Raw genomic sequence first — 57,671 nt, 5'->3', positions numbered from 1 at the left:
GTCACCACCCTGTTGGCCGCCCTGGTGGCCGTGCCCCTGGTCGACTGGACCTTCTACCCCGCGACAGCCGTCTCTCCGCTTTTTAGCACAGCCACCTTTATTACCCTGGTAGCGGTGCTTGGCTTGATGCCATCTGATATTACGCTCGCGGTGATGAACTCACTGTGGTCAGAGGCGCGTAATAAAAATCAGGGCGTGCGCAGTGGCACTGCCGCCGAAAAAATCGACTTCAATATCGGCTATATCGGCGCGGCCGTTCTGGCGGCCTGTTTTGTCGTAATGGGCGCTGGCGTGATGCACAGCCAAGCAATAACGCCCGCCGATGGCGCCGTCGCTTTTGCAAGCCAAGTGATTGGCCTTTATACCAACACCTTGGGCGAGTGGAGCGGCGTGGTCGTGGGTATTTCCGCGTTTACCGTCATGCTCACCACACTGCTGACCGTGCTGGATGGCTTTCCACGCATGATCACGGCCTCTTACTATACGTTTACACGCCCGGAAGGCGCCACGGAAGAGAGCCGTACGATTGAGGGCAGCCGCGCATTTTTTGTATGCATGGTGGGCTTATCACTACTGGCCGTGGTGATTCTGTATACCTTGATGGGCAGCTTCCGGCTGTTTATGGACTTTGTCATGGTCGTGGCGTTTTTGATAAGCCCGGTGCTGGCTACCCTCAACCACCTGACGGCAAACGGCTCAACCGTGCCGGTGTCCCAGCGCCCTTCACGCCTGATTAATGCCTGGAGCTGGCTAGCAATCGCTACCCTGGCGCTTCTGTCACTGGGCTATATTTATGTTCGCTTTATTCACTAACTCGTAAGTACTCGCTAGTCAGCGCCTCGCGAAGCCGCTTTAGTGCATGGCTGAGCGCTAACTGGCTTAAGTGCAGTTTTTCGGCCGCGCAGGTATTGATAGGCTCGACCCCGCATTTGCACCGTGCACCGGCACACCGGTATGTGGCGGTATGTCGACCGACTTACTGCTAAAAGTTGATATAAAGAACTATCGCCCTTCATGGTCCTCAAGAAGGGCGAATTTTATGGTCTATTTCCAATCCAAGGCTCTTAAAAATTTGTTTCAAAAACATGACGCAAAAGAGATTTTGGTGCACGTTTCAGCGTTTTCCTTCCCGAAAAAAATCCTATCTAAAATCCGCTATTAACAGGCTTTTTAGAAAGCATCTCGCTTGCCAATCTAACTTTCCTTTTTTTACTAAATTAACCTTGTTAAGATGCTTAGAAAACTAATCAAATCGATTAAAATTCGTTAGGGAACGCTGGTTTTGAAAAATTCAACTTCACTTCCATGCCAAGCTTCTTTTGATCTTGCTTTATTGAAACCACTTTTTTAACGCTGGCTTATCTGAACCAGTCAATGAGTGGTTCCTCAAAGTAAGGTATAGGCATGACATCTCTGTTGCTGCATAGCGGTAAGACAGACCAATATCGCGCCCTTGGCGAGACGGGGCAGCCGGTTTTTCACTCTGCGCTTCAATTACGTAAAACTATTGCACGCCGCCTAAAAGGAAAAGAGCGCCACCTTGCTATACCACAACGCGACCAGCAGGGAGAAGGCGTCGATTGGTACAGTGGCATCCCCGGTGACGTAGTGCCTTGGAAGAATGCTACTGAAGGTGAACGAGAGGACGCGCGTATTCAGTTGGAATCTTTTAAAAAAGAGATTCAAGCTGTCGAAATGCCCGGTGACGGCCAGGGCGGTGACCACGAAGTATTCGCACGCTTAGTCAAATGGTCTTGTCACTTCCCAGATGAAAACCATGTTTATTTGGTGGACGGCACTCCGGTACTCACCTTTTGGGGCTTTATACATCCTGAAGCCGACCGGCACGCTAATCCTTTGCAGTGCCTCTATCCCGAGACTGAGCCAGCACAGGCTCCTGCGCCCATATCCCCGCCTCTAGCTCCACTAGCGGCTGCCGTGCCTAGCAATGAGCCCACTGCTGTGAAACCGCGCCCTTGGTGGCGCCGTTTATGGTGGCTATTGCCCTTGGCTTTACTTTTAGGCTTGCTGTTGCTGCTGGGATTGAAACGCTGTTCTACACCGCCGCTAGAACCCAAGGTTGAGCTAAGTCTACCGACGGTCCAAACGCCTTCTTTTGCTGTTCCTCAACTGCCCTCGCAGGGCTTGAATACTTGGCCTTTTAGTATCGGCCCTAAAAATCTTGCGCTGCCAAATGGCGTTTTTGGGTTAAACGCTGGAGCCAGCATGCCAGCCCAGGGAAGCTCAACTGGAACGCCTGCTATAGCGTTATCTGATAACAGCTTGGCAAACACGATGCCATCTCAATCAAATATGGATTTAGCGCTTTCTGAGCCATTGCCACCTGTCAGTGAGCTGCCCGTCAACGCGTTATCACCCAGTGCCACAGAGCCGCCAGCAGGCAGAGCCAATACAGCCCAGAGCCCAACAGCCCTCCCTGAGCCACTAAACCTTCCTGCCAACACGCCAGATGGAACAGCTGCTTTTCTCGACGGTAATTGGCAAGGCGCAGGCGTAATGGATAGCCAGAGTGGTCAGCCTCTTCAAGTACGCTACGCATTCAACCAAGGCGAAGGACAGATGTTTATTCGCCGCGGTGGGCAGGCTGGTGTGATGTGTTCAGGTCCTGTGACTGCCGTGATGCAAAGTGGTGAACTCCAGGTTGAAGCCCAAGAGCGTGCTCGCTGTGAAGACGGCAGTAATTACGAAATGCCGCGCGTAGAGTGCCATCAAAACGAGGGCGAAATGGCCGACTGCGCAGCCAGCTATGACGATGAACCTTTTCCCATGCGGCTTCAGAAAGCCAGCGAATAGGACGGTAAACGGATTATGTTACCTGAGATTATTAATTTCGAAGAGGTGGCAACTCTGGTTAGCCACTCCGGCGTTCAGTTCCTGGACTTTGGTTTAACACTGGAGCCTCGCAAGGAGCCAGCTGGGGAGTTCATGTATCTGGCCACTACGGACAAGATGCTGACTCGCCTGCTGGTTAATGAAGAAGATGGCTCTTTATTTCATGAAGTAGAGCCTGGCGAGTTTGAAATCGTTAAACGCCCTCAATTCGACATGGCGATGTCGACAAGTCTTGAGCAGTTGGATAAAGCCTGGCTCCCGCTCCCCTTTTTCCGTTTTCGGCCGCCAAGCAAGTTTGATGAAGGCCCTGCCAACTGGGCCCGCATGCGCTTGACGGCCTTGGATGAGCCCGATATCGACGGCCATACTCATCGCCTGACGTTAGCCTTTGATACACAAACGCTGCCGCGTCGTGATAACACCGCATACCTTTGCCCAACGACGGATGACGTCAACTCAGGCACCAACTTCCGCCTGGCCACCAGCACGTCGAACATGCGCTGGTTTCTTGACCAATCCTGGGTAAGAGAATGGCTTGAAGAGCTTTTCCGCGAAGCCAATCCCAAGCTTGATAGCCAGGAAATGCGTGACGCTCTTGAAGAGTGCCAGCATTTTGCACATTACCTGAACGTACTTAGCCTGCTGCGCCAGCCTATCGAAGAAGAGCACAGCAAGCAGGGCAAACGCGTTCATATTCCTGACATCAAGGTTATCGCCCAGAAAGAAGGGGTAATTCCCGTCGACCTAGTGCTCGATGTCGGCAACTCGCGTACGTGCGGGATTCTGATAGAAGATCACGGCCAGTCGGGCATGGGGCTGAGACACAACTATGTGCTTGAGCTGCGTGACCTTGTCGATCCTGAGCGGGTTTATAGAGACCCGTTTGATAGTCGTATTGAATTCTCACAGACCTTTTTTGGCAAAGACCACTTATCCGTCAAGAGTGGCCGTCATGACGCTTTCTTATGGCCTACCATCGCCCGGGTTGGCGTGGAAGCAGGACGTTTGGCCGGACGGCGGCGGGGCACCGAAGGCTCCACAGGTCTATCCAGCCCCAAACGTTACCTGTGGGACGATGAGACATATCACCACGGTTGGCGCTTTAACAGTGCGTATGTGCGTACCGACACGGAGCCACATGCCACCGCCGCCCCCTTCTCTCATCTGATTAACGAGCTGGGGGATGCGCTCTACACGCTGGATGAAGAAGATCAGCTACCTGTCTTCAAGCCGCACTACTCGCGCAGCTCGCTGATGACCTTCATGCTGTCAGAAGTGCTGGCACAAGCATTGATGCAGATGAACAGCCCCGCTCAGCGTGCCCGGCAAGGGCATACCAACCGCCCTCGCCAGCTACGCTCTATCACCCTGACAGTGCCTCCAGCGCTGCCACAGGCAGAACGCAGCCTGCTGGTATCACGGCTTGAGCAAGCGGTTGCCCTGATCTGGAAAAGCCTGGGCTGGGATCACGGTGAAGAAGAGAGTAATCCGTTTGAAGCAGAAGCTGACGGCACCTTACGCGTCCCGATGCCGAGCTTGCGTGTAGAGTGGGACGAAGCCTCCTGCGGCCAGTTGGTTTACCTCTATACGGAAATCAAGGAGAACTTTGCCGGGCATCCAGAAGAGTTCTTCGCAACGCTTGCACGCCCTGATAAACCCCATCGTGAGCAGGTCAGCCTTGCCACTATTGATATTGGTGGCGGCACCACGGACCTGGTCATTACCGACTACCATCTTGACCGCAGTGGATCAACGAGCGGAGGCAGTAATGTCTCCGTCGTACCACAGCAGCGCTTTCGTGACGGTTTCCGCGTCGCCGGAGATGACATCCTGCTTGATGTCATTCAGCTGTTCGTACTTCCCAGTTTTGAGGCCGCGCTCAAGCAGGCAGGAGTAGCATCGCCTGACTCGATGATGTCGCAACTATGCGGGCAGGACAACGCTAATGCCCAGAATCAGGTTCTACGCCAACAGCTTAACCTGCAGGTTTTCACCCCGCTCGGCCTAGCGCTACTTGAGGCCTATGAAAGCTTTAACCCCGAGCAGCCTTGTGGCTCAGAGACACTCACCTACGGTGAACGCTTAGGCGAGCACAAGGTAAGCACATCGGTGCACCGTTATGTCGAAACGGCACTAAGGCACGAGCTGGGCATGGACCTTACGTTTGATTTGATGAGCATTCCGCTTACGTTCAACTTGCTGGACGTTCATCGTGCCTTTTTGCAAGATCGCTTCAACATCTGCAAAACCCTGGCATCGCTGTGTGAAGTGGTTTTCCAATATCAGTGCGACATGCTCTTGATTACCGGCCGCCCATCACGTTTACCGGGTGTCCAAGCCTATTTGCGCAAAATGCTGCCACTACCACCGGGGCGCATCCTGCCACTGCAGGGTTACCGCACAGGCAGTTGGTACCCCTTCCATCGCAACGGCCGTATAGACGATCCTAAAACCACGGCTTCCGTAGGCGCGATGTTGTGCTCACTGTGCACCCGCCATGATCTGTCCAACTTCTTTTTCGATGCTGCGAAGCTGAAACCCTATTCAACGATTCGTCATATTGGTTTGATTGATAACAATAATACGATCCCTGATGCCGATATCACCTATCGCGATATAACAACCTCCGAAGACGGCACCATGATTCATCTGCAAGAAGATGAAACAGGGGAAACGCCCGCAATCGAAATGCGCGGTGCACTTCGAATCGGCTTTCGCCAGCTAGCCGCTCAGCGTTGGTCAGCGTCTCCGCTCTATACGCTGACGTTTACCCCGACCGGGACGGAGAAGTTCGAAAAAGCCAAAGCCAATACGGGCCACGCTTTCATATTGAAGGTACGTTTAGCGGTGGATGAACGGGCCAGCAAAGGCAGCCTGATCAGTGATCGCCTGAAGATCGCCAGCGTTGAAACGAGCGGTGAAGGCAGCTTTAGCTCACGTGACCTGAAGCTGCAGCTCAATACACTTAATGATGCCGGACTGGGCGATACCAACTACTGGCTGGACAGCGGGAGCGTAAAACGCACATGAACCAGTTGACACCCGAACAGTTGTCACCAGGACAGCTGACGCCAGAACAGAAACAGCTCAGCGAAGGCTGGAAGTCCTTTTATCAGGGCGCAGGTGAAGCCCTGGAGTGGATTGACTCAGTGCGCCAAAGCGCCCCTAGCCTCGACAGTGAAGCAGACACGCTGGGGCTTGCCCTTTATCGATCCCGTAACCTTGCGAAAAGCTTATCGCATGCCGCCACGACACCAATGACCGTCGGCTTTTTTGGGCTCTCTCAAGCGGGTAAGTCGTATCTTATATCCGCACTGGCGGCTGGCGAAAACGGCAAATTGGAAACGCGTTATGGCTCGGCTCGTTTAGACTTTATCGAACACATCAACCCTGTCGGTGGTGGTAAGGAAGCGACCGGCCTGGTCACACGATTTAGCCGCACGGCAAGCTCCGGCCCCAGCGAATTCCCGGTTGAACTCAAGCTGTTCAGCGAAGTGGAAGTAGCGAAAGTATTGGCGAATGCCTGGTTCAACGACTTCGACCACGAACGCGAAGACGTTTACGAAATTGATGAAAGCAAAGTCGCGCGCCTGCTGTCGCTTTACGCTGCTGAATCTGATGAAAAGCGCCAATCAGGGATAACGCCGAAAGGTGTAACGCCCGAAAATGTGGTAGAGCTTTGGGACTACCTACAGGCGAGCTTTCCTAAATCCGTCAGCAAACTCAACGCCCGCTACTGGCCGCAGGTAGTCAAGCTTGCCCCGCAACTTACCAGCCACCAACGGGCTGAGCTGTTCTCCATTTTATGGGGCGAACAACCCGAACTTACCCACCTTTATCGCCAACTCGCCCAGACCCTGGATGCCTTGGGCCACGCCGCTCGCGTTTATGCCCCGCTTCGCTGCCTGGTAGTGAGCGATGGAGACGGCTTTAGTCAGCGCGACAGCATCATGAACGTCGACATACTGGAGCGCCTGGGTACCGCAAAGGATTATACGCTTGAGGTTTGCCCCTCAATTGGCGATACCCTGGCCGCGCCGGTTAGTTTATCGGTTGCCCAACTCGCAGCACTCACGGCGGAACTGACCTTTCCTCTGATCGAGCCTACCCGTGACCCGCGGGTAGAGCAGGTGGACCTGCTGGACTTCCCCGGTTATCGCGGCCGTTTAAGCCTACGTAATATTGGTGAATCAGGAAGCCAGGAAGGCCTTTCTCAACTCTTGCTGCGTGGCAAGGTGGCCTACCTGTTCGAGCGCTACACGGACAGCCAGGAAATGAACGGCTTGGTGGTCTGTACAAGTTCAGACAAGCAGAGCGATGTGACAAGCGTTGGCCCGGTCTTAACCCGCTGGATCGAAAAAACCCAAGGCGAAACAGCCGCCGAACGCGGCCAGCGCGATCCTGGGCTGATCTGGGCGCTCACCATGTTCGATAAGCGTATTTCCGGCGCGTTGCAACAAACCGAAAGCCAGTTGCGTGAAGGCTGGGAAGGTCTGATCAAAATGACCATGCTGGAGCGTTTCGGAAGCTTTGAGTGGATGCAGGAGTGGTCACCCGGCCAAGCGTTTAATAATACTTTCTTGGTGCGCAAACCGCGTTTGCCTGTGCCGTTCCTGGTAAGTGAAGAAGGCCGGGAAGTTGCCATAAACGAAGCAACACAAGCAGCCTTGGCAAGCATGCAAAATACCTTCATTGAAAGCCCGACGGTACAGCAGCACGTTCAGCAACCCGCCGATGCCTGGCAAGCAATGCTGACGCTAGATGATGGTGGCATGGCCCACGTTGGCGACTACCTGGGCCGCATTGCAGGCTTGGAGTACAAATTAGGCCGGATCGAAAGCCAGCTCAAGGAAACATATCGTACGCTGGTCACGGATCGTCTTGCTACTTGGCACTTCAATGACGCCGATGGTGAAGTAGAGCAGAAGCGCGCCATTGCAGGCCGTTTCTGGAAAGAGCTTCAGGTGCGCTGGCAATCAATGGGAGAGCTGCAATATCACCTGGAACTGCCCGACGAAACCGTTCGCGACCTCTACCTCAGTGACAGCGAAGACAGCCTGTCATCATCCACAGAAGATGACGACGACGCTAGCGTCGACAATGGTGGGCTATATGGCAGCAGTAGTGCTGGCCTGGAAGCTGACTTTGGAGCGCTTCCTTTTGGCGACAGTCCTGGCGAACCAACCGATATACCCGCCCAGGCACCAAGAGCGCCCGTGCTGCAAAGTGCTGATCACCGCTTTGCCAAGGCCGTCTATCACGCCTGGGTAGGTCACTTGCGTGAGTTTCCCCAGCGCCAAGGGCTGTTACGCATGCTGGGGCTGGATCGTGATTTGATGAAGCTATTGGCCGATGAACTGATTACAGGTGCCAGCCGGTCAAAGGTACAAGAGAAACTGCAAGAAGCCCTGCTGCAACGCATTCAAAGCGGCGCCCGCCGGGATCGGCTCGTGTCACGGCAAGTATTGACGGCCCAGCTCGTGCTGCGTGATTTCATTGCCTGGCTCGGTTTTCACTACCTTCCTGTGGATCAGCGGCCTGCAAGCCTTGTGGGTAGAAAAGGTCCCCTATTTGGCTATCAGCGTGACCACCTACCCAACGGCGAATTACCGCAACTACCTGACCAGCCCGTCAATCAAGCGCAGGTGTATTTTGGCAACTGGCTATCCGGACTTTATCTCATGACTCAAGAAAATGCCGGGCATAGCGGCGGTCGCGAAATCACCATTGAGCAGAATGAGCGCCTCGGTGAGGTACTTGCGTTATTCACTACCAAGGAGAAGGCGTATGCGTAAAGTTGAGCTTCGCCCCCTGTCTGATCTTAAACCCGGTTATGCCCAGCTAGTAATGATCGGTGGCACTCCTCCGAGCGAAGGTCTGTCGGTAGACATTCAGCGCAACCAGGATGAACACTTTTTACAAGCCGATGGAAAGTGGGGAAGCCACTCTTTTAAATTCACGCTGCCAACGCTGCAAACCAATGCGGACGGCCACTCGACGGCTGTGGTCGATGAGCAGATCGTTGACCCACTAATCGAAAATCCGCATGCCACCAATATGGTTCGGTTTTACGCTGCTGATGGCACGGAGTTGGGGCGCGCACGTTTAAAGCTAGCCCGTGACCTGATGCCATCCGGCGCCAGTGGCAGTACGCCCTCATTAGCCGCAGGAGCGGCCCTACATTCACCGGCGGCGCCAGAACCCGAACCAGAGCCTGACCCCATACCGGTTGAGCCATCACCCGCCGAGGTTACAACGCCAGCGCCAGAAGCGCCCCAGACAGCAAAAAAGGGCAATAAGCGATGGCTTTGGATAGTACTGGCTATTGTGCTTTTGGCACTTCTTGCAGCCGCCGCCTGGTTCGGCCTAGCGATGCGCAATGCGCCTTCAGACGCTGCCAGCGAAGCAGAGCAGGAGGAAAGTCAGCCTGAACAGCCGTTGGAAGAAGAGCCTGCTGCCCCAGAACCTGAACCTGAACCTGAATCTGAACCTGAAGCTGAAATAGCTCCGGTCGGTGAAGAGGGCCCGGCAGAAGGGATTGCCGCTCCCTGCTCTCTTCAGCGTATGACCGAACAGGGCGAACTTGAGTTTATTCAGAGCTGCACCTCTGCTGGGATTGATTCTGACGTCATGCTGAGCGTGATTGACGACGCGCTAGCGAATGAGCGTTGCGGCATAGCACGTCGTCTTTACGCCCATGAGGCGCTTAATGGCGATATTGACGCCGCGCTTGGCTATGCCCGCCAATTTGATCCTGAACAGCATGCATCCAGTACCTGCTTCCCAGAAGCGGATGCTGAAACCGCTATCTTCTGGTACGAGACCGCCCAAGGCATTGACGCCACAAATCCAGAAGCTAATCAGCGACTTGAGGAACTTCAGCCATGACACTGCACAGGATACTGCTGAGCCTGACGGTAGGCATGTTGGCAGCTACTCAAGCGCTCGCTGACGACCGACCTTTATTACAAGAAGGAAAGGAAACACTTTACCAACGCGTTTTGACAACGCCAGGCTGTCACCTCGTGCAAGATGCAGGCGGTGCAGGGGGCGAGCTCCAACCTGCCTTTAGCCGTTTTTATGTGTATCAGTTGAGCGAGAAGAGTGGCGAAAACTGGCTAAAGGTGGGCCCCGATAGTTATGGCAGCGCCATTGGCTGGCTGCCTGAATCCTGTACGGTCGATTGGAAAATGCAGCTCACACTGTCATTTACCAATCCTGCTAATCGTGAACGTCTGATGTTCTTTAAAGAACGTGACGGACTGATGCAAATTTTTGACGACTTTGAGCCTTCCGGAAAAGTAGCTCCCTTACGTGCTCAGCTACGCCGTGATGGTGAGGCTTCGGGGATCGTCGCCCAAGAGCCTGAGTACTTTGTCGATCTTCAAGAACAGTTTTATTTACTGCCTATTCTTGAAGGCGAAGAGATCATGACTGAGGCTGGCTTTATGACACGCTTGCTGCGTGTTGCTTCTGTCAGTGAGGCGGCTGAAGAAGGCCAGCAGGATGATACCCAGAAGGATCCTTCAGCGCAGTTACGTGAGTTTAATGCCGGTGTTGTATTTGTCATTGACTCCACCTCTTCCATGGGACCCTACATTGAGCGTACCCGTGAAGCCGTTGAGCGTATATACCAGAGGATTGAGGACCAACAGCTCACAGACCAGGTAAAATTTGGCCTGGTTTCCTATCGCGACAGCGTAGACGCAGCACCCGGCATTGAGTATGTCACCCGTATGTTCGCTAATCCTGCTGATATTGAAAGCGGCAACGATTTTATGGCCCGGGTGGCAAGCCTCAGCGAAGCCCAGGTTTCTACCGTTGGCTGGGAGGAAGATGCTTATGCGGGCATCATGCAGGCAGTCGAAGAGATTGAGTGGAGTAATTTTGGCGCGCGCTACATTGTTTTAATCACTGACGCCAGTGCAATTGACAGTGATAGCGAGCGCTCGTCGACAGGGTTTAGTGCAGACCAGGTTCGTCTGGAAGCCGCCCGTCAAGGTATTGCAGTCTATACCTTGCATTTAAAAACCCCTGGCGGCGAGAGCAACGGGGACCATGCTAAAGCTGAAGCACAATACAGCAACCTCTCTACGTTCGCAGGCACGGGCACCTCACTCTATTACCCTGTTAATACAGGCGATGTAACACTTTTTGGACAGCGTGTTGATGCTTTAGCCTCCGCGATTACGGACCAGGTTCAAGCGGCATATTTAGGCGATGAGGCCATCGGTAGCGCTTTAAACGCCGAGCCCACTGAAGACCCAAGTGAGCAACGTTTGATGGATGATATGCAGGTCATTGGCCATGCAATGCGCCTTGCTTACCTTGGCCAAGTAACGGGAAGCCAAGCTCCACCCGTATTTGAAGCATGGATTAGCGACCGAGATCTCATTGCTCAACATGTGCCAACCATCGACGTGCGCGTACTGCTTACCAAAGGGCAGCTTAGCGATTTGAGTGACGTGGTCAGTGAAATTCTTAACGCAGCAAATGCTGGGCTTATTTCGCCGACCGACATGTTTGATCGGCTCCGCTCTGTGGCTGCAGCAATGGGTGCGGATCCTAATCAAGTACAGCAAAGCGAAGGGCAGCACTTAAGCGAATTAGGACTTATGGGCGAGTACCTTGACGACCTCCCCTATCAAAGCGAAGTGCTTAATCTTGATGAAGAAACCTGGCTGAGTTGGGATGGTTTGCAGCAAGAACGCTTTATCAGACGCCTCGCCACTAAACTACGTCATTACCAGCGCTATAACGAAGACGTTGATAGGTGGGTATCTCTCGCTGAAGGCGCCGACCCTAGAGATGATGTCTATCCGATTCCACTAGAAATGATGCCTTAAGCCTGTGCTGAATCTAAAGGAATTACGTGTGGCACGTGGTGAGGGCGATGAGCGTCACGAAGTCTATTTGCCAGAACTTGCTCTCATCTCGGGACAAGTAGCGGCAATTGTCGGCCCTAGCGGCTGTGGTAAAAGCACCCTGCTAGAAGCAATAGGGCTTTTGCTCGCTCCCAGCACGCTGCAAAGCTATTCGCTTGGGAAGGCAAAGACCGACGTGGCCGCCTTGCTGCATAACAGGAACGAAAACACCCTGGCCAGCATTCGCTCGAAAGACATTGGCTTCTTACTACAGAACGGTGGGCTGCTGCCGTACTTGAGCGTACGCGACAATATTACGCTCCCCCGGCGCTTATTGGGCCTACCCGCTAGTAGTGAACGCATTCAGCATGCCTGTGCCAAGCTGCGCCTGGACGCTCTGTTGGATAAACGCCCTAGTGCGCTTTCCATTGGAGAGCGCCAGCGCACTGCTTTCGTGCGAGCGATGGCACATGAGCCGCAGGTATTACTGGCCGATGAACCCACGGCAGCTCTTGATCCATACGCAGGGGCTCAGCTTTTTGACCTTATGGTATCGCTTGTGAAAGAGCTCGATATGGCTGCACTCGTGGTCTCCCATGACTACACGCTGGTTGATCAGTTCAAACTGCCAAGACTGGCAGCCTCCTTAACGCCAGAGGGGTGTTGTTTTGCCTTCGCGCAGTAACCGATTTTTTCTCATTACTCGTTTAGCGTTGCAGGATCTTTGGCATGATCGCCAAGTATCGTTATGTATCGCGGCCGCTTTAGTAGCAGTGATTGCGCCGCTGTTGCTGCTTTTCGGACTCAAACATGGCGTTGTTAGCCAGCTTCAAAGCGAGCTACTTGATGACCCACGAAACCTCGAAGTGCGCATGCTGACAAGCGGTAGTTATGACGATCACTGGATGACGAAACTGCGCGAACATCCCGAGGTAGGGTTCGCTATTGGGCAAACACGCTCACTGAATACTCAAGCCAATTTGCTGAAGGATCGTCAGCACTTCCTGGAGGGCATCGAATTGATTCCTTCGGCACCTGGCGACCCGTTGCTAAACACCCTGGATCGCTACCCTGAAGGGGCACGCATCATCTTAAGTGAGTCAGCGGCCAGGCGCCTTGACGTCATCGAGGGCGAATCTCTTACTTTAGCGGTTAACAGAAGGCTTGATGAACAGCTTGAGCGTGGTCACCTGAACGTAGAAATTGCGGGTGTACTAGAGCCTGCCCGCTTTTCGCGTCCGGCTGCTTTTGTGGATCTTTCACTGCTTATTGAGTTGGAACACTTTCGAGACGGTCAAGCAAGTCCCCTTTTAGGCATAAATAATGGCTTAGCGCGAGATGATTACCCATTGAGATACGCCCGGGCGCGTGTTTACGCCAAGGATGGCGATTCAGTACAGGGATTAGTGGAGTGGTTGGAGAACCAGCGTATTGATACTGCAAGCCAGCTTGCTGATATTGAAAATGTACGCACCATCAATAGAGTTCTAGAACTCGTTTTCGGTGTTATTGCCGTAACAGCGATTATTGGATGCATGGCCTCCATGAGTGGTGCTTTTTTAGCCAACATTGATCGAAAACGCCGTGAGTATGCTGTTTTACGCTTGCTTGGTTTTCAACGCCCGGCTATCGCCACCTATATAGCCGCTCAAGTGAGCGTGTTAACGCTAATCGCTTTTGTGGCAGGGCTGGGCCTATTTGCGCTGGGTTCCGTCGTTTTTAACCGTGCCCTCGCCACGAGCCATTTAGCCTCAGGCGTTGTGAGCCATATTACCCCCCTCCATGCCGTGATCGCTTTAATACTCGCTTTTTCGGTAGGGCTATTGGTCGTCATGGTCGGCGTGATACGTGCCTACGGAATTCAACCAGCGGAGAGTCTACGTGAAGCTTGAACGTTGCCTTATCTTATTATTGTCCGGACTTAGCGTTTCCAGTATTGCCCAAGCGGAGCAATGGCCTGAAAGACTCTACAACCCAGCCCCTTCGAGTGGGGATGTGGTGCTTCCAATGCCGTGCGGTGGTGCAATGACGTTTCGCCAGGTACATGTGCCCGTCAGCAAACCACTCGATGACTTTCCCGTTCAAGTAGGGCAAGACGGCACAGGATGGGGTTACGTGGAGCAAAGCCGTCCAGCACATATTTCGGGTAGCTTTATAGACGACCAAGGAGCTACCTCCCGGTACTACCTAATGGCCAAGTACGAGCTAACCGAACTACAGTACGAAGCCCTAATGGAAAACACATGCCCAGGCCTCTCTAATCGTAAGCGTCTTCCCAAAGTAGGCATTAGTTGGTTTGATGCCATGCAGGTTGGCGATACTTACAACCTGTGGCTGCGTGACAATGCGGTGGATGCACTTCCTCAGGAAGACAGTGCGTTAGGTTTCGTGCGTTTACCCACAGAAACTGAATGGGAGTTCGCTGCACGTGGCGGTCTTGAAGTAAGTACGGCGGAGTATCGTGATTCTCGTTATCTCATGCCAGAAGGAATTAATGCTTACGAATGGTTTTCAGGCGCTCAGTCTTCCAATGGACGACTCCAGCTAACAGGCCTATTGGCCCCTAATCCATTAGGCCTACATGACATACTGGGTAACGCCAGTGAAATGATGTTTGAACCCTTCCGACTTAACAAGCTTGACCGCCAGCATGGCCAAGCAGGTGGCGTTATCGTGCGCGGTGGCAATTATTTAAGCCCTCGTGAAGACATTCGCACGGCCTTACGTAGTGAAGAGCCGTACTATGATGGTGAAGGCCAATCCCGCGGCCGTGCTACCGGCATGCGCCTGGCTGTCGTAGCACCGACACTTACCTCCCGAGAGCGTATCGCAGAGATCGAAGAGCAGTGGGCAGCGCTTGGACTGGGAGAGGAAGAAGATGGCACGCCGGATACGGCAGTCCAGTTGGCCGCCCTGGCCTCTGGCGTACAAGATGATGCTTTACAAGAAGAACTTCAGTCACTAGAGCGCCAGTTGCGTGCCAGCAACCAACGTCGTGAAGAAGCACGCAACCAGGCAATTCGTGCCAGCCTCAACTTGGGTGCTTTTCTATGCACCAAGTTAGAAGACGATGGCATTTTTTATGATTTTCTGGCGGATAACTATCGGGTTAACTGTGAAAACGACAACCCTGATGCCAGTTGCGGAATGCGGCAAACCCGCCTGGAGGATCAAGAACAGCGCCTTCAAGGTCTTAGCCGTTATTACGCAAGCAGTTTGGTGGAATCCGCCACTCTATATAGTTCCGATTCTCTAGCAGAACAAGTGCAAGTATTTAGCGAAATTCTCTCCCTTAACGCTCAGTTAAGCGAGCTTGAACCCTATCTTCAAACTTACTGGGGGCATCAGCAACAGTTTTTAAACAATCAGAGCATTACCGCCGGGGCTTGGCTTGAGAACTGTAAAGCCATGGCAAAATAATAACCACTATTAAACAACGCAAGGGAACAACACATGTCGCTCTACACCACTTATTTTAAGAAGCTGCTCGTTGGCTCAGCAATAGCAAGCACACTTGCTCTATCTGGTTGCGCCAGCACCGGTAGTAGCTTATTCAACAGTTCTGACAACCAATCAGCAGATCCACGCTTAACGCAAGGCAACGATGCTCAGTTTTTCAATAAATCTGGTTTTCAAGCCTGCGCAGCAGGTGCAGCTGTTGGCGTTATAGGATGTATGCTCAGTGGCTCTAGCAACCAAGCTCAGTGTGCCATTATTGCAGGCATCAGTGCCTGTGGCGTCGCCATGGGTGCTAACTACTATTTAGACCAGCGGCGTAATGAATATGCTTCATCAGCAGAGCGCTTACAGATGATGAGCAAAGATATTCAGCAAGATACTCAGAAAGTTATCGCCCGCACAGAAACGGCCCGTCAAGTTATGGCCGAAGACCGCCAACGTATCGAACGATTAGAGCAGGAAATGGCTGAGCAACGTATAAACCAGGAAATGGCTCAAAACGATTTAGCCGGTATCGACAGTAATATCGAGATCCTACGACGCGATATTCGAAACATGCAAAAAACAGTGACCGAATATGAAGAAGTGGCCCAGTTAGAGCGTCAAGAAGCAAGCTCTTCTGAAATTCAGCAGGTTGAGCAAGACATTGCCGTAATGAATCAGCAGGTACTAGCGCTGCAACAAGAAGTCGATGATCTCTACAGCATGCGTTCTGCGATCACTCTGGGGTAAGAAGACACTATGATGAAGTTTCAACTTATGGCTGTCGCTTGCGGCCTGATACTACTTAATGGCTGTGCCACTTCTCCGCAAGCTTGTGACCCCAGCCAAGAAGCCAGTCTTCTCACCAAGCTATCTTGTGATGCTGGCGGCGGCTATCGGTCACGTATCGATGCTGGCGAGCAGCAAGTGCAGCTTGATAAAGAAGAAAATGCACTGTTTCGTGATATCCAGCGGCAAATTGCAGAGCAGCAACGTGCTACACGAGATGAGCTACGCGTGACTAATCAGCAACAATATGAACTTGAGCGTACGATTGAACACTTAATGGTGCGCTTACAGAGCCGCTCTCAAGATCAGTTAGGGCTACAGCATCAACTGAACGCGTTAGCGCAGCAGAATAACGCGGACTTAGCAACGTCTGGTGCAGAAGAGGAGAGTTTCGCTGAACGACAAGCACGGCTTAAAGCTTTGCAAGAGCAAGTAGACAGACTTCAACAAAGCCTGGGCTATGCACCGTGATGATTCAAAAGATAGCGGCCTCCTCGCTGGAGGGCCTCCATGCAGCGTATTCTGCGTGAGGAAGGGCTTGCTTTGGCAGACCCTCTGCAACCACAGCGGTTGCAGAGGCTCGTCCATCGCTACAGCCCTCCTAGCATAGGCAACTTATTTGCCACGCCTCGCCCGGGAAATTCCGATAGTCTGGAGTGGTGGACGGAGTTACCGGGACAATCCCATCACTTTAAAGAGCTTCCACTCAGTGACCAGCAGAAGCTGAAAGAGCGTCTTGATCAACGCTTATTGGCTTTAAGCAACCTGATCACTGAACTGGAAAAACGAGACAACGCAGCTGCGAGTGAGTTAAGGCAGTTGCCCTCGGGGCCCAGCACCGAAAATCTGTACTCAGTAAATGGCGAACCGCTTTTAGTTCACTGGGTACCCGTGCAGTCGATGGCAGGTCCTGTTACGTCCTCAACGCCAATCAATCAACCTGTAATGGCACGACCAGCAGATCCTCCAAGGCGGCGCTATCACTTGCTATTACCGTTATTACTCTTACCGCTTATGGTTGGGCTAATACTGCTTGGCTTGTGGCTTGCCTTTAATCGATGGGGACCGTTTTCTCTTCCTTGGCAACCAAGCGAAGACGAAACAATCCCTCTTGTCTGCTATAGCGACAACACCCCCCCACCAGAATTCGTAGCTATCTTTGATACTTCCGGTTCCATGAACCTGAATATTCAAACGTCCAGGGAAGATGAATTGTGGTTTTTCAACATGCCCGATGCCCTGCGTGAGTTTCAGATCAATGATCCACGTATGCAGCAAATAATTGCCAGTCCCTCACGTCTCACTGTCGCTCAAGGAGCCTTCACCGACTTAGTGCAGGCGATTGACCCCAGTGTCGATATTGGACTGATCACCTATCAAGGGTGTGACGCTACGGTTATGCAAGGCATGTTCTCTGCAGAGCAACGCCCACAGCTCATAAAGGGTGTTAATCGATTGCTGGCTAATGACGGTACACCACTAGGAGCAAGCTTATTACAGGCCGCCAATATCGTTGATGGCAAAGAGCGTGATGCGGTTATTTTAGCGTTTGTTGATGGCGATGATGGCTGTGGTCAGGACCAATGCGCTATTGCTCAAGAAATTGCCCGCCAACAGCCCAGGCTCAAAATTAACGTTGTGGATATTTCGAACAGCGGATTATCAAACTGCATCGCCGAACAAACAGGTGGGCGCGTGTTCGGATCTCAAGATGCTGAAATGATTAGTACAATGCTATTAGATGCGGGAAGAGAAGCACTTGGTGAGGAGTACTGCACCCCCTAAGTCTAAGCCTTTAAAACCATAGTATTAACCAATCCTAGCGCCTGACAATAAACCCTCACGCCGCTCAACGGGCGTGCGCAACCAAAGCGTTAACAACACCACGGCCAGCAGCACTTCCGCCAGGTCGCCGCCGTAATACATCCATTGGGCGGCGGCCTGTACTTCCTCAAGCGAATGGCCAGTACCACGAGGCCAACCGTAGCCGTACATCAGCTTGCCCAACAGGCTATGAGTGGCAATAGACGCAAACAGTACGCCCATCCGAAAAAGCAGGCTCAGCCGATGGGGCGACACATCAGGCTCGGCCAGAATCGTCCAGCAGAACAGGTACCCGGCCAAAAGAAAGTGCAGGTGTATGACAACATGCACTATCGGGTGATGGAGAGATAGCGCATAAAGCGGCGTTAAATAGAGCACGTACATACCGCCGATATTGAGCACAAGTGCGCTAACCGGGTGTGAAACAAAGCGCACAAACCGGCTGTGTAGCAAAGCGACGACTCGTCTTCCGCCCGCCTGAGGCAAGGCGCGTAGCAGTAACGTAACAGGGGCCGCCAGTACCCAAGCGAGCGGTGCAAACATACCAATTAATAGATGCAAAACCATGTGGCCCACTAGATCATGGTGCGCCCAAGCCATTAAAGGGGGCGCCACGGCGATAGCTATCAGCAGACTACCCAGGCTAAAAAAGATACTTCGCCAAACGCTCCATCCGGCTGTTTGTTGCCGCTGGGCATAAGCGGCCAGAAGATACGCCAGCGTAAGTAGAACGATCAGTGCCACGGGCAGCCAATCAAGCATCGACCCATGAGCGGCGTGATCGTGAGCCTGCATGCTTAACGACGCGCCAAATGCTTGGCGCGAAAAAGCAGCCAGACGCCTACCAACAATAATCCTATCGCCGCGCCATTCCACACCACGTCATACATCAGCGGATCAACCCCATAGCGAATCTGGTGCAGGCGTAAAATCTTGTGGTTAATAACACCATCGAAAAGCTGAAACCCGCCCATCCCCAGAAAGAAGCCCGCTTGAGCCCATGGGATCGACAACCGTTTGCGCTGGGAAAGATCAAGCAGCATAAACACCCCAACCACGATGGCAAGGAGTTCAAAGGCATGCAGCAAACCGTCCGAGAGAATCCCAAACGCAGGTGTGGAGAAATCGAAAAAATGGTGCCATTGAAGCAGTTGGTGGAAGACGATTTCATCGACAGCGGCCATGACACCAATTCCCATCAGAATGGCTGCCCACAGCGAGCGTTGGGTATCAAATACTGATGAGGCGGGGTAGCTAGCCATGGCATCCTTGCTCCTGGAAGTTTCCCCTCAAGTTAGGTACGCCACGCGCTTATCGCAACCAGAAAGAGGTGATCCCAGGCTAATTTTAACCATGTTAAGCCTCATCGTTACCCCCTAGAATAGCCACGTCGGTGTTCTTTCGAGAACCTAATAGAGAATCCGCCGTGGCCTGGCCGCGAAACGGAACTGCCCCCGCAACTGTAGGCGGCGAGCGATGCTCGACAATGCCACTGGACGCTATGTCTGGGAAGGTGAGCTAGCGACGACCCGTCAGTCAGGAGACCTGCCGACACCCTAACCTTCATCGAGCGGGTCGGCTCGGCTGGCTACTTAGCCAGCTACACGCCAGCGGCCTGCTCATCATGCACGGGAGTGTACATGATGTTGAGATTAACCACGGCGGCTGTCGCCAGCCTTTGGCTTGGGCAAACCGCCAATGCCGCCACCGATTACCCCTTGACGCTTGAAAGCTGCGGGCACGAGATCACACTAGAATCGCCCCCTGAGCGGGTAGTGAGTATCGGCCAAGCGCCCACCGAGATCCTTTACATGCTGGGCCTTGAAGATACGGTTGCTGGCACCGCACTCTGGATTAACCCGGTACTGGAGGAGTTTGCTGACATTGACGCTAATGTCGAACGGTTGGCGGATGATGCACCAAGCTACGAAAGCGTGGTGGCTACCAAGCCCGACCTGGTGATATCTGCCTATGAGTGGATGATTGGACCCGCAGGCGTGGTCGGTACGCCTGAGATGTTTGCCGATGTGGGCATTCCCAGCTGGACCATGCCCACGGAGTGTATTGGCAAAAGCAACCACCAGAGCATGGACGGCGCCCGCACAACGCTGTTTGATACCGAACTGCTTTACAACAGCATCGCGACGCTTGCGCAGATGTTTGATGTTGCCGAACGCGGTGACGAGCTGATAACCGAACTGAAGGCGCGTGAAGCTGCGGCCATCGAAAAAGCGGCGGCTCTTGATTTACCGGACGATACTACCGGCGTGTTTTGGTACTCCTCCGCCGACCTGGGCATCGACCCTTACGTGGCAGGTGTTAATAGCGTGCCCGGCTGGATGATGTCGAAGCTGGGCATCGCTAACGTCGTGACATCAGAAGAGGAGTGGCCCACCGTCGGTTGGGAAACCATTGTTAGAAGTGATCCCACGTTTATTGCTGCCGCCAGAATGGATCGCCGTCGGTTCCCAGCCGACGACATTGCCGCCAAGCGGGCGTATCTTGCGTCAGACCCTGTCACCAGCATGACCGAAGCCGTGCAACAAGGCCGCATTATTGAGATTGATGCCCATGCGATGGACCCCTCGGTTCGAGCTATTTTTGCGCTGGAAGCACTCGCCAACCAGTTAGCGGAATTTGACCTATCACCGTGAGGCATTGCGCCGCCACATTGAGCGTGCCCCAAGGGCGCGCTTCTTACTCATTAATGTATGGGCTTACTCACTATGAAAATGATGCAACGACTTATTGTTCTGCTTGGTCTGCTACCGCTGGCGGCTCTAGCCAACACACATACCGTTGAGATGCTGAACCGCAATGATACCGGGCCAATGCCTTTCGCACCGGACTATCTTATTGTTCAACCTGGCGATACGGTGAAATTTCTAGCCACCGCCCCGGGGCATAATGCGGCCACCATTGACGGCATGATCCCCGAAGGCGGCGAGGCATTTGTAGGCAATATTAACGAAGAGATTGAGGTAACACTGAATGCCGAGGGCATTTGGGGCATTAAGTGCTCGCCACATTACACCATGGGCATGGTGATGCTGATTCAAGTCGGCGATACCACCGCGACGGAAGAGGATCTGCCCGACAACCTGCCTGCACCGGCACGCCAGCGTTTTGTTGAAATCCTGTCACGGCAGGCAAACAATTAACTATATTACTTTATCTATTAGGGCGGCTTGCCACATCAAACCGCCTTTCAAGATCAGCATTTATTTATCACCTCGCGAGTTTTGGTCACTTTTGATATGAAGAAGCTCTCTGGGTGAACTATCTAACATGTAATGTTGATCTTCTTTGCTCTCTATCCACTCAGATAACCAAGTGAGCAGACATTAAACATACGACGTTAACACCCACCAACATGCCACTTAGATCGCACATCGCCCCACCATCTCCTTTACGACACCTTGCTATCTAACAGCGACGCCACCATTAAAAAAAGAAACAACTGATAAGAAAAAATAAAAATCACTTTAAACACATCAACTATAGACTTCAAAAAAGTCATAAAAACTTACCGTCAAGATAGACAAGTCTGATTTTTAACTAAATTTGACTTAGATCAAGCCTAAAATCATCTTCTCCCCTCATGGCTTCAGCTATAACGCTCATTGCCGATAAAAGTAAGCAAGCCATTAATGCACAGGCACACGCGCAGGTTATGGTCAGCTTTTCAACGTCGTTGTCATAAATTATCCTTTTCATGTGAGAAAACATAATGCTGAAGGTATTACACCGTATTACTATAGGCCGTAAGTTTATTCTGGTTCTCGCCTTGCCATTGCTAGCCATGACCTGGCTAGCAGTGTCAGGTATTTTAGAACGTAAAGCGATTGTGTCTGAAATGAATCATCTTCAGGAGATGACGGTACTGAGCCAGTATGCCGGTGACCTGGTTCATGAACTTCAGCGCGAGCGTGGTATGACAGCCGCCTTTTTAGGCAGCCGCGGGCAAAACTTTCGCACTGAGCTGCCTAGCCAGCGCAAGGTGACCGATGGACAGATTGAGAAGTTCAATCTTTATACCGAAAATCTTATCTTTTCTGAAGATGACACAAGCGTTCAAGAGCAGGTAGTTCAAGCTAAACAAATTTTGCATGAGATAAACACAATCCGTTTGCGCGCCGACAGGCTGGAAATACCAGGCGATCAATCCAACCGTTATTATACGGACATTAATGATTTTTTAATCAACATTGTCAGCCAACTTACCTTTAGCGTTGAGCGCGGAGAAATTGTTCGACAGCTCAATGCTTATTACAATTTGTTAAACATAAAAGAACTAGCGGGTATTGAGCGGGCCATGTTAACAACCGCTTTTAGTGCAGACGCCATGTCTTCTACCGCGTTCGCCAATTTGCTGTCGATCACAGGCCGATCAGAAGCATACCTTAAAACGTTTAATCAGCTTTCCAATGCCAGCCTGCAGAGCGAGCTGGCAGCTATACTGGAAAGTGATCTTGCTAAAACGCTTGCTGACATGCGACGTACCGCGGTGGAGCAAGGCACGGCTGGAGATTTCAATATCAATCACCAGCAGTGGTTTGACCAACAAACCATGCTGATTGACAGCCAGGCGGAAGTAGGACGAGAAGCGGCCGATCTTCTGCTTGAAACAGCCCAGAGCTTGCGTGACAACGCGGTCAGCGAGCTGGCGTATTATCTGGCGTGCTCCTTAGCGGCGGCTCTGTTAGCGGTTCTGCTTTCTGTGCTCATTGTCCGCAGTATTGTACGCCCGCTAAAAATAGCGCTTGAAAACATCCAGACACGTGGAGGAGATCTGACTCAGCGCTTGGCGATTCCAGGAAGCGATGAGTTGTCACAGCTTTATCAGGCGTTCAACGAATCAACGGCTAAAACGGAAGAGCTGGTGGCCAGCATCAAGCAGGGTGCTCAGTCTGTCGAAGTTGCCAGCAAGGAGATTGCCAAGGGGAATGCAGACCTTGCCCAGCGCACCGAAGAGCAATCTGCGTCGCTTGTGGAAACGGCATCCAGCATGGAGCAGATTACGGCCACCGTGAAGCAAAGTGCAGATACGGCTCAGGAAGCACGTCGTTCTACACAGGACATGGCAAGCCAGGCAAATTCCGCTAACGATATAGCCGAACGGGCGCGTATGGCGATGGAGCAGATCCATGAAGCCAATCAGCAAGTCACCGCGATAGTGGAAGCCATTGATAACATCGCTTTCCAGACCAATATCCTAGCCTTGAATGCCTCCGTAGAAGCCGCAAGAGCCGGGGAGCAAGGGCGTGGATTTGCAGTGGTAGCCTCAGAGGTACGTAACCTGGCAAGCCGAAGTGCAGAAGAAGCCAAGCAGATTCGAAAGCTGATCGACAATAACGTTAAAAGTATAGAAGACGGGGAAGAGCTTGTTACCTCAACAAGCGATACGCTAAAAAACATTGCAGAACGCGCTCAGCATACGGCTGCTTTGGTGTCAGAAATATCCGCAGCAACCACCGAACAGTCATCAGGCATTGAGCAAATTAATCAGGCGTTAACCCAGTTGGAAGAAGTCACTCAGCAGAATGCTGCGCTGGTCGAGCAGGTCGCCACAGCGAGCCGCTCACTGGACGACCAAGCAGGCGACATGGCCAGCATGGTAGGTCGCTTTAAGGTCACCGAGGAAAGTAATACATTCGCATTAGCGCATCACAGCTACTGAGACCCTTTCATGAAACGCCCGCCGACGAAACATGGCGGGGCGTTTCATGAATGACGTGCCAATAATGAATGGCCTATCCAGCGCTCATTTGCCTGCAAGATCAGCTCAGAGTGAGTCATGTGCAAATATCTCCCTGAGCCTGCTAACAGGCATGCCTGCCCTCATGGTATTCGGTGCGCTCGCACTGGTGCACTTCATTGTTCATCTGCGCTTTTTTCCTACATATTGGCTAGGCTAAATCGCACCGGGACGCTCTAAAGCGTATCCTCTTCACCACACTGATCGTGCTTATCATCGTGGCCGGTACGATCTGGATGCTATGGGACCAACATGCCCGCATGATGGGATAGTTCGCAACGAGCCATACTTATGACCAACGTCGCCATCTTTATTGATACACAAAACGTCTACTACACCACGCGGGATGCATATCGGAGAAACTTTGATTACAACCGGTTTTGGGCGCAAGCCACCGCCAACAGAGACGTGGTGGGTGCGTTTTGCTATGCCATTGATAAAGGCGATAAGAAACAGCGCGAGTTTCAAAATATACTCAGAGCCATTGGTTTTGAGGTGAAGCTAAAGCCCTTTATTCAACGCGCCGATGGTTCTGCCAAGGGCGATTGGGATGTGGGTATTGCGCTGGATGCCATCGAGTACGCAGAGCACGCCGACGTTATCGTACTGGTAACGGGTGATGGCGATTTTGACCTGCTGGTGAATAAAATTCGCGTCAAGTATGGGAAAAAAGTAGAGGTATATGGCGTCCCCCAGCTCACCGCTGCGTCACTAATGAACGAAGCGAGCGCGTTTATTCCCATTAAGGAAGACCTGCTGCTGCGCTAATTCTTACGCTTGCCCCGCTCATCTCAAGCCCTATCCCCGCGCCGAAGCCACACGCATCAAGAGGCGCTTTCCCTTGACGTGTCAGCACAGGCGGGTAGCGCCATTACAACACGTAGCCCGCCACCGGTTCGGTTTTTGAGCGCCAATCTGCCGCGATGCGCCATGACGATACTGCGCACAAGTGATCACTCAAGTCAGCACGAAAACGGCGTGGTAACCCCTACGCGGGCGTGGTGTATGACCTCACGGACAATCACTCGCTATATGCAAGCTACACCAGCACATTCACGCCGCAAACCCGTGAAACCACCAGCGGCGCCACGGTTAAACCCATCGTGGGCGACAGCTATGAAACCGATGGCATCGACCTGGAGATCGCCGGCTCTTTGACGCCCAACTGGAATGTTTACGGTGGCTACACTTACCTGCACTTCCGCCGTGTGGACTCGGATGGCAGCAGCGACCCATCGCATCTGTTCAAGCTTTCCACTACGTATGAACCGTCCGGTTTCTTGAACCGCATGACCTTCGGCGGCGGTGTGTACGCGCAAAGCAACACCCATGCGATATCAGGCCCGGCAGGCCAACCTACAAACGGCGTCAGCACAGGTTCCACTGCCGTCAACTGGCCCGGCTACGCCATCGTTAACGCCATGGCAAAATACGATATCAACGATGAAACCAGCGTAACGCTTAACGTCGACAACCTGCTCGACCAACGCTACTACAACCGCTACGGCTTACGGCGCCCCACGTAGTGCCTCGCTTACGTTGAGGACTGAGTTTTAAGGGGTTTAGAGTAAATGAGGCAGCCGCGCGATTGCGCGGCTTTTTATTGAGCTACATAACTTCTAAATCTTGCACTAAAACCATGGATCTAATTTAAATGTTGCTCAAAAAGCAACAAAGATAACGTTCCTGCTTCTCCTTTCCACCCGTGAAGTCACTTAGGGTTAGTCTTCCTAATAACGTTGCCAATAGGCACATCAATAACGGCAAGGACAGGCAATGTTTACCGATAAGCAAATACAAGATGCAATCGTTCTGCGACAAACTCTCCACAAGCAGCCTGAGCTTAAATACCAAGAAACCCAAACCGCCAAGCTAGCCGCCGAACGATTACGCGCGCTTGGCTACAAGGTAACTGAGGGTATTGCGACAACAGGGATCCTGGCGGAACTGGATACCGGCCGCGAAGGTCCTGTGATCGCGTTTCGTGCTGATATGGACGCGCTTCCTATTCACGAAGCCAATACGTTTGGCCATCGTTCGCAGAATGAAGGTCTTATGCACGCCTGCGGACATGACGGACACACCGCCACGCTACTACTCGCCGCCGAAGTCATCATGGAAAAGCGTGATGAACTGTGTGGGCATCTCAAGTTGCTTTTTCAACCAGCGGAAGAAGGCGGCAACGGTGCGGATGCGATGGTCAAGGCTGGGGTGCTTGAAAACCCTAGAGTGGAAGCCGTATTTGGCTACCACAATCGCCCCGGCTTTCCTGAAGGCCAACTGTTCGTAAAGCCCGGTCCGGCTATGGGTGGCAACGACACGTTCAAAGTCATCATCGAGGGCGTCTCTGGCCATGCGGCCATGCCTCACTTGGCCATTGATCCGATCTACGTTGGCGCCTCGCTAGTACAACAATTGCAAGGGTTGGTGGCCCGTCACAAATCACCCTTGGAATCCGGTGTGATTACCGTAGCGTCCTTTCATGCAGGCGATGCAGCCAACGTAATCCCCGGCGCCGCAGAGCTCGTGGTGAATATTAGAAGTGACCGCCCCTCATCCCGCGATGCGCTGGCTGGCAAGCTTGAGCAGGTCACTAAAGGCGTGTGTGATGCCCATGGCGCCAGCTTCAAACTTGAACACATTCACCAGATTCCACCACTATCCAATGATCCCGAATGGTCTGAACGGGTGTTAGCACTCGCCTCCAAATATGTAGTCAGTAACGACATTCAGCAGTTGGATTACATGCCCACCATGGGTGCCGAAGACTTTGCGTTCTACCTACAGGAAGTGCCTGGCTGCTTTTTCTTCGTCGGTAACGGCGACAGCGCTTATCTTCACAACGAACACTACGACTTTAACGACAACATATTACAGGTAGCAGGTGGCATGTTTGTTGCTTTAGCAAAAGGGCTACTGTTACGCAGCTGACAACCTTTTTACAACCAAAAAATTTCTAAAAACAAGGGTTAACACTATGCAGTCTGTACTCGCTTCTATTGAACGCGTAGGTAACAAACTTCCTCATCCGTTCATCCTATTTACCATCCTCGCCGTAGTGGTTGTAGTTATCTCAGCCATGCTCGCCACGTTTGGCGTCTCGGCGATCAACCCACAAACCGGCGACACCGTCTATGTCCAAAGCCTGCTATCAGGCGATGGTTTAGAATTCATGCTGACCAGTGTGGTCAGTAACTTCGTCAATTTCCCACCGCTTGGGCTTATTTTGGTGGTGATGTTCGGTATTGGCTTGGCCGATAAGGTCGGCCTGATGTCGACGCTGATGCAGGTAAGCGTCGCCAAAGCCCCGCCCTCACTGCTAACCTTCTGCGTATTTTTGGCGGGCATCTGCGGCAGTATTGCTTCTGATGCCAACTACCTGATTTTGATACCGCTGGCCGCCATGCTGTATCACTCGGTGGGCCGTCACCCTATTGCGGGCGCTGCCGCAGCCTACGCCGCCGCCGGTGCAGGTTTTGATGCCAGCCTGTTTATTACTGTCGGGGACGCGCTGTTTGCCGGCATCACTACCGAAGCAGCACGGTTGGTCGATCCTGATGCCTATATTTCGCCAGTTGATAACTACTATTTTGTGGCCTGCTCAGTATTCGTGCTTGCCATTGCGGGTACGCTGATTATCGATAAGGTGGTTGAACCGCGGCTCACGCGCACGCTGCCGATGAGCAAGGATTTTAAGACGGATATCGTCAAGCCGGAGTTAACACCGGAAGAGAAGTTAGGCCTTAAGCGGGTCGGCTTCGCCACCTTGATCTATCTGGCGCTGATCCTGATTGCCGTTATTCCTGAAGCATCCCCGCTGCGTAACGAAGAGGGCGGGCTAATTCCGTCACCTTTCCTACGCTCGCTGGTGCCACTCATGTTTGGCTATTTCGTGACCATCGGCCTAGTGTACGGCATTACCACCGGCAAGATAACGACCAGCCGCGACGTCCCCCAGCGCATGGCCGAATCAGCAAGCGACTTGGCGCCCACGCTGGTGCTGTTCTTCGCCATTGCACAGTTCATCGCCTACTTCCGCTGGTCGGAGCTTGGTCAGTACATTGCCATCGAGGGTTCGAACATTCTGCAGAGCACCGGCTTTACCGGCCTGCCGCTGGTGGGGGCATTCATTGCCATGAGTGCGGTACTCAACGTGTTCATGACCAGCGGCTCGGCCCAGTGGGCGCTGATGGCCCCAGTATTCGTGCCGATGCTGATGATGATCGATTTCGACCCCGCTTTCGTACTGGCCATGTTCCGCATCGGTGATTCCAGCACCAATATCATTTCCCCCATGAGCCCGTACTTCTCGGTTGCCCTGGTGTACATGCAGCGCTACAAGCCGGACATGGGGCTGGGCACGCTGATAGCCACCATGCTGCCGCTAGCGGTTACCTTCCTGCTCGCCTGGTCCGCCTTTTTGATGTTCTGGCTAGCCATGGGGTGGCCGATCGGCCCCGGCGTTTACATGATGGCGAACTGATTACTGCATCGTCAGCATCAGCTTCCATAAATAGTCGGCAGCGGGTGAAAGCCTTCTGCCGACTCTTCTTACCAGATTGCCCTGACTGCTGGCTGCCAGTGGGTGCGCCACGGGAATTGCTCTGAGCTGCCCTTCGTCCACCTCATTGCGTGCAGCCGCCGCGGTCATGAACGACACCCCAATACCGGCACTCGCCATGCGCCGTGAAACAGAATGCAGGTTGCAACGGTAGGCGGGCGTGGCGGGTTGCCCGGCGGCGCTAAACAACGCATTTACAAACTGCTGCGACCCCGATACATCGGGCAGAAAAATAAGCTTGTGCTGCAAAAGCTCTGCTACCGTAACACTCTCCTGCCGGGCCAGCGGATGAAAAGGTGCCACCAGGGCACATAGCGGGCCGCGCTCAAAGGAGTGTACCACCAGCCTCGGATCCGAGATTGGCCCATAGGTAATCGCAATATCCACCTCGTCGTTGGCCACCATCTCGTGGGGCTCACGGGGGTAGTAGATGCCCGTTTTGATCTCGATCAGCACGTCCGGGTAATGTTCGGAGACGCGCTTCATCACGTAGTTGATAAAGCTATCCACAAACCCATCGCCCACCGAAACCACGACCTTCCCCGCCTGTAGATTGCGCAACCGGGAAAGCGTATCCCCCAGCTCCGAGTTGAGCCGCCGCTGGGCAAGAAAGCTATCCACCACCAGCAGCCCCGCCTCGGTTAACATCATATGGCGCCCCTGCCGCTCTAATAGCGCCATTCCCAGCTCTCGCTCAAGGCTGCGAACCTGCCGACTCACCACGGAGGGGTTAATATGCAAATGCTCAGCCGCCGCGCGAATACCGCCGCAACTGCTTACTTCCAGCAGGTAGAAGGCGCGTTTATCGAGTATGTTCATTGGTAACTCGTATAGGCTGAGAGATTATAAAATGTGCTAATGAGTTAGCATCTGGCATCGTATCGTTCTCAATGCAATGAAGCGATATCGGTGATAGGAGCAGGCGGTGATAACGCCAGACTCAATTTCATAGCGCGCACCTCCTCTGCAGGTGGCTGACCAAATAGCCGCTTGAACTCCCTGCTGAACTGGGAAGGGCTTTCATAGCCTACCCGGCTCGCCGCAGCAGCGGCGGTCAATCCATCACGAATCATCAACAGCCGCGCATGGTGCAAGCGCGTCGATTTGATGTACTGGATAGGCGAGGTTTGAGTGACGGATTTGAAGTGCGCATGAAACGCCGGAGCGCTCATTCCCACCTCATGGGCGAGCGTGCCCACTTCCAGCGGAGCGGCGTAATGTACATGGATGCGGCGTAGCGCCTTGGCTATCTTCCCGAACTGCCCATAGTGGGATAACGCCGAGCGAACGCTTCCGCCCTGCTCGCCGGTCAGTACCCGGTAGCAAATCTCTCTCACGATGGACGGTGCTAGAATGCGTGCATCCGCAGGCGTTGCCAGCGCATCCAGCAAGCGTAGCGTTGCACCGGCAAGCGATTGATCAAGCGGTGTGGAAAGCATGCCGCGGGGTGGGGTTGGCTGAACATCGACCGTTTCATCCAGCTGGGTGACAAGCTCTGCAATGACCGCTGTATCAAGGCGGATCGCAATCCCCAGCATCGGTACGTCAGGGCTCGCCTCTGTCTCTGAAATAAACGGCAGAGGTACCGCTAGCACCAGATAGTGATGCGCATCATAAAGATACACTTCGCTGCCCAGATAGCCCCGCTTACGCCCCTGGCAGATGATGACGATGCTCGGCTCATATAGCACCGGGGTGTTTTTGAGCGTCCGGTTTGAGCGCATCAGGCGCACCTCATCCACCAGCGACTGGGTATATCCCTCGCGCGGGGCGAGTTGATATAACCGTTCGATTATCCGGCGCTGCACTACCGCATCGCTACTCGCTACCATGAGCAACCTCGTTCAATGCTCTCACTATTCGCCCTCGTTGATCGCCACTGAGACTGCCAGTGTCTGAGCCAACATAAGAGTAATAGTATAGGCTGTTGGGTCAGTTTCCTGCCTCCAGCCCGCCAATTAATAGCTTTAGGCAAGCATGCAAGAGGATCGTCTATATTGCCGTTCGTGGGCATCCCCTACGCTTTCCCTGTACTTTCCCACAACAGGAAAAACGCATGACCAGCCTATCGAACGTCCCCTCTAAAGTTGTTTTATTGACCGGCGCCAGCAGCGGTATTGGTGAAGCCACGGCCCGCGAACTGGCCAAGCAAGGCCATCGCCTAATTATTGGTGCGCGACGTACCGACCGACTGGAAGCACTGGCGCGCGAATTGTGTGCCAACGGCAGCACAGTTGATTACCAGGCCCTGGATGTCACTAGCCGTGAAGATATGCAGGCGTTTGCCGAGTTTGCGATCACCACCCATGGCCGCATCGATGTCATCATCAATAATGCAGGCGTTATGCCACTTTCCCCGCTGGCAGCGCTCAAGGTAGATGAGTGGAACCGCATGATCGATGTGAACATTCGTGGCGTACTAAACGGAATCGCGGCGGTTCTTCCCACCATGCAGGCGCAACAGGCGGGGCAGGTTATCAACATCTCCTCCATCGGCGGGCTGAGTGTCGTGCCCACCGCCGCCGTGTACTGCGCGACCAAATACGCCGTGCGCGCCATTTCTGACGGCCTGCGCCAGGAAACCAACTGCCTGCGCGTCACCTGCGTTTATCCCGGCGTTGTGGAGTCGGAGTTGGCCAACACCATCACCGACAAGGAAGCCGCCGAGGCCATGGAAGCTTACCGCCAGATTGCCCTTAAACCCGAGGCCATTGCTGCCGCCATCGCCCATGCTATCAACCAGCCTGACGACGTCGACACCAGCGATATTGTGGTGCGGCCTACTGCTAGTCAGTAGTTTTTTAGTGGTGAAACGTGCCTGGGTATCGGGCTGAGGTGGTAATCAGGCACGTCCTTGGTGAGCGTTAAGGCACTTTCCGAGGGTGTAATTACTGTATCTAGAGAATTAGCATCAAGCTGGAGAACGAACATCTAACGGCCACATCTGCTTAAGCCGATTAACCGTATGCGACCACTTAGGCGCGGTAGGCTTGCACACCGTATTTTGATTACCAAACAGCCCCACTTCGCTGAACGCCTGCGCACGCTCGACGGTATAGAGCCAGCGCACCGGCACCAGGTACTCAGCGTTGTCTTCCTCGTCATTAAGCTCTTGATACAAGTGCGGGTAATCATCTGGACGCACTATATCGAGTAACGTTTTGGGGCCGTTTTCCGTTTCAAACGGGTATTCCGTGGCCTGGCTGCGCTCGCCGATAACCTCTCCAACGCCCACGTAACCTGTTTTAGGGATATTGACCCACACCCGGTCGCCTTCTGAAAGCATTGCCAGCGTTTTGGAATACCACGTAGCACCGCCACCGGCGATAAAACCCAAGCGCCGAGCAAGCTCCCACGGCCGGTCGTCACCAAATGAGGCGTAGAACTCGCCGTTCCACGGTTCTTTATTGGCTTTACGTGCTACCGGCTTAGGCGGCTCATCAGGGTCAATCATCCAGGCGCGGCTGAGATAGCGATTGCCGTTATCTTCAAACGCGGAGAAGAACATGGCATTGATGGACAGCTGGGCGTGTTCGTTCAGGTAGTTGATAATGCGCTCGCTGCTGGCATCCAACTGCGTAGCGACCACGACCAGTTGATGGCTCTCGTTGAGTGTCACACTATCCAGCGCCATACCAAACTTGGCCTCAAAGGCTTCGCCCAAAGTGACAAGCGTACGCCCATAGCACTCGGCAAACTGCTGGTAAATATCAATCAACTGGTAATCGGCAAGTGTCACCACCCAAGAGGCGTAGTCGATAGCCTGAGCGACGACATCACGCGGGGTTTTATCGCGCTTTAGCTCTATCACAATTACCGTGCCGTTGGCGTCTACGGCCAGTAGATCGATCAGCTTACCAAAGCCGGTACGCACCTGACGGCCGATCAGCAGCCAGTCCCGATTCAGAATTGAGACATCCTGCATAATCTGCTCTTCCAGCAGGCTTTCATCCGCCAGCCCCGTTGGTAGCAGCTTTTGTGGAAGCGCGCCAGGAGTGTTCGCGAGCTTCCAGATTCCTTGCTCAATGGCCATAGTAATTTGCCACCCTACAGGTGTTAAAAAGTGTTGCCTTTCGAAACGTGGGCGCCTAGTATTTACGCCAACACGGCCCCTATCGGTGAAACTGCCACGCAGTAGCATTGCTTAGGGGTTTTTTATTGCCTTGCTTCCCATTCCCACTGCTCCCAGCCTTCTATAATTCCCATGCCTTTTAGATTTAGCCCTGCTTCGCGCAAATCTGGGAAACTGCTTAACAACTCTGATAAGCGGGCCCACCAAGTGCTCGTCGGGTTAACCGTCATCAATAGGTACTGAACAATACAGAACAGTAGGAAAGGACGCGCCTGAACATGGGAGTTTTGCCAGCCCAGGGAAAATAGAGAGGCCTCACTATGGGCGGGCTTACGCGGCTGGTCCGTCATATTGCGATTCCACAACCGACTATGATGGGCACATACATTGCGTAAATAATTCAAGCTGCGCAGCCATGCGTCCGGCAACCGTACTCATCGGAGCCAACAAAGGTAGGCCGCCCTGACGGTCGGTGATGGTCTCGTAGGCGATGCAGGTGGCACAACTTTCGATAAGGCCCCGGGTCAAGGCTTCCTCGGCGGCCAAGAGGAGGTAAGTGAACAGCGTTTGGCCCCCCTTGAGGCGTTTGATTTCTTCGGACTGCGGCTCCTTAACCTTGAGTATAAGCTCAGCACTGCCCCACACCTTAGCCACATCAGCCTCGGTGCGGACGCCTGCGGCTTCATAGGTAGCACCCGCGAAACCAACGCCCTCTCCTGCCCCGGCCTGCACGGTGACGGTGTGACCACGGCTGACCAGCTCGCGGGCGCCGGCGAGGGTCAAGGCGACACGATATTCGTGGTTTTGATTTCCTTGGAAATAGCAATCTGCATGATCATTATCTCTTTTTGTTAGGAGGCCGAGCGCATGACCCTCCGGTCATGCGCTGATATTGGTAGACCCGGCTCGATCAGGAGGGGAAAGAGAACTGTGCGCCCTCACGAACCCCGGCCGACGGCCAGCGCTGGGTGATCGTCTTGCGCCGCGTGTAGAAACGTACCGCATCGGGGCCATAGGCGGAAAGGTCGCCAAACAACGAACGCTTCCAACCGCCGAAGCTGTGGTAGGAGACCGGCACCGGTAGCGGCACGTTGATGCCCACCATGCCAACCTGAATACGGTCGCTAAAATAACGTGCCGCTTCCCCATCGCGGGTATAGATGCAAGTGCCGTTGCCATACTCGTGATCGTCGATCAGTTTCATCGCCTCATCCATGGAACCGGCGCGCACCACCAGTAGTACCGGGCCGAATATCTCCTCTTGGTAACAGGTCATCTCGGGTGTCACCCGATCGATCAGGGTGCCGCCCACGTAAAAGCCATTATCGTGCCCCGGCACCTGAACACCGCGCCCATCGACCACGATGGTGGCGCCCTGCTGTTCGGCACTGTCGATATAGCCGCAGACCTTCTCCTGGTGCGCCTTAGTGATCACCGGGCCGAAATCGTTGCTCTTGTCGGAGAAGGGGCCGACCTTGAGCGACTTCATCTGCTCCTGCATCTTGGCGATCAGCGTATCGGCGGCTTCGTCGCCCACGGCCACCGCAACGGAAAGCGCCATGCAGCGCTCGCCCGACGAACCGAAGGCCGCCCCGTTCAAGGAGTTGACCACGTTGTCCATGTCGGCGTCGGGCATGACGATGGCGTGGTTCTTGGCGCCGCCCAAGGCCTGGCAACGCTTGCCGCTAGCGCTTGCCCGGGAGTAGATGTATTCAGCGATCGGAGTGGAGCCGACGAAGCTGACGGCCTGCACGCGCGGGTCGTCGAGCAGAGTGTCGACGGCTTCTTTGTCACCGTTGACCACATTGATCACGCCGGCGGGCAGCCCCGCCTCTTGGGCCAGCTCGGCAATGTAGAGTGCCGAGCTGGGGTCACGCTCGGAGGGCTTGAGAACAAAAGTGTTGCCGCAGGCGATGGCCATGGGATACATCCACAGCGGCACCATCGCCGGGAAGTTGAACGGCGTGATGCCAGCCACCACGCCCAAGGGTTGGAACTCGCTCCAGGAGTCGATGCTGGGGCCGGTATTCTTGCTGTGCTCGCCCTTGAGCAGCTCCGGGGCGTAGCAGGCGTACTCCACATTCTCGATACCCCGGGCGAGTTCGCCCCGCGCATCATGCACTATCTTGCCGTGCTCTTGGCCGACCAGGCGGACGATTTCGTCGGCATGCTCTTCCAGCAGTTGCTTGAAGCGGAACATGATCCGGGCGCGCTTGGCGGCCGGGGTGTCACGCCAGGCCGGATAGGCGGCCTCGGCAGCGGCAATGGCCTCCTCGACGGTAGCTTTGCTCGCCAAGCTCACCTGGCCGGCAACCTCGCCGACGGAGGGGTTGAAGATATCCTGGGTACGCTCTTCGCGGTCGACACGCACACCGTTGATCAGATGGCCGAGTGTTGTCATGAGTTGCCTCTTGTTGGGTCTGTCGGTTTAGTCTGCAGAAGTAAGAGCTTCAGTTCAGTTCGCTGATGGCATCGCCTATCACATTGACGACTCGGTCGATCTCCTCACGCTCGACGATAAAGGGCAAGCCGAGCTGAATGGTGTCACCGCCGTAGCGCACGTAGAAGCCTTTTTCCCAGCACTTCATAGCGATCTCGTAGGGTCGGCGGGCCGGCTCACCAGGGTAGGGTTCGATCTGCAAGGCGCCAGCGAGTCCATAGTTACGGATATCGCTGATATAACGCGTGCCCTTAAGCCCGTGAAGCGCTTCTTCGAAGACTGGGCTCATCTCGCGCACGCGGTCGATCAGGCATTCCTGCTCGAGCACGTCCAGAGCCGATAGGGCTGCGGCACAGGCCACCGGGTGCCCGGAATAGGTGTAGCCATGGGGCAGCTCAAGCATGTAGTCGGCACCACCCTGCTCCATGAAGGTGTGATAAATCTCACTTTGAACGATCACGCCGCCCATGGGGACCGCACCGTTGGTCAGTTGCTTGGCGAAATTCATTATATCGGGAGTGACGCCGAACTCCTCGGCACCGGTCATAGATCCCATGCGCCCAAAGGCGGTGATCACCTCGTCGAAGATCAGCAGGATATCGTGTTGGTCGCAGATCTCGCGCAGCCGCTGCAAGTACCCCTTCGGCGGCGGGATTACCCCTGCGGAACCAGCCAGTGGCTCGACGATCACCGCGGCGATATTGGAAGCGTCGTGCAGCGCGATCAACTCAAGCAGCTCGTCGGCCTTCTCGGCACCGCGATCGGGCATGCCACGGGTGAAGGCGTTCTCAGCAATCAGGGTGTGGGGCAGGTGGTCAGCATCGACGCCCTGCCCATAAAGCGCCCGATTGGCACCAATACCGCCCACACTGAAACCACCGAAATTGACGCCGTGATAGCCCTTGGCACGCCCGATCAGCTTGGTCTTGGTGGTTTTTCCTTTCTTACGCCAGTAGGCGCGGGCAATCTTCAAGGACGTATCGGCGCTCTCGGAACCCGAGCCGGTGAAAAAGGTGTAATCCAGACCTTTAGGTGTCAGCTCACGCAGACGATGAGCAAGTTCAAACGCCTTGGGATGCCCGAACTGGAAAGCAGGTGCATAGTCCAGCTCGCGCAACTGCTTGCTTACCGCGTCGGCGATTTCTGGGCGAGAGTGCCCAGCGCCACACGTCCACAATCCGGAGAGGCCGTCAAAAACCTGGCGACCCTGGGCATCGGTGAGATAACTGCCCTTGGCACCGGTGATGATACGCGGGTCGCGTTTGAACTGACGGTTGCCGGTGTAAGGCATCCAGTATGCGTCGAGTTGCTCGACGCTGAGCCCGGCAGTAGGGGAAAACTCTTGAGCTGACATATCTATTACCCTCTATAGAGTCTTGTCATTAATGGGGTTTAGAAAACCAGCCTAGAACGCCTCTTTGATAAGTTAAATAAACAACTAGTTTATTTCAAATAACTACTTACTTAACTTTTAAGCACGATGACGCTACGATGGGGGTTACATAAATCTCACTGTGTAGGTAAGGAGCAAGAAAAATATGGCACTTCGGAAAGTAGCGCCAATGGGGCAACCAAGCGACTCTGACCTTCGGCTCCTCAGAATTTATCGAAAAGTCGTGGAATGCGGGGGTTTCTCAGCGGCTGAAGTCGAATTAAGCATTAGCCGTGCTGCCATTAGCATGGCAATGAATGACTTGGAAACACGACTTGGCCTCCGCCTTTGTCAACGTGGCCGTAGTGGCTTTGCCCTAACGAATGAAGGCTCTGAAGTTTACCAATTGTCTCTACAGCTTTTAGCGGCAGTTGAGGGATTTCGCACTCAAGTCAACGGCTTGCATGCCCAGCTCAAAGGTGAGCTCAACATTGGTATTACCGATAACCTAGTAACCATGCCCGAAATGCATATAACTCATGCGCTTAATGCACTCAAAGAGAAAGGCCCCGATGTTCGTATCAACATTCGCATGATTCCGCCTAGTGATATTGAGCTAGCCGTTCTTGATGGACGCTTACATACCGGCGTTATTCCTAATCTCAAAACTCTACCAGGGCTTGACTACCTGACACTGTACGAAGAAACCTCAAGACTTTACTGCTCGACTGAACACCCACTATTTCACGCGAACAATATTACGGAAGAAGACTTACCACATTACGACGCTGTTGTACCCGCTTATGCCCAAACACCAGAAATAAAGGCAATGCATGAACCGCTTAAAGCATCAGCGTCAGCGACCGACCGCGAGGGCGTTGCTTTTCTTATACTGTCTGGGAGCTATATCGGATACCTACCCACTCATTATGCTGAGCGATGGGTACGCGACGGGCAGATGAAAGCACTGCCACCCAATAAATGGCATTACTTCACAGGTTACAGCGCCATCACCCGTAAAGGAGGGTTTTCTAATTTAGTTTTGGAAACATATTTTGATGAGTTGAATAAACTGATCAGAACCTCTCCAAACACTAATACTTAAGCATAATAGAGACGGGGTAATTACGTGCCAAAAACCAACTATGTTAAACAAAACCTTACGTTAGATTAATCAAATACTTATTTAAAATAAAAATTATTTACCCTAGCCTGAACTTCGCAATGTCAAGTTATTTGAAGAGCTTGATATAAATCAAAAAAACCTATTAGTGACAGGAGGGGTAAATCTATTTTTGATTAACTAGAAGTTGATCAAAGGTGGCTTTAATCTTTATCTAGATCTAGAAAACATAAACAGCAATAGCGGATAATTTTCAAGAACTAAAAACCATGCACTAAAGTTCAACACCCAGTCTATTAAGCTAATATATACTATAAAACTCTTCTTAATAAACAAAGTACAAGAAAGGAGTAGTAGAGATGCCGAAAAGATTACCGCTTACGAAGATTCGCACAAGCGTAGCGATTGCAGCCGTTGCTATGGCGAGCGTGGGCATTACGTCCCAAGCGCAAGCTAATGAGCGCTTCATATTGGCACATGCCATGCCAAGCGATCATATCTTCCACGCTATTTCTGAGCGTTTTATCGACGAGATTCAGGAAAGTGAGGAGTTTCAGATTGCCTACCACCAAGGTGGTGATTTAGGAGACTGGACGTCTCTATTTGAGCAATCCATGCAAGGCGTTGTGCCGATGACGCTGACTTGGGGTGCCTCGGAATTTGACGAACGCCTCGACCTCTCATGGCTTGGTTATGTTGTTTCGAACTGGGAAGACGCTCGGGATGTCTATGGGCCTAATGGCGAAATGCTAGAAGTCTATAACAGCATATTTCATGATCTCGACCTGCATACTATCGGCATTATCCCTACCGATTTTGGCTCCCTTGTTATCCGCAAAGGCGTAGGAGAAGTCCCTGTCAACTTCCCCGAAGATGGCAACAATATTAAGGTCCGTGTACCACCTGTCCCTATCGCCATTGACCGCTTCCGTAACCTTGGCTTCGCATCAGTACCTATTCCACTCTCAGAGGTCTATACCGCCCTACAGCTAGGTACAGTCGATGCCCGAGCCTTTTCGACTGCAGTAGAAACTTACCAGCAGCGAGATGTTCTGGAAACGAACATTCTTACCAATGACTACTTTGAAACTGCTTTCTGGCTAGTGAATAAAGACTGGTGGGAAGGACTTTCTGAGGAGAACCGCGACTTACTACAGAGCGCTGCCGACGACACTGTGCTGTGGTCTTGGGATGAGGCTCAGAGCTTGAGTGAAGAATTCCTGGATAAAGTGCGAGATTCAGGCATTGATGTCGTCGAACTCAGTGATGAGCAGATTGCCACTGCTGCACAAATTGTTCATGAAACAGAATGGCCTGAAATGGAGAAGCTGGTCGGCTCCGAAATTATGGCAAAACTGAGACAAGCCGCTGGTATTGAGTAAGACCCAAGGCCCGCGTTTAGTGGGCCTTTCTCTTTGGAGTAAAGTGATGCCAATACAAGAAAAGGAAAAAGACTTTTCCCCTGCGGATGAAAGCCATCAGGTAAGCCAGGTGGCAGAAGTGACTGCCGTGCCAAACTTTCCTGTTAGCCCACTCTATTCAGTTTTTTTAAAGTGTGAAGCCGCTTATGCAATGCTTCTCAAAAGTTCGCTGGCAATATTTAGCATTCTTTTGGGTGGCTTGATGTTTGGTCAAGTGCTAATGCGCTACGTCTTTAACTCCCCATTTCTAGGCATTGAAGAGATTGCGCTGCTGCTAGGAGCATGGATTTATTTTCCGGCTATTGCCTATACCACTAGAGAGGGCGAGCATATACGCGGCGGCATATTAGATCTTATTGTTAAATCTCGTAGCAAGACCCAAATCATCAATCTCTGCATGTCCCTACTGAGCATAGCTGTCTGCGTGGTGTTTGGTTACTTTGCCATTAAGTACGCCATGTTTGATTTCGATCGAGGTCGCTTGAGCTCCTATATGCGCTGGCCTAGGTGGTTGTGGTCTGCCTCATTAGTAGTGGGCTTTTTAGGCACTATATTAGCGTTGCTCATGCAAACGATTAACCAGTTCCTTGACCTTCGTCGCATACAAAAAGAAGAGAGGCAACGATGCTGATTTTTTCCCTAGCTCTCGGGATTATTGTAGCTTTATTACTCTTGGGAATGCCGATAGCCTTCGCCTTTGGTCTTGGTGCTCTTGTCTATTTGCTCAGCACTGGTGCTGATATCTCATTCCTTATTCCTTATGCATTTCAAACGACAACCAGTTTTGCGTTATTAGCGCTACCTCTTTTCGTATTAGCGGGCGTGGTAATGGCCCAAGCGGGGATATCCACACACTTACTCAACTTCATCAATGCCTTCGTAGGAAGAGTTAAGGGCGGCCTGGGAGCTGTTACCGTTATAACGTGTGCTCTTTTTGGAGCCATTTCTGGCTCATCTTCTGCCGCCATCGCAGCGATTGGCCAGATTATGATTCCGCGAATGGTTCGAGAGGGCTATCCTGTTGGCCATGCAACCGCCTTGGTAGCATGCTCTTCGGTACTTGCACTGCTCATCCCACCTTCGGTACCGATGATCATCTTCGCGATAACGGGTGGGCTTTCCGTTAGCGCTGCCTTTCTTTCCACCGTCATTCCCGGCGTATTACTGATGATTATCTACGTCGGGTTGAATTTCTTTTTCCTGCGCAACAACCCCAACATACAAGTTGATGAAAAACTGCCTGTACGACAGGCTGGCATTAAGATCCTGAAAAGCGGTAAAAGCGCAATTTGGGCACTTCTAATGCCTATCATCATCCTGGGCACCATTTATGGAGGCATAGCGACGCCTACTGAGGCAGCAGCCATAGCCTTCGTATACGCCACCTTTGCTGGATTTGTGCTCTACCGCACTCTTAGCGTCAAGGCATTCTGGAATGGCTTGATTCAAGCCACATTGACGATTGGGTCAATCATTGCCGTGCTTTTCTTTCTCTTCATGATGAGCCGCGCCATGATCCTTCAACAGGTGCCGAGCCAAGTGACAGGCTTTCTACTGGGACTATCAGACAGCCCACTCGTCATTCTATTGCTTATAAATCTCGTTCTGCTTTTAATCGGCATGATTGTCGATGACATTTCCGGCAGCATCTTAGCTGCAGTTGTGCTGCTGCCATTAGCCACTGCTATTGGCGTACATCCTATTCATTTTGCCGCTATTGTTGGCGTCAATTTAGGGTTAGGTAATGTCTCACCACCATGCGCACCTATGCTTTATATGGCTGCAGGCGTTAGTAAAATATCTCTCGATAAGTACTTTGGGGTCACAATGAAGTTTTTGCTCTTTGGCCACCTTCCAATGGTACTGATAGTGACCTTCATACCTGAGTTATCACTGGCCCTACCTAGGTTTATTTTGGGCATTACCTAACAGGTATGCCCTATCGAGTGAGATAAGACGTAAGCTTACTTTTAGTAAAATATGATTCACCGAAACTAAACGTTACCGACCCGGGTCGGGGCAGATCAACAAGATGAAAAGTGGTCTTGTTTCGATCCAGTGCCAAATAGGCTGCAAGAAAAGAGCTAATCACTGCCAAGAAGGTTGTCCCAATTGTTGTGCCAGACTATGCCAAAACCGACGCGCGTTTACAAATGGTCATAGACAAAACAAAAGGGCTTACGAATAAACGTAAGCCCTTGATATGTCTGGCGCGCCCGGCAGGATTTGAACCTGCGACCCTCGGCTTCGGAGGCCGATACTCTATCCAACTGAGCTACGGGCGCATTGGGTGCGTATCGTACCTGTGCGGGCGTGCTGTGTCTAGCCGCGCGGCGGCTTTACTGTTCGCTTAATTGACCGTTTTGCTTCGTGTGATGCATGCTTTGCAGGCACTTTCCTTTATTACACATCCGGAACCTATAAAAATGAAAACATTCGCACAACATGCGCTGGCACTCTCTGTTTCCTTGGCGCTTTGCAGCTCAGCCTACGCGGCTAATTTTGACGATATGGACCCCGTGACTCTGCGCTTGGCGCACGTGGTCAACGAGCAGGATGGCTTTCATATCGCTGCTACCAAGTTTGAGGAGTTGGTGGAAGAGCGCACCGACGGCAAGGTGATCATTGATATCTACCCCAATGCTTCATTAGGCGATGAGCGTACGTTGTTGGAAGGCATGCAGATTGGCACCGTGGATATGGGATTGATTACCAATGGTCCGGTGGCCAACTTTGTCGAAGAGATGGCAGTGTTTGAGCTGCCCTTCCTGTTCCCGTCCCCTGAGGCGGCTTATGGGGTTTTGGACGGCGAAATCGGCCAGGAGCTTTTAGATAAGCTTTCCGACGTTAACCTGAAAGGCTTGGCCTACGCCGAACGCGGCTTTCGCAATCTGACCAATAGCGAGCGCGCAGTGAACACGCCAGCCGATATGGACGGTCTGCGCATTCGTGTGATGGAGAATCCGGTATACACCGATACCTTCCGCGAGCTGGGCGCCAACGCTATCCCGATGGCCTGGACCGAGGCACTCACGGCGATGCAGCAGGGCACCATCGACGGTCAGGAAAACCCGGTAAACGTGGTCTACTCCTTTAAGCTGGGCGAAACGCAGAACTATATGACGCTCTCGCGCCATACCTATGCCCCGGCTATTTTTGTGATGGGCATGTCGGCCTGGAACCAACTGCCGGAAGAAGCACAGGCCGTTTTGGAAGAGGCGGCCCAGGAAGCCGCTGAGTACGAACGCCAGGTTAATGCCGATATGGAAGCCGAACAGCTAGCCGCTCTGCAGGAAGCCGGTATGGAGATTAATGACTCGCCTGATATTGAGGCCTTCCAAGCCGCGGTGGTGCCGGTGTACGAGAAGTACGGCCAGCAGTTTGGTGACTACCTGCCACGCATTCAAGAAGCACTGGCGGAGTAAGCCACGCCTCACCAATTGATTACTGATTAACCCAACAGGCCACCTCACGGTGGCCTGTTGGCTGCATGCGATGACTCACCAAGTGCTCAGGCCAGAATTTTTCCGGGGTTAAGCAGTCCTTTAGGGTCCATTGCCTGTTTCAGGCGCTTCATCAGGGCGATCTCTTCTGGTGAGCGTGAAAGTGTCAGGTAGTCGCGCTTTTCCAGGCCCACCCCGTGTTCAGCGGAGATCGAGCCGTTGTATTTCACCAGCGAGCCGTACACCAACTCTTCGACCTGACGCCGGGCATCCTGGCTGGCGTCACGCACCGTGACGATGATGTGCAGGTTGCCATCGCCCAAGTGGCCAAACACGACCAGCTCGCAGGTTTCTGGCCATTGCACCTTCAGCTTGCCTTCTAGCGCCGTTACGTACTCATCCATGTGGGTGATCGGCAGGCTAACGTCGTAGGAGAACATCGGGTCAAGCGCGTGCACCAGGGTTTCGATATCCTCGCGCACGGCCCAGATACCTTCGCGCTGGCTGCTGGAGCTGGCCAGCACGGCATCCGTGATCAGCTCTGCTTCGAGGGCTTTTTCCAGTACGTTTGCAAACGCTTCGGCATCTTTCTCATCGTCCGAGCCAAGCGTTTCAATAATGGCGTAGAACGGCGAGTCGTTGGCCAGCAATGCGGCGTGTTTGGTCGTCGCGGAAGTCATCAACGCGTAGTGATTGTTCCATAGCGCTTCGAAGGCACTCAGGCTGTTGGCAAGCTCTTTGGAGGCCATGTTTAACAGCGATGTCAGCGCGTCGAACGAGGGCACCGCGACGAACGCGGTCTGCTCGCTGGGCATATTCGGATGCAGGCGCAGCACGGCCCGGGTAACAATCCCCAGGGTGCCTTCGCTACCAATAAACATCTGCTTTAAATCATAACCGGCGTTGTTTTTCAGCATAGTGTTCATGGAACTGACCACGGTGCCATCGCTGAGAACCACTTCCAGCCCCAACACCTGCTGGCGCATCATGCCGTAGCGAATCACCCGAATGCCGCCCGCGTTAGTGGCGATGTTACCGCCAATGGTGCAGGAACCGCGCGCGCCCAGGTCCAGCGCAAACTGCATGTCGATCTCTTGGGCGGCTTCCTGAACGTGCTGAAGCGTCACGCCCGCCTGTACCTGCATCGTGGAACCCACGGCATCGATATGTTCGATCTGGTTCATTAGCTCCAGCGACACAACGAGTTCGTCAGGGCTGGCAACGGCGCCATGCACGACACCGGTCAAACCACCGTGGGTGACCACTGGCTGATTGGCCTCATAACAAAGCGTCATGACCTGGCTGAGCTGTTCAGTGGATTGCGGTCGAATAATTGCTTTTGCCTGACAAGGCGCTTTGGTGAACCAGTCGACACTGCGCTGGGCAACGTCATCACCCAGCAGTACGCCTGTTTTTCCTACGATGTCGGTAAGACTATTAATCAGCGTGTCCATTCTCTGTTCCTGTCAGGGCCGGTCGGTGCGCGGCGTGAAGCCTGGCTATGTATTTATGCGTAGGCAGAGAGGCTATCGCCAACCGTGTATTTGCTCAAGGCTACGATCTAAAACGTTTTTTATTGCCAGCGTGGTTTTCCGGCAGGCTCCACGACGAATGGCGGGATTACAATCAGTTATTTGTTCGCTAAAACCAATATGGTATAGATGACGCGCTGATTAAGGACACACCCCCTCTTACACTATAAAAAAACAGATCATTCCAAGGAGATAACGTGGATAACGCCCCCTCTTCCCGCACGCCCCGCCATTTACTTAAACGCGCTACACTGGCGATTGCCCACGTAATGAATAGCGACGACAGCTACCCAAGTGCGGCGGCGCACCCTCAAGAGCTACTTGGCGAACAGTTCAGTAACCACCTTCCTCGCATCCAGGAGGCACTGCAGTAACGTGGCCACTTTCTCTCAACCTTTATTGTCACTATTAAGAGGCATAGAGCGCGGCCTGGATACGGTCCTCCAGCCAGTGGTCTTTGCGGGCATGGCGGCCTTGATCGGCGTGATTACGCTGCAAATTGTCTCTCGAGTGTTTTTCACCGCCTTTGGCTGGACCGAAGAGGTCGCCCGTTTTCTGCTCATCTGGATTACCTTTCTAGCCAGTACACTAGCTTTTCAGCGCGGCCATCATATCGCCGTTACCTTTGCCGTCGACGCGCTTCCGGCTCGTTTACGCCAAATAGCGCGAATACTGGCTGTGATGGCGGTTATCGCTTTTATGATCACGCTGGTAGTGATCGGCTATCGCTACATGCAGGTACAGAGCTTTCAGAAATCCGCCTCGCTGCGCGTGCCGATGTCGTACGTGTATGCCGTGATGCCGATCAGTGCGGCCATCATGGCCTGGTATGCGTTGGTCGATCTGCTTGAACTGGTGCTTGAAGGCAAACCCTCGCAGCCCACGGGAGAACAGACACCATGACCATGCTGCTATTTGGCCTGTTTTTCCTGTTTATGCTGATGGGCGTGCCGATTGCCTTTGCGATTGGTGCCAGCACCCTGTATGCCCTGTATCAGTCGGGCGTGCCGCTGATGGTGGTGACCCAGCAGATGTTCCAGGGCATCAACTCCTTCGCGCTGGTGGCGATTCCCATGTTCATTCTGGCCGGTGACTTAATGGCCCAGGGCAAGGTGAGCGAGCGGTTGGTGAGTTTTGCCGATTCGCTGGTGGGCTTTATGCGCGGCGGGCTTTCGGTCGTATCGGTCATGGCGGGCATGTTCTTTGCCGCTATTTCGGGTTCGGGGGCGGCCACTACGGCGGCGGTCGGTTCAAGCCTGGTGCCGGAGCTTAAGCGAAAGGGCTACGACCCCGCCTCGGCGGCCAGCCTGATTGCCGCCAGTGGCACGATCGGCGTGGTCATTCCGCCCTCGGTGCCCATGATCATCTACGCGGTGATTGCCCAGCAGTCGGTATCCAAGCTGTTTTTAAGCGGCTTTTTGCCCGGTTTGGCCATGGGCTTGGGGCTGATGGCCATTGCTATCACCCAAGCCTATAAACGCCAGTACCCCAAGGGCACGCCGCTATCTCTGGCCACTATCTGGCGTACGTTGAAAGCCGCTAGCTGGGGGCTGATGACGCCGGTGATTATTCTGGGCGGCATCTTTTCAGGCATTTTCACGCCTTCCGAGGCGGCAGTGGTAGCCGTCAACTATGCGCTGCTGGTGTCGCTATTCATCTATCGTGATCTAACCCTGCCCCAGGTGTATCGGCTGCTGATCCGCTCAGCCATCACCACTGCAGTGATCATGCTAGTGATTGCCATGTCGGCGGTGCTGAGCTGGACGCTGTCTAGCTGGCAGGTGCCTGGTGCTATCGCGCAATCGGTGTTGTCGCTCTCCACCAACCCGCTGATTATCATGCTGCTGGTGGTCGCCGTCATCCTGCTGACCGGTGTGTTTATCGAAACGGCAAGCGCGCTGATTATCTTAACGCCGGTACTGCTACCGCTGGTGCTGCAGTTGGGGATCGATCCGATCCACTTCGGTCTGATTATTGTGGTAGGGCTCTCGATAGGCATGATCACACCACCCGTGGCGATCAACCTGTACGTTGCATCTTCAGTGACACAGCTACCGCTTGAGCGTATTACACGCGCCATCGTGCCTTATCTGCTGGGGCTAATCGGCGTACTGCTGCTAGTGGTCTATGTCCCCATATTCATGGGGTGGTCGGGAACTTAATATCGTCCAGATATGCTCTTCAAGGGAGCCTGCCCGGTTCCCTTTGAACCCCGTATTTATCAGTACGCCGCCATTCATGCACAAGGTCACAGGAAACGGCCACCCTTTTGAAACGACTTTCTAAACTGGCCAGGGGACACGCCAAACAGTTGATAAAAGCAGTTTCTAAAGTGCGAAACACTCACAAACCCTGTTGCTACGGTCACCTCTGCTATCGGTTTATTTGTTTGCTGCAATAGCTGCCGCGCCCGTGTTAAACGCAACTCCATGTAATACCGAGAAGGGCTAGCGACAATATAGTGACAGAACAATCGCTCTAGCTGGCGCCGTGAAATACCCACCCAATTGGCTATTTCAACAATAGATAACGGCTCTTCAATATTGTTTTTCATCAACTGAAGGGCTGTTTTAAGTGTTTCTGGTAACGTATGGTTTTGATCAACGTTAATCGTTGAAATGTCTGGCAGTTCTATTTCCTTGTCACAGCCGAGCATTTCCTCAACCGCACTGGCTACCTGGTCACCACAATCAGCTCTCACCACTTCTAGCATGAGACTTAGGGAGCTGCTCGCGCCCGCGCAGCTTAATCTCTTTCTATCCACAACGTAGCTTCGAGCAGAGATAGTAACGTCTTGAAACTCCTCAGCCATCATGGCGCGTCCGTCAGGATGGTACGCGCACTGATAGCCACTCAACAGACCTGCGTCTGCAAGAAAGTAGGCGCCATTCCATAAACCACCCAATACAACGCCGTGACTATCTGCCTTTCTTAGCTTATTACGCACAAGCGCTGAGGACTGCGCTTTAACTCTCAAGCCACCACACACTATCAATACATCTACTTTTTCGTTGGAAAGATCAAAATCCGCAAGAGATGCATCAGCGTTAATTTCAATCCCCAAGTCTGATTGCACAGCGGCGCTGCCATTACCGACAACCCTTATGTTGTAAGTGGTCGTTGCGTTCATCAAATTCGTTGTTACCAACGCATCAACAGCACCTGTAAATACCATCATGGAAAAATTTTCCATCAACAAAAAAACGACTGTTTTCACTTTTGCGGGCACTGCCAGCGTTTGTTCTGGTGGTAAATAGGCCATATTTTTATTTTTCAACAAGCTACAAAACTTATCTTTCATATATTCCCTCAACCTGACCACGACGACGGTGCAAAACGGGGCGTTTTCAAGATACCAACATAACCTGAAAGGTAATAAATCGGCATCGCATCACTGCTGGCCGGGATAAGTGTGCGAGGAATTGTTAGCTATCCTATGGTCGCACACCGCCGTTCATGAATATAAAACCGTGCATGAAGCATCAACAAGGGTGCTTTAAACATGCTTCTATCATGTTTGCCGCGATTGGCAGCTGATGATTGTTATCATTTATATCGTACCGGGTTGCTTCTTTGATGGCATAACACTACTGCTAATGACGCTGCCTATTACGTTTCCCATGATCACAAGCCTGGGGTTTGATCCCATCTGGTTTGGCATCATTTTATGGATTACCAGCTACTAAACGTTCCTCCATCCAACGCTCCAGGGTGAGCAAACGGCCCGCTCTTGCGTTGAGGGCGGGCTGTTGAGCTTATTATGCAGGGACTATAGGTTTGGGTTATTGATCGCTGGATAAGCTAAGTTCTGCTTTTCTGTCTCCTGGTGTTTAACAGAGCACTCATTTTTTTGCCGCGAGTACATCCTCGGGCCGCATCACCTCACCACACTGGCTTGGGCTATAACCCGGCAGGCGCTTGACCGCTTCCTGAAAGGGCTCACCCTGCAATGCCTTCAGAAAGGCACATAGCCGTGGTTCTTCTAACGAACGGTGATGGCAGGCCAAAAGATAGTCTTCGATAGCCAGCGGTAAAAAATCAAGCCCAAACTTTTGAGCGGCAGCCTCGACACCAAATCCGCAATCAGCCATGCCGGCGGCGACGTAAGCAGCTACCGCAGAGTGGGTAAACTCCTCTATTTCAAACCCACGAATCTTTTTGCTGGAAACCGCCGCCTCTTTTAACAGGCAGTCCAGCAGCGAGCGCGTGCCTGACGAGGCCTGGCGGTTGACGAACCGCACGGACTTATCCGCCAGCGATGCGACTCCCGTGATACCAAGCGGATTACCCGGCGCCACCATCAGCCCCTGAGTCCTGGCGATAAAGCCAATCACTCGGTGCTGACGCGGCTTTAAAAGCGCCTGGTAGGTATCGCGTACGCGCTCGCCGACCTTGCCACGCGGCAGATGAAAACCCGCCACATCGCAACTGCCCCGGTGAAGAGCCGTCAACGACTCTTGCGGGCTGCAGTACTGTAAGTCCAGGGGTGTTTCGTGCAGGTATTTGGGAAGTAGCTCGACAGCAAAACCATGGCTGGCGTGCAGCCGCAACACCGATAGCGCCCCTTGCTGCTGCTGTTGAATCGCCAGGTTCAGTTCAGACCCCAGGCTTTCCAGCTGCGGCCCCAGGCGGGCAATCGCACGCTGCTCGGCCCATAGCAACTTTTCACCTAGCAGTGAAAGCCGTGCGCCGCGCCCACGCTGCATCTCCACCAGCGGTACGCCAAAGAACTCCCCACCCTGGCGCAAAAGGTTCCAAGCGTGGCGATACGAGATGCCGACATCGCTTGCGGCGAGCGTGAGCTTTCCCCGTCGATAGACCGCTTCAAGCAAGCGAAGTAGGTGTATATCAAGTTGATTCCCCGCCTCATCACGAAAGCACCAAGAGGGGATAACGCTAATTTTTTGCATGGCTTTTTTCATAGGTATAATCTTTCATATTTTGTACTTATAGCGTTGATGCTAGCGTTGCACTGACCGTGGTGCACGCTCTTTTTAATACATCGCTTAAAATAGGCAGAGCTGTGCATGTTTACTAAATAATAAATCAGCACCAGGAGAGACATGATGAATGAGTCTCGAGAATGGTCGTCGCAGTCGATTCAGGCCGAGATCAATGCGCTACGCCACAAACCAGGCGCGTTGCTGCCGATTCTTCATGCCCTCCAGGACCGCTTCGGCTTTATTCCTCCGGATGCCGTGCCTCTCATCGCCGAGTCATTACAGCTGACCAGCGCTGAAGTACACGGGGTCATTAGCTTTTATCACCACTTTCGGACCGCACCGCCGGGTCGCCACGTGGTGCAGATCTGTCGCGCCGAGGCATGCCAGGCCGTCGGCGCGCGCCAGCTTGAGGCTCATGCCAAAGCGCGCCTGGGCATTGATTACCACCAGACCACCAGCGACCGCGACATCACCCTTGAGGCCGTTTACTGTCTGGGCAACTGCGCCTGTGGCCCCTCCGTTCGCGTGGATAATGGCGTGCGCGGTCGGGTAACGCCTGAAGCTTTCGATGCATTATTGGATGAGCTGCAAACCAGGCCGCTGGAGGTAATCGCATGAGCATTCGTGTTTTCGTACCCCGAGATACCACCGCGCTGGCGCTGGGCGCCGATGCCATCGCCAACCGGCTGGCACGAGAAGCCGCTGCCCGTGGTGAATCCATTACGCTGGTGCGCAACGGCTCACGCGGGCTGGCCTGGCTTGAGCCGCTGGTTGAGGTGGAAACACCCACCGGCCGCTTTGCCTATGGCCCGGTGGCACTTGCCGATATCCCCGCGCTGCTGGACAGCGGCATGCTGCAGGGCAGCGTCACCCATTCATTGGCCCTGGGGCCAACCGAAGAGATCGATTACCTCGCTCGCCAGCAGCGCCTGACATTCGCCCGCATCGGCATTACCGACCCACTCTCGATTGAAGATTACCGGTCGCATAGTGGGTTTCGCGGCCTGGAGGCAGCGCTGCAAAGCGCGCCACAGGACATTGTTGAGGAAGTAAAAGCCTCTGGGCTGCGCGGGCGCGGTGGGGCGGCGTTTCCTACGGGCATCAAGTGGCAGACGGTGCTGGATACACCGGCCGATCAAAAATATATCGTCTGCAACGCTGATGAAGGCGACTCCGGCACCTTCGCCGACCGGTTGGTGATGGAGTGCGACCCCTACCTGCTGATTGAAGGCATGACGATTGCCGGGCTTGCAGTAGGCGCAACCCAAGGCTACATCTACCTGCGTTCAGAATACCCGCTGGCCAAGGAGATTCTTGACGAGGCCATCGCCCATGCCGAACAGGCCGGTTATCTGGGTGAGAACCTGTGTGGCAGTGGCCGCGTTTTTCATTTGGAAGTGCGCTTGGGCGCTGGGGCATACATTTGCGGTGAAGAAACCTCGTTGCTCGAAAGTCTGGAAGGCAAGCGCGGCCTGGTACGCTTCAAACCACCGCTGCCCGCTATTGAAGGACTATTCGGCCTTCCTACCGTGGTTAACAACGTGCTCTCGCTGGCCGCCGTGCCGTTTATCCTCGCTGAAGGCGCTGAGGCTTACGCCTCGCATGGCATGGGCCGCTCGCGGGGCACCTTGGCACTTCAGCTGGCGGGTAATGTTCAGCGCGGCGGATTGGTGGAACTTGCCTTCGGCACCACGCTGCGCACCCTGATGGAGGAGTTCGGTGGCGGCACGTTAAGCGACAAACCGCTGCGTGCCGTGCAGGTGGGAGGCCCGCTGGGCGCCTACCTGCCGGAATCCCAATGGGACTTACCGCTGGACTACGAAGCCTTTGCCGCCGAGAGCGCGGTGCTGGGTCACGGCGGTGTGGTGATGTTTGATGAGAGCGTGGATATGGCCGAACAAGCGCGCTTCTCGATGGAATTCTGCAAGGTGGAGTCCTGCGGCAAGTGTACGCCATGCCGTATCGGCTCAACCCGTGGCGTGGAAGTGATTGATCGTATCCGCGCCGACCAAAACCGCGAGGCCAACCTCGCCCTGCTCCATGACCTCTGCGAAACGATGGTGGATGGTTCGCTCTGTGCCATGGGGGGCATGACCCCCTTCCCAGTGCAAAGCGCCCTGAACCACTTCCCTGACGATTTTCAGCGGGCCGCGAACGGAGACAGATCATGATCGGACACTTTGACCCCAAACAGTACGCCAGAAGCGCCGCCCACGATAAAGACCTGGGCACGCCTTTCCCAACGGGTACGGCGCTGGTGAACCTGGAAATTGATGGTATTACCATCACGGTGCCGGAAGGCACTTCGGTACTGCGTGCAGCGGCGCTGGCCGATATCAATATTCCCAAATTATGTGCCACCGACAGCCTGGAGCCGTTCGGCTCTTGCCGGTTATGCGCCGTACAGGTAGAGGGCCGCCGTGGGCTGCCAGCCTCCTGCACCACCCCCGTGGTGGAAGGCATGCAGGTGACCACCCAGAACGAGCGACTCGCCAAACTGCGCCGCAACGTGATGGAGCTGTACATCTCCGACCATCCGCTGGACTGTTTGACCTGCCCGGCCAATGGCGACTGCGAGCTACAAGACATGGCGGGCAGCGTTGGTCTTCGCGAAGTACGCTATGGGTTTGACGGTGAGAACCATCTTCAGGCCACCAAAGATACCTCCAACCCCTACTTCAGCTTCGACCCCAGCAAGTGCATCGTCTGCTCCCGCTGCGTGCGCGCCTGCGAGGAAGTGCAGGGCACCTTCGCCTTGACCATCGACGGTCGCGGGTTTGATTCCAAAGTGGCCGCGGGGCAAGACGAAGCGTTTATGGATTCAGACTGCGTTTCGTGTGGCGCCTGTGTACAGGCCTGCCCGACCGCCACGCTGATGGAAAACAGCGTCATTGATCACGGCGTGCCGGACCGCAGCGTAGTCACGACCTGCGCCTATTGTGGTGTGGGCTGCTCGTTTGAAGCGCAAATGAAAGGTGACAAGCTGGTGCGCATGGTGCCCTACAAGGGCGGCGACGCTAACCACGGCCACTCGTGTGTGAAGGGGCGCTTTGCGTTCGGCTACTCCTCTCACCCCGACCGCCTGACCACGCCGATGATCCGCGACAGCATCGACCAGCCCTGGCGCGAGGCCAGCTGGGAAGAAGCCATTGGGTTTGCCGCTAATCGCCTAAAAGCGATTCAGGCCGAGCATGGCCGCGAGAGCATTGGTGGTATCACCTCATCGCGCTGCACCAACGAAGAGACCTACCTGGTGCAGAAGCTGATTCGCGCAGCGTTTGGCAATAATAATACCGACACCTGTGCACGGGTCTGCCACTCGCCCACCGGCTACGGCCTGAAAACCACGCTGGGCGAATCTGCCGGCACCCAGACCTTTGACTCGGTAATGAAAGCCGACGCGATTATCGTGATTGGCGCCAACCCCACCGATGCCCACCCGGTATTTGGCTCGTTGATGCGCAAGCGCCTGCGACAGGGCGCGAAGCTAATCGTCGCTGACCCACGCTCTATCGATCTGCTCAAAACGCCTCACCTGAGCGACGCCCAGCATTTGCCGCTGCGCCCTGGTACCAACGTCGCGCTGATCAACGCGCTTGGGCATGTGGTGGTCACTGAAGGTCTTGAAGACAAGGCGTTCGTGGCTAGCCGCTGCGACACCGAAGCGTACCAAAGCTGGCGCACGTTTATCGCCGACCCGCGCCACTCTCCGGAAGCCAGCGAAGCGATTACCAGCGTGCCCGCCGAGGCTGTGCGACAGGCAGCGCGCACTTACGCCACTGCTGGCAACGGCGCCATTTACTACGGCTTGGGCGTGACCGAGCACAGCCAAGGCTCCACTATGGTGATGGGAATTGCCAACCTGGCCCTGGCCACCGGCAATATTGGCCGTGAAGGCGTGGGCGTGAACCCGCTGCGCGGCCAGAATAACGTGCAAGGCTCCTGCGATATGGGCTCCTTCCCGCATGAGCTGCCGGGCTACCAGCACGTGGCCGACCCGATTGCCCGTGGCCGCTTTGAAAGCGTCTGGGGCGTCAAGCTCGACGATGAACCGGGGCTGCGCATTCCCAACATGTTCGATGCCGCCATCGAAGGAACTTTCAAGGCGCTTTACGTGCAGGGCGAAGATATCGCCCAGTCTGACCCCAACACGCAGCACGTTGAGGCTGCGCTGCGTTCGCTGGACTGCCTGATTGTTCAGGATATCTTCTTGAACGAGACGGCCAAATTCGCCCATGTACTTCTACCGGGTTCCAGCTTTTTGGAGAAGAACGGCACCTTCACCAACGCCGAACGACGTATCAACCGAGTACGCAAGGTCATGCCACCGCTAGCCGGTAAGCAGGATTGGGAAATCACCCAGGACCTGGCCAACGCGCTGGGCTACCCGATGCGCTACGCGCATCCTTCTGAAATCATGGACGAGATCGCTCAACTAACGCCGAGCTTTGCCGGGGTGAGCTACGAAAAGCTGGAAGTCTATGGCAGCCTACAGTGGCCGTGTAATGCCGAGTATCCTGAGGGAATGCCGACCATGCACGAAATCAACTTCCCCATTGGCCTCGGGCGCTTTGCGATTACCGAATACGTGCCCACCGAGGAGCGCGCCACCCGCCGCTTCCCACTGCTGCTCACCACCGGGCGGATTCTTAGCCAATACAACGTGGGTGCCCAAACCCGTCGCACCGACAACCAACACTGGCACGATGAGGACATATTAGAGTTGCACCCAAGCGACGCCGAGCTACGTGGCGTGCGCGACGGCGACTGGCTCGGCATTACCAGCCGATCAGGCCATACGGTGCTCCGTGCGCGGCTGAGCGAGCGAATGCAGCCGGGGGTGGTCTACACTACGTTCCATCATCCCGGTAGTGGCGCCAACGTGATTACTACCGATAATTCGGACTGGGCCACCAACTGCCCCGAATACAAGGTTACCGCCGTGCAAGTAGAAAAAGTCAGCCAGCCCTCCGCTTGGCAGCAGCGTTTCTCCTCCTTTGACAAGGCCCAGCGTGGCCACTTGGCCAAGGCGCAGCAGGAGGCGTCATGAGTGCAGTGCGTGAACGCGACGCACCCGCGCAACCGGCTGACGCCTTGGCGCGCCAGTCGGTTGAAGTCCACAGTAGCGCGGCCAATTGGCGCGCTACTGTGCAGGAGGACGCGCTAGCGCTAGAAGTGCCGGTAGCGATGGTCTACAACGGCATTTCCCATGCGGTCATGATGGCAAGTCCTTCGCATCTTGAAGATCTGGCCCTGGGGTTCAGTCTTTCTGAAGGCATCCTGGCCCACTCTCACGAGTGCTACGACCTTGAGCTTCATGAAGAGGCTCAAGGCCTGGCGGTTCACCTAAGCATTGCCAGCCAGCGGCTGGCCGAACTTAAGCAGCGCCGCCGTAGCACAACCGGACGCACCGGCTGCGGGCTGTGTGGCACAGAAGCTTTGGAGCAGGCTATTCGGCCCATCCCTGAGGTGAGTGCGCCACACCTTGACGATACGGCCATTCAACTCGCGCTTCGCGAGCTGGACGACCATCAGCCACTAAAGGAAGCCACCGGGGCGGTGCATGGCGCCGCCTGGTGTGATCTGCAGGGGCGTATTCAAAGGCTGCGCGAAGACGTGGGTCGTCATAATGCGCTGGACAAACTGATTGGCTCGCTGGCGCATGATAACGTGCCGCTCCAGCAAGGCTTTGTGATGGTCTCCAGCCGAGCCAGCTATGAAATGGTACACAAGTGTGCAAGCGTTGGCATCGGCGCGCTGGTTGCCGTGTCGGCAGCCACCGCCCTGGCCGTTCAACAGGCGCAGGCAGCAGGCCTTCTGTTAGCAGGTTTTGCACGCCCAGGCCGTCATTTAATCTATCACCGCCCTGTCTCTGCAAAGGACTGAGCCCTTTACCGCGTTGAGGAGAGACCCTATGTCAAACAACAACGATGCCAATTTAGTCCGTATGACAAACCAAATCGCTACCAACCTGGGCAACGGCCGTGATGAAGAGGCAGCAGCAGCGGCTATCTGCCGTCACCTGGAAACCTTTTGGGCACGCTCAATGAAGCAGCGCCTTGTTGCCAGCCTGGCACTTGAGAGCGTGGAGTTTTCCCCCTTGGCACGCCGCGCTGCAACACTGCTGGCTACCCGGCTATCAGAACAGCAAGTCTCTCGTTAGCACATCACAATAAAAGCTCAATAACATTAGCTTTTAGTCTTGCCACAGCGACTTACACGAGAAGCTCAATGGTTTTAGCAAAAGTTAATAAAAATCATTATTTCCGTTAAAAATCGGACATTTCGAGTCTACTAGTTGCTATTTTAGAATATAAACCTGTTTCCATAACCCAAGTTAAGGTGTTTACCGAGCATAAGGTGCACTGTGTGGATGTGGTGGCCAAGGATGGCCCGTTTTTGGCAAAGATGCCGACCTACAGTTTAGCTGCCATGACCTTGTACCGCCTGGTCATGGCAGCTTTTTATTGCACTGCATTTTACTTTTTAACGTCACGTTACTTTGGCAGCCATGTCTCAATAGCGGCTGTCCCGCAGCGGATTTTCAACAGCGAACGTTCAAAGACAGCGTTTCAACCACTACGCCAGCGCTGCCTGAGGGCGCCGCTCATCCAGCATTCCTTTATCAAGAATAAAGCGAACAATCTCTTCAAGCCCTACGCCATCGTAAAGGTTGGTAAATACAAAGGGCCGCTCGCCGCGCATTTTCTTTGAATCACGCTCCATTACCTCTAACGACGCGTGCACCTGCTCGGCGATATCGATCTTGTTGATAATTAGTAGATCCGACTTGGTAATCCCCGGCCCACCCTTACGCGGAATTTTGTCTCCCGCCGAGACATCAATCACATAAAGCGTGAGGTCAGAAAGCTCGGGACTAAACGTCGCAGAAAGGTTATCTCCCCCAGACTCTACCAATACCAGCTCAAGCTTAGGATGGCGCGCCTGTAATTCATCGATAGCCGCCAGGTTCATCGAGGCGTCTTCACGAATCGCCGTATGCGGACACCCCCCGGTTTCGACGCCCAGAATGCGATCAGCGGCCAAGGCGTCATGCTTAAGCAAAAAGTCAGCATCTTCGCGGGTGTAGATATCGTTGGTCACCACAGCAATATCGTAATAGTCGCGCAGCGCCAGGCAGAGTTGCTTGAGTAGCGCCGTTTTCCCGGAGCCGACGGGGCCGCCTACACCAATACGTAAACAGTGAGTCATGGTAAGTATCTCCTAGCTTCTAAACAGTCGTGAATATTGGGTTTCATGCAGGGCACTGGCCAACGCAAGCCCAGGTAATACGGGGCCAAGCGCGTTATCTTCAAGCAGTAACGCTTTATCAACAGCGCTAACCAGTGCTGGTCGCAGCTGCTCTGTTATCCGCTGAGCAGCGGTATGGCCCAAAGGCAGGGCCTTACAGGCAACTGCCAGCTGGTTTTCAAGCCACGCCCAGCCAAATCCAAGTAACGCCTGGCGGCAAGGCACGCGCCGCATGTGCGCGGTAAAGGCAAAGAGCGTGACATAGCCTGCATGGGGCGGTAGTAAGCCATTTGGCAATAGCTCAAGACTTCCCAGCAAGCGCTTTAATGAAGCGCCCAGGCGGCTATCTTCAGCAGACAGCTCAGCGGTTTCTCGCGTAGCGGCCAGCCATTCATCCCACTGAGCTATCGCATCCCGGTCGGCGTGCTCAAAAGCATGGTACAAGCGGGCAATCAGCGGCAACTCACAAAGCGTCAGGCCATCTTCCAGTACGCCAGTGAGCCACTCCGCCAGGCTGGACTCGTCATTTACCCAGCCAAGTTCAAAGGCACTCTCAAGCCCTTGAGAGAATGCGAAGGCACCAATGGGCAGCGCCGGACTAACCAGCTGCAACAAGCCCAACAGCGCCAAGTCTCCCGTTGCAGCCTGCTCAGTGAGCATGATGATGCTCGTGCGGATGGTCGTGATCGTGAGCATGAGAATGCGAGTGGCCATGTCCGCCTATCTGATTATAGGCGCCCGGCTCTGGATCAAACGTGGCTTCGTGGTGTTCAAGCGTCGCGCCCAGCAACACAGCCAGTTCCTCCAATACGTGATCAGGTGGGAAGCGTACCCAACCGCCGCGCTCGTCTTCACCCAGCGCCAGCTGCACATGGCGGTTGCCCAAATGGTAGGCAAGCCGCGCCAAGGGTAAGCCATTCCTTATTCGTGCGGTCACCACCGGCTCAATAGCAGCGCACACGCGAATAACTTCGCCGCTTTCCGCTTTTAAGCCTTCGCCACTTCGCAGTACCGGGCCACGATCCAAAAACAGCCCCAGCGCCTGGCCATTGTCGCTTTCCGCTTTTAGGCGCCCGCGGGTGCGAAGTTCAAAGGGTAACGTAAGCGTATCGCTGGCTGCGCTTTCATCCACCGGGCCTAAACGTTCTATCAGTTTCAGCATAATTAACCTCTTGATCGACCAATGAGTTGAGCCTTTGCAATGAGCCTACGCCCCCGCAGGAGCAGCTCACACACCCCCTGTAGGAGTAGCTCTTGCACCCCCTGTAGGAGCAGCTTCAGCTAGCGATGCCGTGCGCAGCGCTGCCGGGGTTGGTGGCTAACACCATGCACCGCGCTCCGCCACCGAAGGGCGGCTGCGCCGCCATCGCCGAGTGAACTCAGCTCCTACCAGTTAAAGTGCATGCATCCCCCGCCGGAGTAGCTCACGCCCCCCCCCCCTGTAGGAGTAGCTTCAGCTAGCGACGCAGTGCGCAGCACTGCCGGGGTTGGTGGCTAACACCATGCACCGCGCCCCGCCACCCAAGGGCGGCTGCGCCGCCATCGCCGAGTGAACTCAGCTCCTACCGGTTAAAGTGCATGCATCCCCTGTAGGAGCAGCTTCAGCTAGCGATGCAGTGCGCAGCGCTGCCGGGGTTGGTGGCTAACACCATGCACCGCGCTCCGCCACCGAAGGGCGGCTGCGCCGCCATCGCCGAGTGAACTCAGCTCCTACCAGTTAAAGTGCATGCATCCCCCGCCGGAGTAGCTCACGCCCCCCCCCCTGTAGGAGTAGCTTCAGCTAGCGACGCAGTGCGCAGCACTGCCGGGGTTGGTGGCTAACACCATGCACCGCGCCCCGCCACCCAAGGGCGGCTGCGCCGCCATCGCCGAGTGAACTCAGCTCCTACCGGTTAAAGTGCATGCATCCCCTGTAGGAGCAGCTTCAGCTAGCGATGCAGTGCGCAGCGCTGCCGGGGTTGGTGGCTAACACCATGCACCGCGC

At 54.0% G+C, this 57,671-nt stretch carries 47 protein-coding genes, 1 tRNA gene, 3 pseudogenes and 1 riboswitch (1 of these 52 running past the window's edge); of the genes and pseudogenes, 35 read left to right on the top strand and 16 right to left on the bottom strand.

All coding sequences use genetic code 11. The features are described 5' to 3' along the window. The 13 genes and pseudogenes from INT20_RS06680 to INT20_RS06620 all read left to right on the top strand — a co-directional run. Nucleotides 1–813 carry the 3' portion of an NRAMP family divalent metal transporter gene (locus INT20_RS06680; protein ID WP_192528415.1) on the top strand. Its footprint begins 507 nt before the window's first position, so 813 of the gene's 1,320 nt are visible here — the last part of the coding sequence; its start codon lies off the left edge, out of view; its stop codon occupies nucleotides 811–813. Between the two features lie 94 nt (nucleotides 814–907). Then, nucleotides 908–991: pseudogene (locus INT20_RS06675) on the top strand (arginase family protein); the annotation flags it as partial. Between the two features lie 413 nt (nucleotides 992–1,404). Next, on the top strand, nucleotides 1,405–2,814 hold the full coding sequence (locus INT20_RS06670; protein ID WP_192528416.1) for an SrfA family protein: 1,410 nt from the start codon (nucleotides 1,405–1,407) through the stop codon (nucleotides 2,812–2,814). Between the two features lie 15 nt (nucleotides 2,815–2,829). After that, nucleotides 2,830–5,883, top strand: coding sequence for a virulence factor SrfB (locus INT20_RS06665; RefSeq protein WP_192528417.1), 3,054 nt, complete (start codon nucleotides 2,830–2,832; stop codon nucleotides 5,881–5,883). Beyond that, nucleotides 5,880–8,648, top strand: a complete 2,769-nt coding sequence (locus INT20_RS06660; protein WP_192528418.1) for a putative virulence factor — start codon at nucleotides 5,880–5,882, stop codon at nucleotides 8,646–8,648. The genes INT20_RS06665 and INT20_RS06660 overlap by 4 nt, the downstream gene beginning before the upstream one ends. After that, nucleotides 8,641–9,741 (top strand): hypothetical protein, encoded by a 1,101-nt coding sequence (locus tag INT20_RS06655; RefSeq protein WP_192528419.1) that lies wholly within the window; start codon nucleotides 8,641–8,643, stop codon nucleotides 9,739–9,741. Before INT20_RS06660 ends, INT20_RS06655 begins: the two co-directional genes overlap by 8 nt. Next, entirely contained in the window at nucleotides 9,738–11,699 is a 1,962-nt protein-coding gene (locus INT20_RS06650; protein ID WP_192528420.1) for a vWA domain-containing protein, read from the top strand. The genes INT20_RS06655 and INT20_RS06650 overlap by 4 nt, the downstream gene beginning before the upstream one ends. Before the next feature lie 28 nt (nucleotides 11,700–11,727). Continuing rightward, nucleotides 11,728–12,402, top strand: coding sequence for an ABC transporter ATP-binding protein (locus tag INT20_RS06645; RefSeq protein ID WP_287076923.1), 675 nt, complete (start codon nucleotides 11,728–11,730; stop codon nucleotides 12,400–12,402). Next, nucleotides 12,386–13,609, top strand: a complete 1,224-nt coding sequence (locus INT20_RS06640) for an ABC transporter permease (protein ID WP_225733911.1) — start codon at nucleotides 12,386–12,388, stop codon at nucleotides 13,607–13,609. The genes INT20_RS06645 and INT20_RS06640 overlap by 17 nt, the downstream gene beginning before the upstream one ends. Next, nucleotides 13,599–15,137 (top strand): SUMF1/EgtB/PvdO family nonheme iron enzyme, encoded by a 1,539-nt coding sequence (locus INT20_RS06635; protein WP_319643847.1) that lies wholly within the window; start codon nucleotides 13,599–13,601, stop codon nucleotides 15,135–15,137. The genes INT20_RS06640 and INT20_RS06635 overlap by 11 nt, the downstream gene beginning before the upstream one ends. 33 nt (nucleotides 15,138–15,170) lie before the next feature. Beyond that, on the top strand, nucleotides 15,171–15,908 hold the full coding sequence (locus INT20_RS06630; RefSeq protein WP_192528422.1) for a coiled-coil domain-containing protein: 738 nt from the start codon (nucleotides 15,171–15,173) through the stop codon (nucleotides 15,906–15,908). A 9-nt stretch (nucleotides 15,909–15,917) separates the two neighbouring features. Beyond that, on the top strand, nucleotides 15,918–16,418 hold the full coding sequence (locus INT20_RS06625) for a hypothetical protein (RefSeq protein WP_225733913.1): 501 nt from the start codon (nucleotides 15,918–15,920) through the stop codon (nucleotides 16,416–16,418). A gap of 39 nt (nucleotides 16,419–16,457) precedes the next feature. Then, nucleotides 16,458–17,732 (top strand): vWA domain-containing protein, encoded by a 1,275-nt coding sequence (locus tag INT20_RS06620; RefSeq protein ID WP_192528423.1) that lies wholly within the window; start codon nucleotides 16,458–16,460, stop codon nucleotides 17,730–17,732. A gap of 24 nt (nucleotides 17,733–17,756) precedes the next feature. On the opposite strand, the gene INT20_RS06615 is transcribed toward INT20_RS06620, so the two are convergent. Both INT20_RS06615 and INT20_RS06610 read right to left on the bottom strand, forming a co-directional pair. Further along, complete coding sequence (locus INT20_RS06615) at nucleotides 17,757–18,566, bottom strand: cytochrome c oxidase assembly protein (RefSeq protein WP_192528424.1); 810 nt, start codon at nucleotides 18,564–18,566, stop codon at nucleotides 17,757–17,759. A 2-nt stretch (nucleotides 18,567–18,568) separates the two neighbouring features. After that, a complete protein-coding gene (locus INT20_RS06610; RefSeq protein WP_087110788.1) occupies nucleotides 18,569–19,033 on the bottom strand; it encodes a DUF2243 domain-containing protein in 465 nt (154 codons plus the stop codon). A 112-nt stretch (nucleotides 19,034–19,145) separates the two neighbouring features. Then, a riboswitch (cobalamin riboswitch) is annotated at nucleotides 19,146–19,338 on the top strand. A gap of 73 nt (nucleotides 19,339–19,411) precedes the next feature. Between INT20_RS06610 and INT20_RS06605 the strand changes: the two genes are divergently transcribed. The 7 genes from INT20_RS06605 (at nucleotide 19,412) to INT20_RS06575 (ending at nucleotide 28,012) form a co-directional block, all read left to right on the top strand. Next, the gene (locus tag INT20_RS06605; RefSeq protein ID WP_087110786.1) at nucleotides 19,412–20,425 is read left to right on the top strand and encodes an ABC transporter substrate-binding protein; all 1,014 of its coding nucleotides are present in this window, start codon (nucleotides 19,412–19,414) and stop codon (nucleotides 20,423–20,425) included. Between the two features lie 72 nt (nucleotides 20,426–20,497). Beyond that, nucleotides 20,498–20,932 (top strand): pseudoazurin, encoded by a 435-nt coding sequence (locus INT20_RS06600; protein ID WP_087111266.1) that lies wholly within the window; start codon nucleotides 20,498–20,500, stop codon nucleotides 20,930–20,932. A 569-nt stretch (nucleotides 20,933–21,501) separates the two neighbouring features. Then, on the top strand, nucleotides 21,502–23,451 hold the full coding sequence (locus tag INT20_RS06595; protein WP_087110784.1) for a methyl-accepting chemotaxis protein: 1,950 nt from the start codon (nucleotides 21,502–21,504) through the stop codon (nucleotides 23,449–23,451). A gap of 369 nt (nucleotides 23,452–23,820) precedes the next feature. After that, nucleotides 23,821–24,297 (top strand): LabA-like NYN domain-containing protein, encoded by a 477-nt coding sequence (locus INT20_RS06590; protein WP_087110782.1) that lies wholly within the window; start codon nucleotides 23,821–23,823, stop codon nucleotides 24,295–24,297. A 233-nt stretch (nucleotides 24,298–24,530) separates the two neighbouring features. Next, entirely contained in the window at nucleotides 24,531–25,055 is a 525-nt protein-coding gene (locus tag INT20_RS06585) for a TonB-dependent receptor domain-containing protein (protein WP_217883886.1), read from the top strand. Nucleotides 25,056–25,305: 250 nt separating this feature from the next. Further along, nucleotides 25,306–26,460 carry a M20 metallopeptidase family protein gene (locus tag INT20_RS06580; protein ID WP_087110780.1) on the top strand — a complete coding sequence of 385 codons (1,155 nt, stop codon included), beginning with the start codon at nucleotides 25,306–25,308 and terminating at the stop codon, nucleotides 26,458–26,460. Nucleotides 26,461–26,506: 46 nt separating this feature from the next. Continuing rightward, complete coding sequence (locus INT20_RS06575) at nucleotides 26,507–28,012, top strand: AbgT family transporter (protein WP_087110778.1); 1,506 nt, start codon at nucleotides 26,507–26,509, stop codon at nucleotides 28,010–28,012. Here INT20_RS06575 and INT20_RS06570 read toward each other — a convergent pair whose 3' ends face one another. Together INT20_RS06570 and INT20_RS06565 are read right to left on the bottom strand one after the other, a co-directional pair. Continuing rightward, nucleotides 28,013–28,909: a LysR family transcriptional regulator gene (locus INT20_RS06570; RefSeq protein ID WP_087110776.1), complete on the bottom strand. Its 897-nt coding sequence runs from the start codon at nucleotides 28,907–28,909 to the stop codon at nucleotides 28,013–28,015. It lies immediately after the preceding gene. Nucleotides 28,910–28,977: 68 nt separating this feature from the next. After that, complete coding sequence (locus INT20_RS06565; RefSeq protein ID WP_087110774.1) at nucleotides 28,978–29,922, bottom strand: AraC family transcriptional regulator; 945 nt, start codon at nucleotides 29,920–29,922, stop codon at nucleotides 28,978–28,980. A gap of 224 nt (nucleotides 29,923–30,146) precedes the next feature. Here INT20_RS06565 and INT20_RS06560 point away from each other — a divergent pair, with 224 nt between their 5' ends. Further along, entirely contained in the window at nucleotides 30,147–30,887 is a 741-nt protein-coding gene (locus INT20_RS06560; RefSeq protein WP_087110772.1) for an SDR family oxidoreductase, read from the top strand. A 114-nt stretch (nucleotides 30,888–31,001) separates the two neighbouring features. Here the strand turns inward: INT20_RS06560 and INT20_RS06555 are convergent, their stop codons facing one another. The 5 genes and pseudogenes from INT20_RS06555 to INT20_RS06535 all read right to left on the bottom strand — a co-directional run bounded on the left by INT20_RS06555 (nucleotide 31,002) and on the right by INT20_RS06535 (nucleotide 35,956). Then, nucleotides 31,002–32,123 (bottom strand): PDDEXK family nuclease, encoded by a 1,122-nt coding sequence (locus INT20_RS06555; protein WP_087110770.1) that lies wholly within the window; start codon nucleotides 32,121–32,123, stop codon nucleotides 31,002–31,004. Between the two features lie 122 nt (nucleotides 32,124–32,245). Then, entirely contained in the window at nucleotides 32,246–32,512 is a 267-nt protein-coding gene (locus INT20_RS06550) for an Abi family protein (RefSeq protein WP_176372233.1), read from the bottom strand. A 55-nt stretch (nucleotides 32,513–32,567) separates the two neighbouring features. After that, a pseudogene (locus INT20_RS06545) lies at nucleotides 32,568–32,995 on the bottom strand (alanine dehydrogenase); the annotation flags it as partial. Between the two features lie 77 nt (nucleotides 32,996–33,072). Next, nucleotides 33,073–34,563, bottom strand: coding sequence for a CoA-acylating methylmalonate-semialdehyde dehydrogenase (locus INT20_RS06540; protein WP_087110768.1), 1,491 nt, complete (start codon nucleotides 34,561–34,563; stop codon nucleotides 33,073–33,075). A 49-nt stretch (nucleotides 34,564–34,612) separates the two neighbouring features. After that, nucleotides 34,613–35,956, bottom strand: coding sequence for an aspartate aminotransferase family protein (locus INT20_RS06535; RefSeq protein WP_193056629.1), 1,344 nt, complete (start codon nucleotides 35,954–35,956; stop codon nucleotides 34,613–34,615). 184 nt (nucleotides 35,957–36,140) lie between these two features. On the opposite strand from INT20_RS06535, the gene INT20_RS06530 reads away from it, so the two are divergent. The 4 genes from INT20_RS06530 (at nucleotide 36,141) to INT20_RS06515 (ending at nucleotide 40,447) form a co-directional block, all read left to right on the top strand. Then, nucleotides 36,141–37,079 (top strand): LysR family transcriptional regulator, encoded by a 939-nt coding sequence (locus tag INT20_RS06530; protein WP_193056628.1) that lies wholly within the window; start codon nucleotides 36,141–36,143, stop codon nucleotides 37,077–37,079. Nucleotides 37,080–37,456: 377 nt separating this feature from the next. Next, nucleotides 37,457–38,479, top strand: coding sequence for a TRAP transporter substrate-binding protein DctP (gene dctP, locus INT20_RS06525; protein ID WP_087110762.1), 1,023 nt, complete (start codon nucleotides 37,457–37,459; stop codon nucleotides 38,477–38,479). Between the two features lie 46 nt (nucleotides 38,480–38,525). After that, the gene (locus INT20_RS06520; RefSeq protein ID WP_087110760.1) at nucleotides 38,526–39,149 is read left to right on the top strand and encodes a TRAP transporter small permease; all 624 of its coding nucleotides are present in this window, start codon (nucleotides 38,526–38,528) and stop codon (nucleotides 39,147–39,149) included. After that, nucleotides 39,143–40,447, top strand: a complete 1,305-nt coding sequence (locus INT20_RS06515) for a TRAP transporter large permease (RefSeq protein ID WP_193056627.1) — start codon at nucleotides 39,143–39,145, stop codon at nucleotides 40,445–40,447. The genes INT20_RS06520 and INT20_RS06515 overlap by 7 nt, the downstream gene beginning before the upstream one ends. Before the next feature lie 279 nt (nucleotides 40,448–40,726). On the opposite strand, the gene INT20_RS06510 is transcribed toward INT20_RS06515, so the two are convergent. Then, nucleotides 40,727–40,803, bottom strand: a tRNA-Arg gene (locus INT20_RS06510). 141 nt (nucleotides 40,804–40,944) lie between these two features. Between INT20_RS06510 and INT20_RS06505 the strand changes: the two genes are divergently transcribed. After that, nucleotides 40,945–41,943: a TRAP transporter substrate-binding protein gene (locus INT20_RS06505; protein WP_087110756.1), complete on the top strand. Its 999-nt coding sequence runs from the start codon at nucleotides 40,945–40,947 to the stop codon at nucleotides 41,941–41,943. A gap of 86 nt (nucleotides 41,944–42,029) precedes the next feature. Here the strand turns inward: INT20_RS06505 and INT20_RS06500 are convergent, their stop codons facing one another. Beyond that, nucleotides 42,030–43,415 carry an FAD-binding oxidoreductase gene (locus INT20_RS06500; protein WP_193056626.1) on the bottom strand — a complete coding sequence of 462 codons (1,386 nt, stop codon included), beginning with the start codon at nucleotides 43,413–43,415 and terminating at the stop codon, nucleotides 42,030–42,032. A 275-nt stretch (nucleotides 43,416–43,690) separates the two neighbouring features. Between INT20_RS06500 and INT20_RS06495 the strand changes: the two genes are divergently transcribed. Genes INT20_RS06495 through INT20_RS06485 form a run of 3 tightly spaced genes read left to right on the top strand, consistent with a single transcriptional unit; the run spans nucleotide 43,691 to nucleotide 45,655 of the window. Then, nucleotides 43,691–43,867, top strand: coding sequence for a hypothetical protein (locus INT20_RS06495; protein ID WP_193056625.1), 177 nt, complete (start codon nucleotides 43,691–43,693; stop codon nucleotides 43,865–43,867). A gap of 1 nt (nucleotide 43,868) precedes the next feature. Next, a complete protein-coding gene (locus INT20_RS06490; RefSeq protein WP_193056624.1) occupies nucleotides 43,869–44,396 on the top strand; it encodes a TRAP transporter small permease in 528 nt (175 codons plus the stop codon). Next, entirely contained in the window at nucleotides 44,393–45,655 is a 1,263-nt protein-coding gene (locus tag INT20_RS06485; protein ID WP_193056623.1) for a TRAP transporter large permease, read from the top strand. The genes INT20_RS06490 and INT20_RS06485 overlap by 4 nt, the downstream gene beginning before the upstream one ends. An 86-nt stretch (nucleotides 45,656–45,741) precedes the next feature. On the opposite strand, the gene INT20_RS06480 is transcribed toward INT20_RS06485, so the two are convergent. Then, entirely contained in the window at nucleotides 45,742–46,794 is a 1,053-nt protein-coding gene (locus tag INT20_RS06480) for a GlxA family transcriptional regulator (protein WP_193056622.1), read from the bottom strand. Between the two features lie 232 nt (nucleotides 46,795–47,026). Here INT20_RS06480 and INT20_RS06475 point away from each other — a divergent pair. Continuing rightward, nucleotides 47,027–47,161: pseudogene (locus tag INT20_RS06475) on the top strand (TRAP transporter large permease subunit); the annotation flags it as partial. A gap of 174 nt (nucleotides 47,162–47,335) precedes the next feature. Here the strand turns inward: INT20_RS06475 and INT20_RS06470 are convergent. Next, nucleotides 47,336–48,403, bottom strand: a complete 1,068-nt coding sequence (locus INT20_RS06470; RefSeq protein WP_193056720.1) for a substrate-binding domain-containing protein — start codon at nucleotides 48,401–48,403, stop codon at nucleotides 47,336–47,338. Between the two features lie 156 nt (nucleotides 48,404–48,559). Between INT20_RS06470 and INT20_RS06465 the strand changes: the two genes are divergently transcribed. From INT20_RS06465 to INT20_RS06445, 5 genes are read left to right on the top strand one after another with little or no spacing between them, the layout of a single operon-like run. Beyond that, nucleotides 48,560–49,054 carry a formate dehydrogenase subunit gamma gene (locus INT20_RS06465; protein WP_087110744.1) on the top strand — a complete coding sequence of 165 codons (495 nt, stop codon included), beginning with the start codon at nucleotides 48,560–48,562 and terminating at the stop codon, nucleotides 49,052–49,054. After that, the gene (locus INT20_RS06460; RefSeq protein ID WP_193056621.1) at nucleotides 49,051–50,607 is read left to right on the top strand and encodes a formate dehydrogenase beta subunit; all 1,557 of its coding nucleotides are present in this window, start codon (nucleotides 49,051–49,053) and stop codon (nucleotides 50,605–50,607) included. The genes INT20_RS06465 and INT20_RS06460 overlap by 4 nt, the downstream gene beginning before the upstream one ends. Continuing rightward, complete coding sequence (fdhF, locus tag INT20_RS06455) at nucleotides 50,604–53,486, top strand: formate dehydrogenase subunit alpha (protein WP_087110740.1); 2,883 nt, start codon at nucleotides 50,604–50,606, stop codon at nucleotides 53,484–53,486. The genes INT20_RS06460 and fdhF overlap by 4 nt, the downstream gene beginning before the upstream one ends. Further along, on the top strand, nucleotides 53,483–54,322 hold the full coding sequence (gene fdhD, locus INT20_RS06450; RefSeq protein WP_193056620.1) for a formate dehydrogenase accessory sulfurtransferase FdhD: 840 nt from the start codon (nucleotides 53,483–53,485) through the stop codon (nucleotides 54,320–54,322). The genes fdhF and fdhD overlap by 4 nt, the downstream gene beginning before the upstream one ends. 28 nt (nucleotides 54,323–54,350) lie before the next feature. Beyond that, nucleotides 54,351–54,599 (top strand): formate dehydrogenase subunit delta, encoded by a 249-nt coding sequence (locus INT20_RS06445; RefSeq protein WP_193056619.1) that lies wholly within the window; start codon nucleotides 54,351–54,353, stop codon nucleotides 54,597–54,599. Between the two features lie 416 nt (nucleotides 54,600–55,015). Here the strand turns inward: INT20_RS06445 and ureG are convergent, their stop codons facing one another. Genes ureG through ureE form a run of 3 tightly spaced genes read right to left on the bottom strand, consistent with a single transcriptional unit; the run spans nucleotide 55,016 to nucleotide 56,849 of the window. Further along, nucleotides 55,016–55,648, bottom strand: a complete 633-nt coding sequence (gene ureG / locus INT20_RS06440) for an urease accessory protein UreG (RefSeq protein ID WP_087110734.1) — start codon at nucleotides 55,646–55,648, stop codon at nucleotides 55,016–55,018. Between the two features lie 12 nt (nucleotides 55,649–55,660). Continuing rightward, entirely contained in the window at nucleotides 55,661–56,347 is a 687-nt protein-coding gene (locus INT20_RS06435) for an urease accessory protein UreF (RefSeq protein ID WP_193056618.1), read from the bottom strand. Continuing rightward, the gene (ureE, locus tag INT20_RS06430; protein ID WP_172116961.1) at nucleotides 56,337–56,849 is read right to left on the bottom strand and encodes an urease accessory protein UreE; all 513 of its coding nucleotides are present in this window, start codon (nucleotides 56,847–56,849) and stop codon (nucleotides 56,337–56,339) included. The genes INT20_RS06435 and ureE overlap by 11 nt, the downstream gene beginning before the upstream one ends. Nucleotides 56,850–57,671: the final 822 nt, after the last annotated feature.

Source organism: Halomonas citrativorans (assembly GCF_014898005.1).
GTDB lineage: Bacteria > Pseudomonadota > Gammaproteobacteria > Pseudomonadales > Halomonadaceae > Vreelandella > Vreelandella citrativorans.
The sequence above is the reverse complement of the archived record's forward strand: the minus strand, read 5'-3'. Positions and strand labels throughout refer to the sequence as shown.

Excerpts from the sequence above, each read along its gene's own strand:
- INT20_RS06580 (WP_087110780.1), top strand. The coding sequence starts at position 25,306 with ATGTTTACCGATAAGCAAATACAAGATGCAATCGTTCTGCGACAAACT.
- INT20_RS06660 (WP_192528418.1), top strand. The coding sequence starts at position 5,880 with ATGAACCAGTTGACACCCGAACAGTTGTCACCAGGACAGCTGACGCCA.
- INT20_RS06590 (WP_087110782.1), top strand. The coding sequence starts at position 23,821 with ATGACCAACGTCGCCATCTTTATTGATACACAAAACGTCTACTACACC.
- INT20_RS06485 (WP_193056623.1), top strand. The coding sequence starts at position 44,393 with ATGACCATGCTGCTATTTGGCCTGTTTTTCCTGTTTATGCTGATGGGC.
- INT20_RS06555 (WP_087110770.1), bottom strand. The coding sequence starts at position 32,123 with ATGGCCATTGAGCAAGGAATCTGGAAGCTCGCGAACACTCCTGGCGCG.
- INT20_RS06665 (WP_192528417.1), top strand. The coding sequence starts at position 2,830 with ATGTTACCTGAGATTATTAATTTCGAAGAGGTGGCAACTCTGGTTAGC.
- INT20_RS06670 (WP_192528416.1), top strand. The coding sequence starts at position 1,405 with ATGACATCTCTGTTGCTGCATAGCGGTAAGACAGACCAATATCGCGCC.
- INT20_RS06505 (WP_087110756.1), top strand. The coding sequence starts at position 40,945 with ATGAAAACATTCGCACAACATGCGCTGGCACTCTCTGTTTCCTTGGCG.
- INT20_RS06650 (WP_192528420.1), top strand. The coding sequence starts at position 9,738 with ATGACACTGCACAGGATACTGCTGAGCCTGACGGTAGGCATGTTGGCA.
- INT20_RS06535 (WP_193056629.1), bottom strand. The coding sequence starts at position 35,956 with ATGTCAGCTCAAGAGTTTTCCCCTACTGCCGGGCTCAGCGTCGAGCAA.
- INT20_RS06550 (WP_176372233.1), bottom strand. The coding sequence starts at position 32,512 with ATGACGGACCAGCCGCGTAAGCCCGCCCATAGTGAGGCCTCTCTATTT.
- INT20_RS06515 (WP_193056627.1), top strand. The coding sequence starts at position 39,143 with ATGCTGATTTTTTCCCTAGCTCTCGGGATTATTGTAGCTTTATTACTC.
- INT20_RS06480 (WP_193056622.1), bottom strand. The coding sequence starts at position 46,794 with ATGAAAGATAAGTTTTGTAGCTTGTTGAAAAATAAAAATATGGCCTAT.
- INT20_RS06630 (WP_192528422.1), top strand. The coding sequence starts at position 15,171 with ATGTCGCTCTACACCACTTATTTTAAGAAGCTGCTCGTTGGCTCAGCA.
- INT20_RS06540 (WP_087110768.1), bottom strand. The coding sequence starts at position 34,563 with ATGACAACACTCGGCCATCTGATCAACGGTGTGCGTGTCGACCGCGAA.
- fdhF (WP_087110740.1), top strand. The coding sequence starts at position 50,604 with ATGATCGGACACTTTGACCCCAAACAGTACGCCAGAAGCGCCGCCCAC.
- INT20_RS06460 (WP_193056621.1), top strand. The coding sequence starts at position 49,051 with ATGAGCATTCGTGTTTTCGTACCCCGAGATACCACCGCGCTGGCGCTG.
- INT20_RS06605 (WP_087110786.1), top strand. The coding sequence starts at position 19,412 with ATGATGTTGAGATTAACCACGGCGGCTGTCGCCAGCCTTTGGCTTGGG.
- ureE (WP_172116961.1), bottom strand. The coding sequence starts at position 56,849 with ATGCTGAAACTGATAGAACGTTTAGGCCCGGTGGATGAAAGCGCAGCC.
- INT20_RS06565 (WP_087110774.1), bottom strand. The coding sequence starts at position 29,922 with ATGGTAGCGAGTAGCGATGCGGTAGTGCAGCGCCGGATAATCGAACGG.
- INT20_RS06610 (WP_087110788.1), bottom strand. The coding sequence starts at position 19,033 with ATGGCTAGCTACCCCGCCTCATCAGTATTTGATACCCAACGCTCGCTG.
- dctP (WP_087110762.1), top strand. The coding sequence starts at position 37,457 with ATGCCGAAAAGATTACCGCTTACGAAGATTCGCACAAGCGTAGCGATT.
- INT20_RS06560 (WP_087110772.1), top strand. The coding sequence starts at position 30,147 with ATGACCAGCCTATCGAACGTCCCCTCTAAAGTTGTTTTATTGACCGGC.
- INT20_RS06595 (WP_087110784.1), top strand. The coding sequence starts at position 21,502 with ATGCTGAAGGTATTACACCGTATTACTATAGGCCGTAAGTTTATTCTG.
- INT20_RS06500 (WP_193056626.1), bottom strand. The coding sequence starts at position 43,415 with ATGGACACGCTGATTAATAGTCTTACCGACATCGTAGGAAAAACAGGC.
- INT20_RS06435 (WP_193056618.1), bottom strand. The coding sequence starts at position 56,347 with ATGCTCACTGAGCAGGCTGCAACGGGAGACTTGGCGCTGTTGGGCTTG.
- INT20_RS06445 (WP_193056619.1), top strand. The coding sequence starts at position 54,351 with ATGTCAAACAACAACGATGCCAATTTAGTCCGTATGACAAACCAAATC.
- INT20_RS06600 (WP_087111266.1), top strand. The coding sequence starts at position 20,498 with ATGAAAATGATGCAACGACTTATTGTTCTGCTTGGTCTGCTACCGCTG.
- INT20_RS06615 (WP_192528424.1), bottom strand. The coding sequence starts at position 18,566 with ATGCAGGCTCACGATCACGCCGCTCATGGGTCGATGCTTGATTGGCTG.
- INT20_RS06620 (WP_192528423.1), top strand. The coding sequence starts at position 16,458 with ATGCAGCGTATTCTGCGTGAGGAAGGGCTTGCTTTGGCAGACCCTCTG.
- INT20_RS06625 (WP_225733913.1), top strand. The coding sequence starts at position 15,918 with ATGATGAAGTTTCAACTTATGGCTGTCGCTTGCGGCCTGATACTACTT.
- ureG (WP_087110734.1), bottom strand. The coding sequence starts at position 55,648 with ATGACTCACTGTTTACGTATTGGTGTAGGCGGCCCCGTCGGCTCCGGG.
- INT20_RS06570 (WP_087110776.1), bottom strand. The coding sequence starts at position 28,909 with ATGAACATACTCGATAAACGCGCCTTCTACCTGCTGGAAGTAAGCAGT.
- INT20_RS06520 (WP_087110760.1), top strand. The coding sequence starts at position 38,526 with ATGCCAATACAAGAAAAGGAAAAAGACTTTTCCCCTGCGGATGAAAGC.
- INT20_RS06530 (WP_193056628.1), top strand. The coding sequence starts at position 36,141 with ATGGCACTTCGGAAAGTAGCGCCAATGGGGCAACCAAGCGACTCTGAC.
- INT20_RS06465 (WP_087110744.1), top strand. The coding sequence starts at position 48,560 with ATGAATGAGTCTCGAGAATGGTCGTCGCAGTCGATTCAGGCCGAGATC.
- INT20_RS06470 (WP_193056720.1), bottom strand. The coding sequence starts at position 48,403 with ATGCAAAAAATTAGCGTTATCCCCTCTTGGTGCTTTCGTGATGAGGCG.
- INT20_RS06575 (WP_087110778.1), top strand. The coding sequence starts at position 26,507 with ATGCAGTCTGTACTCGCTTCTATTGAACGCGTAGGTAACAAACTTCCT.
- INT20_RS06655 (WP_192528419.1), top strand. The coding sequence starts at position 8,641 with ATGCGTAAAGTTGAGCTTCGCCCCCTGTCTGATCTTAAACCCGGTTAT.
- fdhD (WP_193056620.1), top strand. The coding sequence starts at position 53,483 with ATGAGTGCAGTGCGTGAACGCGACGCACCCGCGCAACCGGCTGACGCC.